This is a genomic window from Marinospirillum alkalitolerans (genome assembly GCF_045055655.1).
In the GTDB taxonomy this organism is placed as follows: Bacteria; Pseudomonadota; Gammaproteobacteria; order Pseudomonadales; family Halomonadaceae; genus Marinospirillum; species Marinospirillum alkalitolerans.
Window position 1 is genome coordinate 173,015 of record NZ_JBANFI010000001.1, and the last position, 56,251, is coordinate 229,265.

The window sequence follows — 56,251 nt, forward strand, 5'->3', positions numbered from 1 at the left end:
AGCTTACCTACGCTGGTTTTGGGGATGGCGTCAACCAGCTCGATCTGCTCAGGAATCGCCCATTTGTTGATCCGACCGCCTTCCACTGCCTTGAGCAGGGAAGCCCGCAGTTGATCGAGACAGGGTGGGTGATCCGGTGTGCTGGCCACCACCAGTGCAGCAGGGCGCTCGCCCCAGCGCGCATCGGCGACGCCAACCACGGCCACCTCGGCAACACCCTCACACTGGCTGATCAGGTTTTCGATCTCTAAAGAAGAAACCCACTCACCGCCGGTTTTAATCACATCTTTAATGCGATCACGAATCTGGATAAAGCCGCGTTCATCCTGCACCGCGACATCCCCTGTATGGAGCCAGCCATCGCGCCATAGCTCTTCACTGCGTTCTTGCTCCTTGTAATAGGCTTGGGTCAGCCAAGGTGCACGCACCCGAATTTCACCGACAGTTTCGCCATCGGCGGGCACCAGCTGGCCTTCTTCATCGACCAGTTGCAGATCCACCAGTGGAACAGGCAGGCCAGTTTTACAGCGCCAGGGTAGCTGGGTATCAAAATCACTCTCTGCCAGATCCTTCGGCAAGACGGCTGCGGTCAGCAGCGGGCAGGTTTCTGACATGCCATAAGCGGTGCGAGTATCAATACCCAGCAGATGGGCTTTTTTGGCGAGTCCCTGAGGCAAGGCGCTGCCACCGATCAATACATGCCAGCCATCCAGTTTGATCTTGCCTGAAGCGATGGGTTCAGCCGAGACCACCATATTCAACAAGGTAGGTACGCAGTGAGATACATCCACCTTCTCGCTCACCAGCAGCTTGACCAGCATTTCTGGCTCATAACGACCGGGGTAGACCTGCGTGGCTCCCATAAAGGTGGCCGTGTAGGGTACGCCCCAAGCATGCACATGGAACATCGGGGTGATGGGCATGTAGACCTTGTTGCGATTCAGCAGCTCAAAGCCTGGCGTCTGGAAGATGTTGGCCTCGGCCAGTGTATGCAGCACCAGCTGGCGATGGGTAAAGAAAACGCCCTTGGGATTGCCCGTGGTGCCTGTGGTGTAAAAAAGCGTGGCCACGGCCTGTTCATCAAAGGTCGGGAAATCATAGTGGGTGGGTTGCTTGGCCAATAGGGTTTCGTACTCGCCAATCAAATTCAGGCTGGTACTGACTGGCGCAGGATGATCCTGACAAAGCAGATAGCCCTTAACACGAGGCAGCTGCTCAGCAAGGGGTTCGAGCTGGGCCAGAAAATCCTCATGGGTCAGCACAAACATATCCTCAGCATGCTCCATCGTGTAGAGGATTTGCTCAGGGGCCAGGCGCACGTTGACGGTATGCAGCACTGCGCCCAGCATCGGGATAGCAAAAAAACATTCCAGATAGCGATGGCTATCCCAGTCGAGAACAGCCACCACATCACCGGCTTTGACGCCTTGTTCTGTGAGCAGGTGCGCGAGTTGATGAACCCGCTGCTCAAATTGACGATAGCTCAAGCGGGTGATATCCCGATAGACGATTTGATTCTCACCGGCCATGCGCACGCTTGATCTGAGCAGATCACCGATCAGCAGCGGTGGATTCACCGCCGAAGGGGTGGAAGGCAGGATTTTGGGGGTGACGCGGTTCTGATCCATGAAGCACTCCGATGTCGAAGAGGGCGGCACCAGCTGAGCTGGGCCGCTAAAAAAGATAATCTAAGCTTTACCAAGAAGAGAGCGAGCAATCACTTCTTTCATGATTTCCGAACTGCCAGCATAGATGGTTTGCACGCGTGCATCGACATAAAAGCGCGAAATGGGATATTCGAGGGTATAGCCATAGCCGCCAAAAAGCTGCAAACACTCATCGGTAATGCGACATTGCATTTCACTGAGCTGGAGCTTGATGATGGCTGCATGGGTGCTGGTCATCTCACCTTGGCGATAAAGCGCAACACAATGGTTAAAGTAGGCGCGGGCCATATCGATTTGCGCTCGCACTTCAGCCAGCTTAAAGCGGGTGTTTTGGAAATCGCCAATACGCTGACCAAAGGCCTTGCGCTCTTGGACATAATCCAGAGTCAGTTGCAACGCGCCTTCCATAGCACCCAGAGCTTGAGAACCCACACCCAAGCGTTCACGCGGCAATTCCTGCATGAGATAAACGAAGCCCTGACCTTCTTCACCAAGCAGCGCTTCTTCTGGCAGGATCATCTGATCAAAAAACAGCTCGGCGGTATCACTGGCATGCTGGCCGATTTTTTTGATCGGCTTGCCGCGTGAGAAGCCGGGCAGATGGGTATCGACTAAAAACAGGGAGACGCCCTTCGCGCCTGCGCTGGGATCTGTTTTGGCACACACGATCACCATATCGGCCATCATGCCGTTGGTGATAAAGGTTTTGGAGCCATCTAGCTGCCAGCCACCTTCTACCTTTTGGGCGCGGGTTTTCATAGCCGCCAGATCACTTCCAGCGCCAGGTTCGGTCATCGCGATGGCGCTCATCACCTCACCGCTGGCCATGCGCGGCAGCCAGTGCTGCTTTTGTTCTTCATTGCCTAGGTGCAGCACATAAGGAATCACGATATTGGAGTGGATGTTGTAGCCTGTCGCCAAGCCGCCCAGCCCCCGACGCGCGATCTCTTCAATCACCATTTGGGTGATGCCAAAATCAGCGCCGGTACCGCCATAGTCTTCATCCAGATCAATCGCGAGCATGCCGTTTTCGCCCATTTTGAGCCAAAAATCCCGTGGTACCTGCCCAGCGGCTTCCCAATCGGCATAGTGGGGATCGGCTTCCTGCTCCAAGAAGCGGCAGGTCATATCGTAAAAAAGTTGGCTGGATTCATCATGTGTTGTCATGGTTTTTCTCTGCTATTGTGTTGTTTTCGGCCATACTAGGCCGCTATTCGGCTTCTCATCGGCTGTTTTAGGACAAAAACTATGCATAATCAGCCAAACTGGCTTTCTTCTGGCTTAGCTGTAGAGTTGGTGCATGCGCTTTTTGAGGGGGTGCAGTTGCCCGCCGCACGACGAAAAACCCTGTTGATGCAGGCGGGTATCGCCCCGCGTGTGCTCGAACAGCCGCAGAATCGTCTGCCACCGGCGCAGTTTGCGCGCCTATACCGCTTGCTAGTGCAGCTGTTTCAGGATGAAACACCGGGGTTTTTCTCACGGCCTCTGCGCCCAGGAACACTCAAGTTCATTGGCCTCTCTTTGTTGGATGCGCCCAACTTACAGGTGGCGCTGCATCGCTTTGCGCATCTGTTCAGCATCTTGCAGGATGATGCACGCTATGAAATTAAAATCCTCGATGATCAAGTTGAGCTGCGCTGGATAGAGTTGCAGGCACCGCAGGCGAGTCGTGAACTGGTCCATCAGCTGATGCTGCGCTTGATCCATGGTCTGGCCTCGTGGCTGATTGCAGAACCCCTGCCAGTGACCGAGGTGGCCTATGCCTTTGCACCGGCATCCAGCGTTGTTTTTGCCTTTTATCCGCAGGTGATGACCTACCATGCCCCCCTGAGCTGCCTGCGCCTGGCTCGTCGCCATCTGCAGGCACCGCTGCGCCAAACCAAGCGCGATTTACAGGCTTTTTTGCGCCGTGCCCCAGCGGATTGGCTGGATGTGGCGATGGATCAGGATCGGGTGGTGCATCAGGTGCGCGATTATCTGATGCGGATTAACCCCGCCGCCAAGGTGCCTGAAGTTGCGCAGAGGCTGCATAAATCTGTGCGTAGTCTGACGCGTCAGCTGGCTCAAGAGGGCGCGAGCTTCCAGCAGATCAAGGATCAGCTGCGTCGTGATCTGGCGATAGAGCAGCTAGGGCGGCGGCACCTGCCGATCAACCAACTGGCTGAGCAGCTGGGTTTTGAGACCAGTGCCAGCTTCTACCGTGCTTTTTTACGCTGGGAGGGCTGCTCTCCGCGTACCTACCGTCAACGCCTGCAAGGCTGATTTCAAGGCAGTGAATACTCTGGCGGACTTGCTTTCTATATTTAAGTATATTATAAATTAGGCAACTTAGTTTAAGTGGGTTGGCTTATGCAAGCAGAGTTAGATCTAGCGCAGATGCAGCAGCAAGCGCAACAAGCCAGTCGTTTGATGCAGGCCTGTGCCCATCCTGGGCGCTTGTTGCTCTTGTGTCAGCTGGCGCTGGAAGAGCTCAACGTGGGTGAGCTGGAGCAGCGGGTGGGTTTGCATCAGCCCAGCCTATCGCAGCAGCTGGGTGTGCTGCGTCGTGAAGGCTTGATTCGTGCGCGGCGTGCAGGTCAGCAGGTCTACTACCAGCTACAAGATCCCCGTACAGCGGAACTTTTGCGCAGCCTCTACCGTATTTTTTGTACTCCGATGCCAACCTCTCCTCTGCCCGCTGGGCCAAAGAGGGAAGGAGCAGCACCCAAAAAAACAGATCACAACTGAATACAAGCCTTGGAGAAAGACAGATGGGTCGGTCGATAGCAAATTGGTGTATGAACCACACCCGCAGCGTTTTTATTGTGATGCTGCTGGCGGTGTTGGCCTTGGGCGCGATGATTCCGCGGATTGTGATTGATACGGATCCGGAGAATATGCTCTCTGCTGAGCAGCCAGATCGCCTGCGTCACAATGAGATTCGGGCCACCTTTGGCCTGCACGATATGCTGGTGGTTGGGCAGGTCAATACTGAGCAGGGGATCTTTAATCCGGCTTCTTTGGCCGCCCATTATCAGCTGACGCGCGCCATCGAGCAGATGGAGGGCGTGATTGCGGCAGATCTGATGTCGTTGGCGGCAGTGGATAATGTAGAGCAAGCTGGCCCCGGCACCATCGCTTATGATTGGTTGATTCCTGAAGCACCGCAGACGCAAGCCGAAGCCGATCGTATCCGTGCTGCGGTAGAGCGCCTGCCGATGTATCTTGGCACGCTGGTGTCTGAAGATGGCCAGGCGGCCGCGATTTTTGTTCCGATTGCCAGCAAGGATATCAGCCATCGCATTGCGCAAGAAATCCAAGCCGTGGTGGAGACCTTGGATGTGAGTGATGCTTTTCATATCACGGGTCAGCCAGTGGCGCAGGATACCTTTGGTGTTGAAATGTTCCAGCAGATGGCGATTTCAGCCCCCCTCGCTGGTTTGGTGATCTTTCTTGCCATGCTGTATTTCTTCCGTAGTTTGCCGCTGGTTGTTGCACCGATGCTGCTGGCGATGGCCACGGTGATCACGACCATGGGTCTGCTGATTGGTCTGGGCTATACCGTGCACATCATGAGTTCGATGATTCCGATCTTCTTGATGCCGATAGCGGTGGTGGCCTCAGTACATGTGCTGTCGAATTTTGCTGATCGCTATCGCCCTGGTGATGATCCCAAGCAGGTGATGGGGGCTGTGATGGAGCAGCTCTTCAAGCCAGTGCTGTTTACCAGCCTGACCACGGCGGTGGGTTTTCTCTCGCTGCTGACGACTCCTATTCCTCCGGTACAGGTGTTTGGTGCTTTTATCTCCTTTGGTGTGTTGATCGCGCTGATCTTGACCCTGTGCTTTATCCCAGCCTATACCGTGGCCTTAAAGCGTGAAACGCTGGATAAGATGGCAGAAAAATTCCGTGCCAAGGAAGAACAGGCCGCCGCGCAGGATGCAGAGAGCCTGCTCAGTCGCCTTGGTCGCCTACCCACCCGCGCACCGCTTGCGGTGGTGGGCGCGGTAGTTGGTCTGCTGCTGGTCTCTGGTTATGGTATTCAGCAGATTCAGATTAACGATAATCCCACCCTGTGGTTTAAACAGGATCACCGCATTCGTGTCGCCGATCAGGTGTTAAATGCGCGCTTTGCGGGCACCTATGAAGCCTATCTGGCTTTCAGATCGACTCAGGCTGAAGCGCAGTTGCAGCAGCTCAATGAGCAGGCCAACAGGCTTTTTGCTGAGGCTGAAAGACAGGGTGTCATGCTGGATACCCGCTGGGAGGCGCTCTGGCAGGCAACAGAAAACGAACCCAATCTGGGTGCGCGTTTAGAAGCCCTCGCCAGTGAAATCGATGATCAGCTCTTTATGGTGGATGCAGATGCCCAGGCCGTGTTGGAAACCCTGCTGGATGCGGTTGAAAGCACACGCAGTCAGACACGGGTGTTCCAGCAGCCAGAGGTCTTGGCTTATCTGGATGATCTTAAAGCCCATTTAGAAGAGCAGGGCTTGATCGGTAAGGCCAACTCCTTAGCGGATGTGGTGAAAACGATTAACCGTGAGCTGGTCAGCGGTGATCCTGTGGATTATCAGCTCCCGCAGACCGCGAATGGCGTGGCACAAACCATTCTGAGCTTTCAATCTTCGCAACGCCCAGATGACTTGTGGAATTTTGTCACGCGCGATTTCACGCAAGCCAGCATGTGGGTGCAGCTGCCCAGTGGTGATAATCAGGTGATGAGTCGGGTGGTCGAGGCCGTTGATGCCTATATTGCCGCTCATCCTCTGCCAGCTGGCTTAGAGGCAGATTGGGGCGGGACCACCTATATCAATTTGATCTGGCAGGGCGAGATGGTCGAAGGCATGCTCTGGGCGCTCTTCTCAGCCTTTATTGTGGTGCTAGTGATGATGGTGGCGCTCTTTCGTAACCTGTGGCTGGGTCTGCTGGCGATGCTGCCACTGACCATCACCATCGCGGCCATCTATGGTGTCATGGGCTTGATCGGTAAAGACTTTGATATGCCGGTGGCGGTGTTGTCATCGCTTTCGCTGGGCTTATCGGTGGATTTTGCGATTCACTTTATTCAGCGGCTGCGTATGGCGTTGGAGACCACCGCTGGAGATTGGCAAGCCGCGATGGCACTGGTTTTCCAAGAGCCTTCACGCGCCATAGTGCGCAATGCGGTGGTGATTTCGGTGGGCTTTCTGCCGCTGTTGGCCGCGCCATTGGTGCCCTATATTACGGTTGGGATCTTCTTGGCGAGCATTATGGCCACTTCGGCACTGGTGACCCTCTTTGCGCTCCCTGCTGTGATCAGCCTAGCCCCGCGTGCCTTCTTGGGTGCGCAGGTTCACTCTAATTCTTGATTTGTGAGGTGAAAACCATGCGTGAGATTTCAGTTACTCGTCACCTGCCGCGTTGGTTGGCAGGGGCAGCGTTGGCGGCCTTGATCAACCCACTGGCCTTGGCAACTCCGACGGCGCAAGAGATTGTCGAGCGAGCCAATCAGGCGTCCTACTATGCTGGGCGTGATGGTCGCTCAGAGGCCAGAATGCGCATCGAAGACAGTCGTGGGCAGACCCAAACGCGCCAGTTTACTGTATTGCGACGCAATGTGGATCAACAGCGCCAGCAGTATCTGGTGGTGTTTAGTCGCCCCTCAGAATATCGCGACACGGCTTTTTTAGTGGAGAAGAACCCCGCCGCTGAGGATGATCGTTGGTTGTATCTGCCCGCGATGGATCTGGTGCGCCGTATTGCCCCCGGCGATAAACGCACGAGCTTTGTCGGTGCGCACCTCTTTTATGAGGACATCTCTGGTCGGCACTTGGATGATGATACCCATGAGCTGATTGACACCACTGAACAGCATTATCTGATTCGCTCCAGGCCCAAAGATCCACGCTCCGTTGAGTTTGCCTTCTTCACCACTTGGATTGATCGTGAGCATCACCTGCCTTTGCGTGTGGAGTACACCAACGCCGCGGGTGAGGTGTATCGGCGTATGGAAAGCTCAGGTATCGAGGTGATTGATGGTTATCCCACACCCACGGTGATGCGTGTGCAGGATCTGGCCTCGGGCGGCCACACCATCGTGCAGTTTCGCGGCATCAGTTATGACTTGGATCTGCCCGCCAATGTCTTTACTGAGCGCAGCCTGCGCCATCCCCCCAGCCAGTGGTTAGAGCGGAGATAAGTCTGATGGTTGATTTCACGCAACGCACCCCGCTGATTGCGGCTGGCCTGCTACTGGCGCTGTGCGCTCCACCCAGCCTGGCCGATGATTGGGCCAGTGATTGGGAAGACGATGGCTGGGCGGATGAAGAGTGGGACGAGATGCCCAGATCGCGCCTGCCTTTTACATTGCATGGCTTTGTTGAAGCGGCCGCTGGGGTGCATCTCCAGTCGAACCCCGAAGTGAAGGAGCAGATCGATCAGCGTTGGAATCTGGCCGAAACCCGCCTCCAGCTTGAACTGAATGGAGACTGGCAGCAGGTCAGCTATCGTGTGCGCGGTGATCTGGTCGCCGATGGTGTTGAAGATGAAGTGCGTGCGGAGCTGCGCGAGGCCTTTTTCAGCACCAGCACTGGCGCCGTGGATTGGCGCGTGGGCCGACAGGTTCTGACCTGGGGAACAGGGGATCTGTTGTTTATCAATGATCTGTTTCCCAAGGACTGGGCGTCTTTTCTGATCGGCCGTGATGAGGACTATCTGAAAGCGCCTTCAGATGCGCTACGTACCACTTGGCATGCGGATGCGCTGACGGTTGATCTGGTGTGGACGCCGGTTTTTAACCCAGATCAGTATGTCGATGGGGGGCGTCTGTCCTATTTCAATCCACAAACTGGAGCCGCCAGTGCTGAATCTATTTCTGATCTCAGTCGTGAGCCGCGCTCCTTCCCGAGTGATGGAGAGCTGGCGCTGCGTTTGGCAACACGGATTGATGGTCGTGAATTTGCCCTCTATGGCTATCGAGGCTTTTATCCGCAGCCGGATGATGCACGGGCTATGCCGAGCGGAAAGCTCGAACATCCGCGCCTGAATGCCTATGGCGCGAGTGTGCGTGCTCCGCTGGGAGCGGGTTTGATCAATGCTGAGGTGGGCTACTATGACTCAGTCGATAATCGCAGTGGTGATCAAGCCGGTGCGCTGCCGAACTCTGAAGTGCGTTTTTTGGTCGGCTATGACTGGGAGCTGATCACCCATTTGAATGTGGGTGTGCAGTATTACCAAGAATGGACGCAGGATTTTGATCAGCTTGAGCAGGCGATGGTGGCGAGAGGCAACCCTTCAGATTGGGCCGGCAAGGAGCATCGGCATCTGCTGACCGCCCGCCTGACCTACACCCAGATGCGTGGTGATTTGGTCTGGTCCTTGTTTGGTTTTGCCTCACCCAATGAGCAGGATTTTTATCTGCGTCCCAGTGTGCGCTATCGCTACTCAGATGCGCTGACGCTCAGTACAGGCGCCAACCTCTTTGGTGGGCGTGATGACTTTAGCTTCTTCGGTCAGTTTGAGGAAGACAGTAACTTCTGGGCCAGAGCAAGGTATCGTTTTTAACCCGCCTGCTGCTGGATTGGCTCCACCACCAACCCTTTGGCCAGATGCCGCCACTGAATCGGCCATTCATGGGTTGGGGTGCGCTTAAAGCCACTGCGCACAAACTGCACGATACGCCCCTCGACCAGCGCCACCAGCATACTGGCGGCGGCAGTGGTGGGCAGGGCAACCTTCTTGCCTTCACGGATTTCAGTTTCACGCAGGATCTGCTTGATTTGCACCTCAAGCCGTTCATAGATGCGCGCAATGCGCTGGCGTAGGTGATCACTCTCTCCGAACAGGGCATCGCCGGTCAGCAGGCGGCACAGGCCGGGGTTGTGTTCAGCAAAGGCCAGCAACAGCGTCAGCACATGCTCGCAGCGCACTAAGGTGGCCTGCTGTTCTTTCAGAATCAGATTGATGCGCGAGAACAGACTTTCCTCAATAAAATCGATCAGGCCTTCATAGATCTTGCCCTTGCTCGAAAAATGTCGATACAAGGCTGCCTCAGAGACGCCGACTTCCTTCGCCAGTGACGCTGTGGTGATCTTGCCGCCTTTTTGATCTTCCAGCATACGCGCCAGTGCTTGGAGGATATCCTCACGGCGCTGCGTTTTATTTTTGCGTGGTGTCTGTTGCTCGCTCACGTCTGCCTCCTATTCGCTGGTGCTCGCGTTGGGCTGATCGGTAATCAGCGTGCCAACCCCCGCATTGGTGAAGATTTCCAGCAAGGTGGCATGGCTGACGCGTCCATCAATAATATGCGCGGTTTTGACACCGTTTTTAACAGCCTCTAATGCACAGTTGATCTTGGGCAGCATGCCGCCATAAATGGTGCCATCTTCGATCAGCGCATCAACCTGTGCGGTGGTTAGGCCAGTCAGTACCTTGCCTTCCTTGCTTTGTAAGCCAGCCACATTCGTCAGCAGAATCAGCTTCTCAGCCTGCAGAGCTTCGGCAATCTTGCCAGCGACCAGATCGGCGTTGATATTGTAAGACGCGCCTTGATCATCCATGCCAATCGGGGCGATGACGGGGATAAAATCACGGCTGGCAAGCATTTCAATCAAGGCGCTATCGATCTTCTCGACTTCACCAACATGGCCGATATCAATGATTTCAGGCGCGGTCATCTCAGGGGTTTTGTGCTTCACCTTGAGCTTGCGCGCTTTAATCAGTTGGCCGTCTTTGCCGGTGAGGCCGATGGCTTTACCACCAGCGAGGTTGATTTGGGTAACGATTTCTTTATTCACCAAGCCGCCGAGCACCATCTGCACGACATCCATCGTCTGGCCATCCGTGACGCGCATGCCATTGACAAAGTGAGACTCGATATTCAGACGCTTGAGCAGCTCACCAATCTGTGGGCCACCGCCGTGTACCACCACTGGATTAATGCCCACTTCTTTGAGCAGAACCACATCGCGGCAGAAGGAATCGATCAAATCGTCTTCTGTCATCGCATTGCCGCCGTATTTAATCACCAGCGTCTTACCAGAAAACTTCTGAATATAAGGCAGGGCTTCAGATAAAACCTGCACAGTAGTTTGGGGGTCAGTCACGGCCATTCTTGTCTCCATCGTTGCGTCTGCGCGTTAGTCAGGCTGCTTAAATTAAAAATCGAGTGTGAGCTGCGGGTCGAGTGCTTGTAAAGCGGTGCGAAAACACTGGCTGATGCGTGCCAGCGCTTCGGGTGTTTTGCCCTCAAAGCGCAGGACCAGTACCGGCGTGGTATTGGAGGCACGGCACAGCCCCCAACCATCGGCATAGTCAACGCGAATGCCATCCAGCGTGGTGCGTTGGCCTTCACCAAAATCGCCTTCTGCAGCCAAGCGCGCAACCAGATCAAACTTAGTCTCATCTGTCACTGTGACATTGATCTCAGGCGTGCTCAGATCCTGAGGATAACGTGCAAAGAAGGTGTCGGCATCGTCTTGCTGTGCGGCGAGAATCTGCACCAAACGTGCGGCAGCAAACAGGCCATCATCAAAACCAAACCAGCTTTCTTTAAAGAAGATATGGCCGCTCATTTCACCAGCCAGCAGCGCACCGGTTTCTTTCATCCGCGCTTTGATCAGTGAATGGCCGGTTTGCCACATCTCTGGCTCGCCACCAGCGGCTTGAATCACGCGTCCCAGATTGCCAGTGCACTTCACATCATAGATGATCTTGGCCCCTGGGTGCCGACTGAGCAGATCTTCGGCCAGTGCCATCATCAAATGATCGGGGTAGATCAGCGTGCCTTGCGGCGTGATCAAGCCCACACGGTCGCCATCACCATCAAAGCCAAGGCCGAGGTCCGCTTCTTCTTCCTTCACCTTATGAATCAGATCTTGCAGGTTTTCAGGCTTGCCGGGATCAGGGTGATGATTGGGGAAGTGGCCATCAATCTCAGTAAACAGCTCGATGACCTCACATCCCAACTGGCGCAGAATCAGTGGGGCGAGTTCGCCTGCGACACCATTACCTGTATCGACAACGACCTTCAAAGGGCGCTGGAGTTGAATGCGCTCTTGAATCGCTTGGGTATAGGCTGCTTTGATGCAGGTTTGTTTTTCAAAGCCTTCACCTGTGGTGAAATCTTCTTCTTGGATACGACGATAGAGGTCACGGATGGCCGCACCCGATAGGGTATCACCAGCCAGTACACACTTGAGGCCATTGTAGTTAGAAGGGTTGTGGCTACCGGTGAGCATAATGCCGGAGCGGGTGCCTTCAAGATAATGGGTCGCGAAGTAGAGCACCGGGGTGGGAACCATGCCGATATCAATGACATCGCGGCCACTGGCGAGCAGACCTTCTTTAAGCGCTTGAATCAGGTTGGGGCCAGAAAGGCGGCCATCGCGCGCGACCACCACGGTAGATTCGCCACGGGCGGCAGCCTCTGAGCCCAGTGCTTGACCGATCAGGCGCACGCCTTCTTCAGTCAGGGTGTCGTTCACAACGCCACGAATATCGTAGGCGCGAAAAATAGAAGAAGAGAGAGAAGTCATGCGTGCATCCTGTCAGTCAATCAAGAAGTGATAAAGCAACGAGTCGGTTGTGTGTGGCAGGCTCAGTGGCGGCCAGAGCTACCAAAACCACCTGCGCCTCGGTCGGTCGCGCTAAAGTCGTTGACCTGTTCAAACTCGGCCTGGATCACCGGCACGATCACATATTGGGCAATGCGCTCTCCTGGCTGGATAGTAAAAGAAGCCTGGCCACGGTTCCAGACGGAAATCATCAGTTCGCCTTGATAATCTGAATCGATCAGACCGACCAGATTACCCAGCACGATGCCGTGTTTATGACCCAGACCAGAGCGCGGCAGAATCATGCCCGCTAAACCTGGATCCGCCAGATAGATCGCCAGGCCAGTTTTAATCAGATGAGTCTCGCCGGGGGCCAGTTCAAGAGGCGCGTCCAGCAGGGCGCGTAAATCTAGTCCGGCAGAGCCAGCTGTGGCATAGCTGGGCAGGTCGCCGACACGCGGATCGAGGACTTTTACGGCGATTTTGGGATGAGACATGGGGGTTCCTTACAATGCAAACATCAATAAAAGTGGACGGGCCTTGTTAGGGCGTGCTTATCTTCGAAGGACTGATCGAGCGCTGCTCTTGGTAGAGTGTGATCAGACGCGCGATTAATTGGTGCGCGAGTGTGGCCTTTTGGGTGGCAGGCCAGTCTTGCTGCTGCAGCTGATGTTGTTGATCCTGCCAAAGCAAGGTCACGCGATTCTGATCACTGCCAAAGCCGATGCTGGGATCGCTGACATCGTTGGCGACGATGGCATCCAGATTTTTGCGGATCAGCTTCTGCTGCGCATATTCCAATACCTGCTGTGTTTCAGCCGCAAAACCAATACAGAAGGGGCGTGGGCTGCTTGCCGCGAGGGTCGCCAGAATGTCAGGGTTTTTGATCAGCTCCAGCGTCAGCGTCTCGGATGCCGTCTTTTTGATCTTCTGCTCAGCGGGCGTCGCCATGCGATAATCCGCCACGGCGGCGCAAGCAATAAAAAGATCACTCTGTGCTTGATGCGCCTGACAAGCGGCCAGCATCTCGTTGGCACTGAGAACATTGATCCGCTCAACACCGGCCGGCGTGGGCAGATGCACAGGGCCAGCCACCAGGGTGACTTGTGCCCCTAAGGCGCGTGCTGCACTGGCGAGTGCAAAGCCCATTTTGCCGGAACTATGATTAGAAAGATAACGCACCGGATCGAGCGCTTCTTGGGTGGGTCCGGCGGTGATCAAAAAACGCAAACCGGCACCAAGAGGTGCAACAGCCGATGATCGCTGCGACCAAGCCGCTTCAAGCGCAGCCAATAGCGCTTCTGGCTCGGGTAGGCGGCCTAGCCCCACATCTCCGCAAGCTTGTTCACCTGCCTCGGGTGGGATCAGCTGATAGCCAAACTCCTGCAAACGCTGGCAGTTGGCTTGGGTGGCAGGGTGCGCCCACATCTGCTGATTCATCGCTGGTGCCAGATAAACAGGAGCAGCAGTGGCAAGGCATAGGGTGGTGAGCAGATCATCCGCCTGCCCCTGAGCCAAGCGCGCGAGCAGGTTCGCGCTGGCCGGTGCCAAGAGCACCAGATTGGCCCAGCGCGCTAGTTCAATATGGCCCATGCCGGCTTCGGCTTCGGCATCCAAAAGTTCGGTATGCACAGCATGGCCAGTTAAGGCTTGGAAGGTCAGCGGCTGGATAAAAGCCTGCGCGCCGGCGGTCATCACCACCCGAACTTCTGCGCCTGCTTTGATGAGTAAGCGGGCCAGCAGCGCTGTTTTATAAGCCGCGATACCGCCGCTGACTCCAAGGAGAATGCGAGCTTGCGCCAGTGAATTCATAATAGGAAAGGCTTCCAGCAAAAAAGAAGCTAACCTTATCATGAACCGCGAAAACGGAGAAGGTATCCACCTGAGTCGGTCGGTGTCAGAGGGCTGCTCCAGTCGCTGATCAGGGTGATCACTGGCGTGGTTGCCCCCTGTCTGAGAGGGATGCGCGTCAACAAGGAGGTGAGGATGGGGATTAATCATTGGCCCGCCGATGAGCGGCCTAGAGAAAAACTGTTGCAACTTGGCGCGGCGCATTTAAGTGATGCTGAGCTGCTGGCTATTTTTTTGCGCGTTGGTGTGAAGGGTAAAAATGCTGTTGCTCTAGCGCAGGATCTGCTGGCCCACTATGGTGGCTTGCGCCCTTTGCTGAATACCACGCAAGAGGATTTTTGTGCCTATCCCGGATTAGGCGCGGCTAAATATGCTCAGTTGCAGGCCGTGCTGGAAATGGCCAAGCGCCATCTGGAGGCTGAACTGGTGCGGGGGGAGGCCCTAACCAGCCCTGAAGCGGCCGCACGTTATTTGAAGCTGCAGCTGCGTGATCTGCCCTATGAAGTCTTTGCGCTGCTGTTATTGGATAATCAGCATCGTGTGCTTCGCTATGAGGCGCTGTTTCGTGGTACAGTGGACGCTGCCTCGGTCTACCCACGCGAAGTCGTCAAGCTGGTATTAGAGCATAATGCCGCCGCAGTGATTCTGGCCCACAACCATCCCTCAGGTATTGCTGAACCCAGTCGTGCTGATGAACAGATCACTCAGCGCCTTAAGCAGGCTTTGCAGAGTGTGGATGTGCGTATTTTGGATCATTTTGTGATAGGTGATGGAGAACCTGTGTCTTTTGCTGCCCGAGGTCTGCTATAATACTGCGGCTTTTTCACCCGGATGGTTTGTCAGCTTGTCGGCAGGCTACCTTTCTGGTATAAAGGCGCCCTTTCTATTTCATCAGCACTGCGCCCTTAGATCGACTGGAGGCCTATAATGTCCATGGTTTGTCAAGTGACTGGCAAGAAGCCACTCACTGGGAACAACGTTTCCCACTCACAGCGTAAAACGCGTCGTCGTTTTTTGCCTAATCTGCACGTACACCGTTTTTGGGTTGAATCTCAAAAGCGTTTTGTCAAACTGCGCGTTTCTAGCAAAGGTCTGCGCATCATTGACAAACACGGTATTGAGCAGGTGCTGGCGGATATCGCTAAGCGCGGCGAAAAAATCTGATTTTTGAGGAAAAAAAGTCATGCGTGAGAAAATTAAGCTGGTTTCCAGTGCAGGCACTGGCCACTTCTATACGACGATGAAGAACAAGCGTAACACCCCAGAAAAACTGGAGCGTAACAAGTATGATCCAGTGGCTCGCAAGGTCGTTGTCTACAAAGAAGCTAAAATCAAGTAATTTGTCTTCGACATTGCTCTTGTTGGCTCGAGTAGAATCTAGCCCGAACCGCTCAGCGTGGCTCGGGTTTTTTTGTGTCTGCTGTTTATCATAAGGACACCCAGACGATGCCTGAATTGCCCGAAGTAGAGACCACGCGCCTCGGTATAGCGCCCTGGCTAGAAGGCCGGACTATTCTGGCTTTTACCCTGCGGCAAGGTCGCTTGCGCTGGCCTGTTGATCCCGAGTTGAGTCAGCAGCTGCCTGGTTTGATCATCCAGCCCTTATTGCGCCGCTCCAAATATCTCGTGATGCCGCTCTTACGCAGTCCACAGACAGTCAACTCAGAGGCCGTCAATCCAGAGGCAGTTGATCCGGAGACAGTTGATCCAGAGGCAAAGAGCGTGCCATCCGAAGGCTTGATTTGGCATCTGGGCATGTCAGGGAGCCTGCGTCTTGTGCAAGCAGAGACTGAGTGGAAAAAACACGATCATCTTGAGTTGGTGGTGCAGCCGCGTCAGCCAGGTGATCCAGATCGCCTGCGCTATCATGATCCACGGCGTTTTGGTGCGCTCCTTCACTATCAAGGTGCTTGGCAGGATCAACCTGCTCTTGCCCATCTTGGCCCTGAACCATTAAGCGCTGAGTTCAATGCTGCTTGGTTGTATCAGGCCACACGGGGTAAGCGTCAGGCGATCAAGGTGTGGTTAATGAGTCCGCAAAGAGTGGTGGGCGTGGGGAATATCTACGCCACTGAAGCCTTGTTTGAAGCGCGTATTGATCCTCGGCGAGCGGCCGGCAGTTTGAGTGAGAGTGAATGTGCGCGCTTGGTGGAGCAGGTCAAAGACATTCTTGCCAAGGCGATTGCCCAAGGTGGCACCACCTTGCGCGATTTTGTCGGTGGCGATGGTCAGCCAGGTTATTTTGCGCAAACCTTACAGGTTTATGGGCGGGCTGGTGCACCTTGCCGTGTTTGTGGAACAGATTTAGAGCAGTTGGTGCAGGCGCAGCGCCGCACTGTTTTTTGTCCACAATGCCAACACTGAGGCTGCACACTTCACTCAGAGCAAAGAGACTTCTGTTCTGAGGTGCATCTGTTAGAATGCCAGCCGTGATGTTCAAAGAGCCCACCAGTGGCTTGATCCAATCTGATGAGGAAAAACAATGAGCTATATGGCTTTAAAGCACCTGCATTTGATGATGGTGGGTCTGACCTTAGTCTTCTTTGTACTGCGCAGCGGTGGCCTGTTGATCGGCATGCAGTGGATCGGCCGGACTTGGGCTCGTGTTGTGCATCATGTCATCGATTTAACGATTTTGGCCTCGGCCTTGGGTTTAGCGGCGCACCTGTCGCAGTGGCCTTTCTACAATAGTGGCTGGATGACGGCCAAGCTGCTGGCGCTGGTGGGTTATATGGTACTTACAGCCATCGCGATACGTCGTCAAAAGGCGCTTTTGCTGCTGCCAGCCTTGGTGTTGGTGCTGTATGCAGGGTGGGTCGGTGTCAGTAAAACGCCGCTGCCTTTTTAAGGTCCCTCTTGAATGCCCATCTGGGATGAGATAGCGCTTGTCAAAGGAGAAGGATGATGCGTGTCGATTATGCTTGGACAGAGCCTCAATTTGTTCGCCAAGCCTTATATGATTATGAAGTCGGGCCAAGGCGTCAGCGTCAGCGCTTACTGCTGGGGCTGACTTTGGTGACGGTGCTCGGCCTGATTCTGATCAATATGAGCTATCGTGGCTTTAGTTTTTCAATCTGGGATCTGGTGCTGATTGCCGCTGTGCTCTGCTGGTATACCCTGCGTGGCACCTTGCTGACATGGAGCTTGGGGCGTGCCTACCGCCGCTCAGGCATCGATGGCGTCAAGCTGGCTTACGAAGTCGATGAGTCTGGCGTGAAGCTGAAAGTGAATCAAGCCGCTGAGCAGTCCTGGCCTTGGTCACAGATGAAGCGGGTGGTGCGCACGCGAGAAGGCTTCTTACTCTACCCTGGCCCCATGTGGTTGCCTTTACGCCACTTTCCTGAAGATGTGAATCCCGATGAGTTTGCTGCTCTGCTCCAGCGCAAGGTGGTGGATTATCAGGATCACAGTCAGCACCAATTGAAATTAAAAGATGATTTTTAATGGCGGCTCAGCCTAAGGAATAACTTATGTCAGACTCTCTTGCCGCAACCACGCTTTTCTCTGCCACTCACCAGTGGGTGCGCCCTTTAAGTGCCACACGCGTGCAGGTGGGCATCAGCGATTTTGCTCAGGAAGCCCTTGGCGATGTGGTGTTTATTGAGGCCCCGGCTTTAGATACTTCAGTGCGTGCTGGCGAACTGATCGGCGCGATTGAATCCGTCAAAACAGCCTCTGAGATTTTGGCACCCGTATCAGGCCGTCTGGTGGCTTTTCATGCCCTGCTTGAAGACCAGCCTGAGCAGGTAAATGAAGCACCTATCGCAACCTGGATTTATGAGCTGGAAGTCGATCCAGAGCAGTATGCAGAAGAAGCCGCTCAGCTGATGACAGCGGCCGATTATCAGGCGCAGCTAGATTAAAATGACGGCCTCCTGTTGGGATCATGCGCAGCCTTTTGTGCTGGATGTGCAGGTTGAACCCGCGATGATCGATCATTATCAGCATGTGAATAATGCTGAATACCTGCGCTGGATTGAGCAGGTCAGCTGGGCGCATTCTGAATCACTGGGATTGAGCTTTGCTGATTATCAGCGTCTGGATCGGGCGATGGTGGTCCAGCGTCATGAGATTGATTATTTGGCGGCGGCTTTTGAGGATGAGACCCTCTCCTTGGCGACGTGGATTGTCGCCTGTGATCGGCGTTTTTCTCTGACCCGCCACTTTCAGCTCAGACGCGCGGCCGATGATAAAACCCTGTTGCGCGCCCAGACTCACTTTGCCTGTGTGGCCTTGTCTTCTGGTCGTCCACGACGCATGCCGGAGGAGATGGCGAAGATCTATGGTGCGGCTGTGATCAGTCTATGAAGCTCTATCTTTATTTACAGGCGAATCAGTTGGATGTGCTGCGTCATGCGCGCTTGCACCTCACTGGGATTCGTGATGTCAAAGACCCGTTTATCCACAATGCCAAAGCCATCCAGCGTCAGGCCATACGCATTGCCGAGGCTGATTTTCAGCAGGAAATTGAAAAGCAGTTTAAGGCCCTGCCGCCAGCCTTGAAGGGGCTGATGGACTGGGAAACCTTTGTCCGCGAGGCACAAAAAAAACGCCCGCAGATTGAAGCCCAGATGCGCAAGAAAAAGCAGGGTAAGCCGAGCGTTTTGCCAAACCCTCAAGCCTATGACGAGCTAGGCTGGTGTCGTCTGTTTAAGCGGCCAGATCATCCTCTGTTGTGGGAGCGTTATGCCCAGCAGCATCAAGGGTTGGTGGTCGAGCTGGATACGGCTTATCCCGCTTTTCAGCAGCAAAAACAGATTATGCGGCCTGTTGTCTACGGCCCTGCACGGCCTCAAGCTGATCATCCGATGAAGCCCTTTCCGGCTTTGTTTCATCGTGCGCCTGAGTATGCCTCAGAAGAAGAGGTGCGTTTGGTGCGTCCCTTGAGTGATGCGAAATCGAGCCAGCAGCTCAAGAATGGGCAGACCCTCTACTTCTATCCCTTCCCGCCTCGTGCGGTGATGTCGGTGATTCTTGGTGTGCAGGCCAGCCCTGAGTTAAAAGAGCAGGTACAACGCATTCTGACCTACGATATGAAGTACAAACCAGGGCGGCCGCTGCGCGAGGTTCTGCTCGACCCGACCCAGTTTAAGCTCCACCTGCGTGGTACCTTGTAGCTGGGCCTTGTGGTCTGCACGCTTTTTAGGCGGAGTTGGATAGGGTGTTTTTGTAAATCTGGCCGCCTTTCATAATTAAGCAAAGGTTGCGTTCTGGGTCGCTGAGAAAGTCGAGGCTGCGCTCAGGATCACCCTCGACCACCAGCAAATCAGCCCAAGCCTGTGCCTCGATACGTCCCAGTGGAGCAGGATAGGGATTGCGTGGCCCAGATAAGCCTAGGAGCGCGCCATTATCGGCTGTTGCCATTTTGAGAGCGGTTAAAGGCGAATAAAAGCGGGTCATTTTTGCCAGCTGCCGCCCTTGGGTCTGGGTATTTTGCGGATTGAACAAGACATCGGTTCCCCAGGCTGTCGCGACGCCAAAACGCTGTGCCAGCTCATAAGCGCGTAGCGTACCTTGTGCGACCTGTGCTTGGCTGGCACGTCGTGCTTCATCTGGATAAACGTTGGAATCCTCATCTTGCAAAAAGGGTTGTAGACTCCACCAGGCTCCCTGATCTGCCATCATGCGTACCGTTTCTTCATCGGCCAGCTGGCCATGCTCTATTGAGCGTACCCCTGCACGGAGTGCGCGCTGAATCCCCGCTGAGGTATAAACATGGGTCATCACATAGGTGCCCCAATCGGCAGCAGCCTCAACGGCAGCACGGAGTTCACGCTCACTAAACTGCACTGAATCCAAGGGATCATAGCTGGAGGCGACACCACCACCTGCCATCAGTTTGATCTGGCTTGCGCCCAGCATCAGCTGTTCGCGTGTGCGTCTGAGCACCTCCGCCTCGCCATCAGCAATCACGGCAACACCCGCTTGCTCGGTGATCGCAAGGGGGCTGAGTGGACTGCGTGGCAGTTCATGTCGCAGGCGAAAATCACCATGGCCTGAGGTCTGAGAAATCATCGCGCCAGCAGGGTAGATTCTAGGGCCTGGAATCAGTCCTTCATCGATTGCACGTTTGAGCGCAAAGGCAGGCCCGCCAACATCGCGCACGCTGGTAAAGCCGCGCATCAGTGTGCGCTCGGCTTCGCGTCCTGCAACCAGATGCACATAGCCAAGATCGGCGGTCATGGCTTGTGCCTGAGTGATGGCGGCCAGCGTGGTATGCCAGTGGGCATCAATCAAACCGGGAATCACTGTTTTGCCTTGGCAATCAAGACGCGCCAGATCGGCTGGAAGGGCATTCTCGGCCAGCAGTGCGCGAATCTTACCATTCTCAATCCAAATCGCTTGGCCTTCATGCAGGCGCTCACCATCAAAAAGGCGCAGATGGGTGAGCGCCAATGGTGCAGATGGCGTGGGGTGCGCGGCCACTAGTTGTGGGCTGATCAGACCGCTAAACAGACCGGCCAAGGCAGTCAGGCTACCGCCAAGCAACGCGCGTCGTGTCAGTTCATTCATGATGCGCTGATGAAAGCGCACCAGCAGCAAAGAGCCACACTGGCAGGCGGGTGCTGCTCCTGAGTAGGATGCCGTCGTTGATGGATTGAAAGCCATCTGATGCTTCGGATGCATGCTCTTCTCCCTCTGGGCCTGATGCTGAAGTCGGCTGGACTAGCGCTCAGTCTGGCGCTGATCTGCTGCACTTAAAGGTAGTGTCCAAGCCAAGGGTAGCACAGCCGTGGCCAGCAGTAGTAAGAACCACAGACTCATGCTGGCTTGTTGCGTGAAATCGGCAACCAACCCCCCAAGCAGAGGCAAGACAAAAGACAAGCCATAGGAGAGAGTGAAGGCCCCTGCGGCCAACCGACCCGCTTCGGCACTGCTGCGGAGTTGTGCAGGCAGCGCGACCAGCAGGATCAACAACACGCCCGCGCCAAAGCTCAGCACAAAGCCGAACAAGAGACTCAGTGCGCCTTCGGTGATCAAAAAGAGCAGGAGTCCAACCAGGCAGGTGAGCAAGCTGATACGCAGCGGCCAGTTACGGGCGATCCAGTGCTTTGCCATCACCAGCATAAAAAGAGAGGCGAACATCTGCGCGCTGTTGAACCAGAAAAAAGCCGCTTCAAGGAGATGTTCTTCATTGCGGGCTTCGAGCAGGCTGCTCATATAGGCATTGGTGCCAAAAAACAGCGAGGCGCTGACAGCGAGCATAAAACCGATCCGCCACAGCAGGGGGTCAGACCAATCGGGGAGCCAAGAGGGTGAGAGGCCTGCGCTTTTCTGGGTGGTGGTTGCCGCTGGAGCGGCTTCTGTTTGACGCAAACGCGGTAGCAGGGCCAAAGCGGCGACAAGGATGCCGGGTAAAGACCACACCAGTAGCGTGGCGCGCCATTGATGATCCAGCAAGGGCATCAGCCAAGGCAGTGTCAGCCCTGCGCCAATAAATTCACCCATTAGCATGCCGTTCATATAGACGGCCGTACCCAGCGCCAAGCGTTGTGGTGTCAACCATAAAGAGAGCACGGCGGGCAGCGCGGGCTGCATGATCGCCACACCCAAGCCCATCAGCAGCGTCGCGCTCAGCAGTAAGGCGAGATCAGGAGCCAGTGCACGGCCTGCTGAGGCCAGCGCGACCAGCAGCACGGCAAAAATCAGTGTGTTTCTTGGCCCCAGACGATGAATTGCCAGCGCTCCGACCAGCGCCCCGACAGAGAGCATCAAGATTGGCAGGGTGGTCAGACTCCCGAGCAGGGTCTGCGAGAGCGTGAAATCCTGTTGAATCCAGTTGGCCAAGGGCGGAATGACGAGGATGGGCAGACGTAAATAGAGGCCCAGCAGCCAGAGCACAAGAAAAACCAGCCACTGGGGCTGGTTGAAAGAAGGCGTGACAGTGGTTGAGGTGGAAGTCATAAGCGCATCTCGATTCCCTGATTGGCCATAAAGCGCTTGGCCTCAGGAATCGAATATTCTCCAAAGTGAAAAATACTGGCAGCCAGCACAGCATCGGCATGGCCTTGTAAGACACCCTCAGCGAGGTGTTGGAGATTGCCAACGCCTCCTGAGGCGATAACCGGCACGGAGACGGCATCAGCAATCGCGCGCGTGACACCGAGATCAAAACCATTTTTTGTGCCATCACGGTCCATGCTGGTCAGCAGCAGTTCACCTGCCCCCAGCTCCACCATTTTGATGGCCCACTCTACGGCATCCAACCCCGTGGCTTTGCGGCCACCGTGAGTGAAAATCTCCCAGCGCGGGGTTTCGCCCTCAGCGGAGACGCGCTTGGCATCAATCGCGACCACGATACACTGCCGCCCAAAGCGCTCTGCTGCCTCGCGTACCAAAGCCGGATTGGTCACCGCTGCGGTATTGATCGAGACCTTATCGGCACCAGCATTCAACATGCGGCGTATATCTTCGCAGGTCCGTATCCCGCCACCGACGGTCAGCGGAATAAACACCTGACCGGCGATCTCTTCCACCATCTCGATGGTGGTGCCCCGGTCTTCGTGGCTGGCGGTAATATCCAGGAAGGTGATTTCGTCGGCACCCTGATCGTTGTAGCGCTTAGCGACTTCAACAGGGTTGCCAGCATCACGTATGCCAACAAAGTTGACACCCTTGACGACCCGGCCTTGATCCACATCGAGGCAGGGAATAATGCGTTTTGCCAATCCCATAAGTTGATCCTTACTGATGTGAGTTGGTTAGTTCGCCAAGGTCTGATCGACCAAACGCTGCGCTTCAGCCAGATCCAGCGAGCCTTCATAAATCGCACGGCCAGTAATGGCACCGAGAATACCTTGATCCGCGACCTTGAGCAGGCGTTCGATATCGCTCAGATCGGTGACACCGCCTGAGGCAATCACTGGCAAACCACCTTGCTGAGCCAGTTCGACAGTGGCCTCCAGATTGACGCCCTGCATCATGCCATCGCGGCTGATATCTGTGTAGACGATGCTTGAGACGCCATCATCGGCAAAGCGCTTGGCCAGATCTGTGGCTTGGATATTCGACACTTCTGCCCAACCATCGGTCGCGACAAGGCCGTTTTTGGCATCCAGGCCAACAATGATATGCCCAGGAAAGAGCTTGCACATTTCGCTGACAAAGGCGGGTTCCTTGACTGCTTTGGTGCCAATAATCACCCACTGCACACCTGCTTGCAGATAGTGTTCAATCGTGGCGGCATCACGAATCCCGCCGCCGATTTGGATGGGCAAGCCTGGATTGGCGCGCGCAATGGCGGTCACGGCATCACCATTGACAGGCTGACCATCAAAAGCGCCATTTAAATCCACCAGATGCAGGCGTTGGCAGCCTGCCTCGACCCAGCGTGCCGCCATTTCAACTGGATCGTTGCCATAGCTGGTGGCGTCTTCCATGCGGCCTTGTTTGAGGCGCACACATTGGCCATCTTTTAAATCAATTGCAGGAATAATCAGCATAGTTGGAGTTCCGCTTGATCAGCAGCATGGTTGACTGCCGCACTGTTTATAAGGTGACACCCCGCTGGGCGCAGACTAAAAACCTCTGGCTTGCCAAGCTGGGTTTAAGCCAGCCGTGCAAGGATAAGAGGTGGCTTAGTGGCCTAGGGTTGCCAATGTAAAAAGTTGTTGAGTAGCTGTAATCCAGCCTGCGCGCTTTTTTCTGGATGAAACTGTACTGCTGCCACATTCTGATGTACCAGTGCAGCATCCAGTTCAACAGCGCCATAGGTGCAGCTTGCCAGTAGATGGTCGCGTTGCTCAGCCTGAACGAAGTAGCTGTGGACAAAGTAAAAGCGCTCTTGATCTGCTATGCCTTGCCACAGGGGGTGATCTTTTTGTGCTAGGCGGACTTGGCTCCAACCCATATGAGGCACCTTCAAACGCTGGCCTTGTGCATCCTTGAGTTGATCACCAAAAAAGCGAACCTGACCGGCAAAGTGCGCCAGACCCTCGACGCCACCATTTTCTTCGCTGGTTTCCATCAACGCCTGCATGCCCACACAAATGCCCAGAAAAGGCTTGCTGGCGAGGCATTCACGAATCACTGGAATCAAGCCTGTCTGGTGCATCTCGGCCATACAGTCACGGATGGCACCGACACCCGGTAGCACCACGCGCTCAGCTTGGCGGATGATTTCAGGGTCAGAGGTGATACCGACACTCATTGTGCCTGCGGCAACCAGCTCCAGCGCCTTGTGGGCTGAATGCAAGTTGCCCATGCCATAATCAATAATCGCCACCTGGGGCTGCTTGGGGCCGCGATCCATTAGAGCACACCCTTGGTCGAGGGCATCTGTCCTGCCATGCGCTCATCCGCACTTAATGCCATGCGCAGTGCGCGACCAAAGGCTTTGAAAATGGTTTCTGCCTGATGGTGTGCATTAAAACCCTTCAGGTTATCGATATGCAGACTGACTTGAGCGTGATTCACCCAGCCTTGGAAGAACTCCCAGAACAGCTGAGTATCGAGCCCACCAATGGCGGCGCGTGTAAATTCGACATTCATAAAAAGACCTGGGCGGCCTGAAAAATCAATGACCACACGAGAAAGCGCCTCATCTAAGGGCACATAAGAGTGGCCATAGCGCACCATCCCTTTCTTGTCGCCGACGGCCTGAGCAAAAGCCTGCCCCAGAGTGATTCCCAGATCCTCGACACTATGGTGATCATCAATGTGACGATCGCCAACCACCTTGATTTCCATGTCGATCAAGCCGTGACGAGAGACCTGCTCCAGCATGTGATCCAAAAAACCGATACCGGATTCACAGCTGAACTGGCCAGTACCATCAAGGTTGATACTGACTTCAATTTGGGTTTCCAGGGTGTTGCGGCGAACACTAGCGCGACGTGCCATCATCTTTTTAAGCAGCCTTTTTTAGCGAGTGGGTCATTCAATCCAACAGCGAGCGGATGAGCAAAAATCGATTATAACAGCTCCGGCAAAAATGGGCTAAGATGCAGGATTCAACCTTGGACTGACAAGTCAGTGCGTCTTTAGCGCAGCCTGCCAAGGGAAATCAGTCACGGAACACCGACCCGATCTTGATCAACAAGGGGGCTGTCATGCCTGTTTTACTGAGAAAAATAGATGCAAGGATCTTGCAGCAAGAGCCAGGATGGCAGACGGATTTACACAAGATTTACAGCGAGGCTGAGCCTGAACGCCGCTGTTTAAAAGATGCGCCTTTAGAGGTTGAGCCTTTTATTACACAGGCGCTGTCTTTAGAAGACCGCTGGTTTGCCGGTGCCTTGTTTAATGATCATCTGATCGGAGCTGCTTTGGTTTCGCCTGTGCGTGAAGATGAATGGCAGGTGCGCCATTTGTGTGTGCGGGCTGTCACACGGCGTCGAGGGGTGGCGAGCCGCCTGATGGCGCTGATTGCTGCGCAGGCCCAGCAGCAGGGTGTGGTGTTGGTCGTGCCTGAGGCCGGACTCTCGTTGGCGGATCAGGTTTTAGTCGGTCGCTTAGGTTGTCAGCGTTGCCCAGATCGCCAAGGCTTTGTTTTTCATGTGGCTGAGGCTTGAAGTGTGCGCTGAGCCTGCTTAAATAGGCTTGAAATCGGATTGGAGTGCGCGTTTTGTCGCTTGTTTGAACCGCCTTTACTGCTATCATGCCTTTACTGCTATCATCATAGCCAGATTGATTCCCTGTCACTCCTTTACAAGGGTTTTTAAGATATGAGTTCAGACGCATTTGATCACAACATGGACGCGGGTGATTACGAGGACGAAGCGCGGATTTATGAAAGCATCGCCAACCGAATGAATGGCTTTCTTTACCGCTGCCGTAACGATAAAAACTTCACCATGTGTAACATTGCTGGTGCAGTGAAGAAGGTGACAGGTTACAGCCAAAAGGATCTGCTGAATAATCAACGCATTTCTTATATGGCCTTGATTCATCAAGATGATAGCTCACGCGTGAACACTGCGATTGAGCAGGCTGTTAAGAGCGAAACTAACTGGAATATTGATTACCGTATCAAGCGAGCGGATGGCTCTACCCAGTGGGTGAATGAGCATGGTGGTGCCGTGCGCGATGCTGCAGGTCAGGTGACGCATCTTGAAGGCATTATTGCTGATATCAATGATCGTAAGTCGCAAGAAGTGACGCGGCGCAAAAAAATGGAAGACGTCGGCGGCACCAGTAATCAAATTATTAGCCAAACGCAAAAAATCCTCCAGGTTCTGAAAACACTGAAGATGCTCAGCCTAAATGCCAGTATTGAAGCGGCGCGTGCCGGTGAGGCCGGGCGAGGTTTTGCGGTGGTGGCGGATCAGGTCAAAGAACTGGCCGATGAAACCGGCAAGTCAGCTCAGTCGATTACCCAGCTGATGGGTGAGCTCGAGGCGAAGCTGAGTGAAGCCAGCGAGTAAGCTTTTTACTGCTTGATCCTAAGGAGCCGCAAGGCTCCTTTTTTTTGTGGGTGAACTGACGGGCGGGTTTTATCTTGATGCCTTCATCTTGGTATCTTCATTTCGTGCTGTCGATATATCAAAAACATCTGTTTTAGATCCTGCTAAACACCTATACTGCACTTTGATTACACCCCTCAAGAGAAGCTCCCATGAAGATGACCCTCCGCTCGCGGCTGATGACCGGCATACTTGTGTCTGTCACGGCGCTCTTTGTCCTGACTGGGCTATCCATTAGCCTGATGAAGCAAATAGATGATGGGCTGGAGGCCCTCTATGTTGATCGTATTGAGCCTTTGGCCCAGCTTAAAACGGTGGTCGACCGCTATGCGGTCTCGGTCATTGATGCTGCCAATAAGGTGCATATCGGCCAGTTTTCGCCTCAACAGGCGCGTACAGAGCTCAGCCAAGCGCGTCAAGAGATCGATGCCATCTGGCGTGTTTATATGTCCACACAGCTCACCGCAGAGGAAGCCGAGCTGGCAGCTCAGGCGCGTCGACTTTTTGGCCCAGCCAATGCCATGATTGAACGCTTGGATCGTCAGCTCGCCAGCTTAGGTGCCAGCGGCGAAGGGCTGTTACAAGCGAGTATTGTCGAACTCTATCAAGTGATTGATCCGATTAGTGGTGTCTTTGGTGATCTGGTTGATCTCCAGCTGAGAGAAGCTAGCGTTAAGCGAGATGCTGTGCATGCCAGTACCACAGCGATGACCTGGTGGTTTACCGCGTTGAGTCTTGTGGTGACGATCTTGGTGGTGGCCTTAGGAATGCGGACTTATCGTGCGATTACGCAGCCCTTACAGCAGATGCAAGGTGTGATGGAAGAGATTGAATCCAGCAAGAACCTGCTGTTGCGCGTGCCGGTGTTGCGTCAGGATGAGGTTGGCGCGATTGCTCAGGATGTGAATCGCTTGCTGGAAGTTTTTCATCATTTAATTCAAGAGTTGAATTCGGCGATTGATCAGATCGTGGCGGCCTCAGAAGAAATGTCAGCGATCAGCACCCAATCGAGCGAAGGAATGCAGCGGCAGCAGCAAGAGATCGAACTGGTCGCGACAGCGATGAATCAGATGACCTCCACCGTGCATGAGGTTTCTCAGCATGCGCTGGCTGCGGCGCAGGGCGCGGAAGCAGCCGATCATCAGGCACAGAATGGGCAAGGTGTCGTGCAGCACACTCGTCAGCGCATTGAGCAGCTGGCGCAGATCTTTTCACAATCCAGCCAAACGGTGGAGCAGGTGAATGATGAAAGCCAGCAAATTGGCAGTGTGATTGATGTGATACGCGGTATTGCCGAGCAAACTAACCTGCTGGCATTGAATGCCGCTATCGAAGCAGCCCGCGCAGGTGAGCAAGGCCGAGGTTTTGCAGTGGTGGCCGATGAGGTGCGCTCACTGGCCTCGCGTACGCAAAGTTCGACCACAGATATTCAAACTATGATTGAGCAACTCCAGCGTCGTGTGAATGAGGTTGTCAAGGCGATTCAGCAAGGGCAAACGGTTGTTAAAAGCTCAGTGGAGCATGCTGAACAGGCCGGCCAAGCGTTAACACAGATCACGGCCAGTGTGGCCACCGTCAATGATATGAATATGCAAATTGCCAGCGCCGCTGAAGAGCAAACAAGTGTGGCGGAGGAGATTAATCAGCGAGTCAGCGCGATCAGTGATGTCAGTCGCGAAGCGGCAGAAGCCGCGCACCACTCAGCCAGCGCTAGCGAGGAACTGGCTCGCCTGGCTTCGGGTTTGCAGCAGCTTTCTGGTCGATTTAAAGTCAGTTAAAGGATGTTGAAAAGAAAAGTGCCCTGAAAAGTATGGAGGACGGCCTAACGAAGGTCGGCTTCCATCTCGGCTTGGTTTTGTTATGCTATTGCTTTATCTAGACGCCTCGTCAAGGAAATCCCTATGTCCCACACTGACACTCGTGCCCCTTCTCAAATGCAGACGATCCACACCCCCGATGTTGGCGATACGATGGTGTCGATCACCAACTTAAAAGGGGAGATTACCTATGTGAATCGCGTCTTTATGCGCGTGACGGGTTATCACGAAAAGCAGCTGATTGGGCATAATCACCATCTGGTACGCCATCCAGAGATGCCGCGCTGTATCTGGCAAAGAGTGTGGAAGCGATTAGAGCGTGATGATGAAGCCTTTATTTTGGTGAAAAACCAAGGTGCGCAGCAGCAGGCCTATTGGAGCTTGACGGTTCTTTATCCCAACTTTGATCATCAAGGCAAGAAGGTGGGTTACTGCGCGGTGCATTATCCAGCATCGGCGGCGATGATTGCATTGATCGAACCGATTTATGCCAAGGTGCTTGAGGCCGAAAAGCGCGATATGCAGGCAGGGCTAGGCTGTCTAGAAGCAGCCTTGCAAGCAGCGGGGCATCAAAGTTATAGCGAATACTTGATTGAGGCTCACTATCGGCAGCAGCAAAAAACCTCGCCTGCCACACCGAATTATCAGCCAACCTATGCACGCAAAACCTCACGCAAAAGTGGTGCTCAGCCCTTTCTAGGCACCCAGATGCGTTGGGCGCAGGCGATACAAATGCTGCTGGCGCTGGCTGTGGCGGGCGGGATTCAGTGGATGCAACCCAGCGCCTGGTGGATCTGGCTCTATCCTTTATTTGTCTTAGGTATGTTGATCTACACCCGTCATCTGATGGGCAGTGCGCTGAATGTCTTGCATCGGGTTCATCGAACGATCAAACGCACTAAGCTGGGTGAGCTACACCATCGTGTGAATGAGACTTCAGGTCTCGGTGAGGTGGGGCAGGTGGCTTGGGAGATGAATGAGCTGCTCGATCAACTGCAGAGCTTTTATCTTGAGGCCAATAGCGCTTTCTTAGATGTCAAAGAAGGTGTGCCACACCGCTATGCCTTAAGTACAGCGGTTTCTGGTGCGCCACATCGCTCTTTAGAGCAGTTGAACCAGGGCCTTGAGGCGATGCGTCAGGTTGAAGAAATTCGCTCGCGCAATGAGCTGATGTCGCGCTTGAATGAGGTCAATGTCAACTCTTTGGTGCCAAACTTGTCAACGATTCAGACTGATCTGGTCAGTGTGATCGAACAGATCAAAGTGGCATTGGCGACCGCGACCACCAATCTAGAGCAGGCTGAGCGGGCTGAAGAGATGATCGATGTGATGCTGCGTCAGCTGGGCAATATCACCCAGGTGCTTGGGCATATTCAGCAGCTGGTTGAGCAGCTAGAAGGCGATGGTCAGCAGGTCATTGAAGCCTTAGCGCTGATTGATAATCTAGCCGAGCAAACCAATCTGCTGGCGTTGAATGCCTCGATTGAAGCCGCGCGTGCCGGTGAGCATGGGCGGGGATTTGCCGTGGTCGCGGATGAAGTACGCACCTTGGCGGGGCGCTCAAAAGAAACCGCCAGCCAGATCAATCAGATCATCACTACCTTTTCTTTTCGCTCAGCGCAGATGCGTGCGGCATCAGAGCAGGCCGGTACAGAAGCCAGTGCGTTGAATCAGGATATTGGCGGTTTTCATCAAACCTTCCGCGATCTGGCTGTCTCAACGCGCGATACACATCAGCGTTTATCCCTGGCCAGTGATAAGAATTTCACCACCCTCGCTAAGGTTGATCATATCGTCTACAAGCAGCGCACCTATCTGGCTATTCAGGATGTGCAGCAGTATCAGCAAGCGGCGCAAGCCGTGCAGGTGAATCATCACCAGTGTCGTTTGGGGCAGTGGTATGAGCAAGGCTTTGGCTATGAGCAGTTCCGTCAGCTGCCCAGCTATAGATTGCTAGAAGCCCCCCACGCTCAGGTGCATCACTATGCGCATCAGGCTGTGGCACTGGTGGAACAAAACTGGCTGCGCTCTGCTGAGTTGCGCGAGCAGATTGTTGAGCAGGTGCAGGCCGTCGAAGCCGCCAGTGATCAAACGATGCAGCTTTTAGACGTTTTGGTGGAAGAGAAGCATCCCGCCAGTGGCCATTAATCAGCTGCACTGGCAAGGATGCGTGCAGCGCTTTAAGAGGCCAGTGCTTTGCTGACCACCTCATAGACATCTGGGCTCAGGGGTTGATCCTGAATGCGTTGTAGCTCGGCTTTCATCTGCGCCTTACGATGATCATCCATGCGCTGATGGCGTGTTAAAGGCAGCACCAGGCGCGCGGCAATCTGTGGGTTCAGCTGGTTGAGCTCGATCACTGCATCAGCCAGTGCTGCATAACCGGCGCCATCACGGCGATGGAAGCGGCTTGGGTTTTGCTGGCAGAAGGCTCCCAGCAGTGCGCGCACTTTATTCGGGTTCTTCATCGAAAAGGCAGGGTGTGTCTTGAGCTGATGCAGACGATCCAGCGCATCAGCATAAGGACGCGTGACCTGCACGCTAAACCAGCTATCCATCACCAGCGCATCCTGTTGCCACCGCTGCTCAAAAGCCCTCAGCGCGGCTTGTCCCTGTGCAGGATCTTCGGCATGGGCCAAGGCGGTTAGCGCGGCCAGCTGATCGGTCATATTGTCGGCCTGCTCAAACTGCTGCTGGGCAAGGGTGAAGGCGGCTTCGGATTCGGTGGCAACCAGATAAGCCAGGCAGGTGTTTTTAAGTTGGCGCGCGGCCAGCTGCTCTGGCTCGGCAGACCAAGGCGCTTGCAGATCAAATCTCTGGTAGAGCGCGAGAAAGGCATCATAGAAGCGGGTGGCGAGCATCTTGCGTGCATAGTCACGCGCGATATGAATCGCATCGATATCCACACAAGCATACTGCTCAGCAATATAAGCCTCAGAGGGCAGTTGCAGCAGTTCGGCCAGCATCATTGGGTCTTGATGATCCTGCAACAGCGCGGCAAAGGCAGAAACTAGGCTGGGATGCAGCTGTAAATCCTGCCCTTGCTGCTGTTGCTGGATCAAGGCATCAATCGCATTCAGCGCCAGCTTTTGACCGGCTTCCCAGCGATTAAAACCATCACTGTCCTGTGTCAGTTGCAAGGCCAGTTCCGCATCCGTGCGTGGATAATCCAGCTTCACTGGGGCTGAGAAACCGCGCAAGAGCGAGGGTAGAGGTGCTGCATCCAGTTGTTCAAAGACCCAGCTTTGGCTGGCCTCACGCAGATGGATCACGGTTTCATCGCCCAGCGCTTCACCCTTGAGAATCAAAGGCAGATCCTGCCCCTGTGCATCGAGCAGCCCCAGCTTGACCGGAATCAACAGCGGTTGTTTATCGCTCTGGCCTGGGGTGGGTGGCGTCTGCTGGTGCAGGGTGAGTGTGAAAGTGCGCGCCGCTGGATCATAGTGGCGCTCAACGCGCAGCTGGGGGGTACCGGCTTGGTGATACCAGCGCATAAACTGGCTTAAATCCTGCCCTGAAACCTCTGCCATGCACGCGACAAAGTCTTCAATCGTCACTGCTTGGCCATCAAAGCGTTCGAAGTAGAGATCGCTGCCGCGACGGAAGGTCGGCCAGCCCAGCAGCTCGGCCAGCATCCGCACGATTTCAGCGCCCTTCTCATAGATCGTCAGGGTATAAAAGTTGTTGATCTCGATATAGCTTTCGGGGCGGACAGGATGCGCCGTGGGGCCAGCATCTTCGGCAAACTGGGCTGTACGCAGCAGCGCGACATTTTGAATCCGCTCAACAGCCGCCGAATGCTGATCAGCGCTGAATTGCTGATCACGAAACACGGTAAAACCCTCTTTCAGCGAGAGTTGAAACCAATCGCGGCAGGTGACGCGATTGCCGGACCAGTTGTGGAAATATTCATGCGCGACGACGCTTTCAACACGGTGAAAGGCTCGGTCTGTTGCACTTTTGGGGTCCGCCAGCACGCAGGCCGAGTTGAAAATATTCAGCCCCTTGTTTTCCATCGCTCCCATATTGAAGTCGTTTACGGCAACGATCATATAGATGTCTAAATCATATTCGCGGCCATAGACCGTCTCATCCCACTGCATGGCCTTTTTGAGTGAAGTCAGTGCATGCTGGCCCTTGTGCAGGTTTTCTTCTTCAACCCACAGCTCAAGCGCCACTTTGCGGCCACTTAGTGTGGTGAACTGGTCCTTGACTGCATGAAGCTGACCACCCACCAAGGCGAACAGATAGGCAGGCTTGGGGAAGGGGTCTTCCCAGCAGACAAAATGACGCCCGCCTTCGAGCTGGCCTTGTTCGATCAGATTACCGTTGGAGAGCAGGACAGGATAGCGGGCGGCATCGGCACTGATCCGCGTGCGAAAGCGGGCCAGCACATCAGGCCGATCCAGATAGTAGGTGATACGACGAAAGCCCTCAGCCTCACATTGGGTGCAGAAGTGGCCGCCAGAAATATACAGCCCCTCTAGAGCCGTGTTCTGCGCTGGGCTGATCTCCACCTGAGTTTCAAGCACCGCCTGATCAGGCAAGTGATGCAGTGTGATGCCGCTTTCCGTCAGTTGATAATCACTGAAAGGCGCGCCGTTGACTTGGATGGAGTGCAAAGTCAGCTCTTGTCCATGCAGTTCAAGGGGCAGGCCAGGCTCGGGGCGTTGTGGATTACGGCGCAGATGTAAACGACTGACGACACGGGTATTTTCAAGGTGGAGGTCAACATCCAGTTCGACTTGATCAATCAAAAATGCTGGTGGGAGATAGTCTTTTAAATGGATGGTGCTTGGCTGTGACATAGAGACCTCGAAAAGCGCAACAAAGGGTGGTATTTTTAACCCAGTGTAACCGAATGCGACTTAGGATAAACAGCCAGGAGCCTGATATGTCTGAAAAATATCGTTTGGTCACGCGCAGTGATTTTGATGGTTTAGTCTGCGCCGCCTTACTGAAGCACCTCGATTTAATTGATGATATTCAGTTTGTTCACCCCAAGGACATGCAGGATGGCAAGGTGGAGATCGGCCCGCGTGACATTACCACTAACCTGCCTTATGTGGCTGGCTGTTATCTGGCTTTTGATCACCATTTAAGTGAAACCCTGCGCAATGCAGAGCAGGCCGAGAATCATATTATTGATCCTGATGCGCCTTCAGCAGCGCGCGTGGTATGGCAGCACTATGGGGGTCATGAGGCTTTTCCTGCGCGTTGGGATGAAATGATGGCGGCGGTCGATAAGGGCGATGCGGCGCAATTTAATGAAGACGAGGTATTGAACCCTGAAGGCTGGGTGCTGTTGAACTTCATTATGGATGCGCGCACGGGTCTGGGTCGCTTCCATGATTTTCGCATTTCAAACTATCAGTTGATGATGCAGCTGATCGATTATTGCCGTAATCACACCATCAGCGAAATACTGCTGCTGCCAGATGTGAAAGAACGCACAGAGCTCTACTTTGAGCATGAGAGTAAAGCGCGCCAGCAAATTCAGCGCTGCGCTACGGTGCATGGCAATCTGGTGGTGCTGGATTTACGCAATGAAGAAACCATCTTTGCCGCCAACCGTTTTATGCTCTATGCCCTCTATCCTCAAACCAATATCTCGATTCATGTGATGTGGGGTTTGAAGCAGCAAAATACGGTGTTTGCGATAGGTAAATCCATTCTCAACAAAACATCCAACACCAATGTGGGTGAGCTGTGCCTGCAATATAATGGTGGAGGCCACCTGAATGCGGGAACGTGTCAGGTCAGTAATGACGAGGCTGAAGCGGTGCTGGCGAAATTAGTCGCTAAGATCAATGCCGACGGTTAATGCGGGATAGCTTCTGATCTAGGAAGCCTAGCTCATTAAGCCCTCAAGTGCTGGATGACCAGTCTTGAGGGCTTTTTCTTGGCTATTCGATCACGTTGGTCGCCTGACCGCGCTGGCGTGCCTCAGGCCCACGACGCTGGCCTCGTTCCATTCGCTCTGTTGGTCTTCCTTGTTCATCTAATTCCAGATTGCGGATAACGCTGCCATCGGCCTGCTTGAAGACGACTTGATAGCCGCCGCTGCTGAGCGGTGTCAGCTCGGCTGTTGCGCCTGATCCACCTAAGCGTAATGCGCGGGCTTGCATCAGGGTCTCGAGTTCAGTCAGGTTCCAGTTGGGGGCTGATTCGCTGCGCTCGCTGCGGGCGAGGTGGCGATGCTGCGCTCTTTGCCCTTGAGCGCGTTCTTGGCAGGCTGCGCGCTCGGCGCTGGGTGTACTACCGGCTGGGGTGGCAGGTGTTTCTGCCCAGAGGGGTTGGCTCAGGGCAAGGCTTAGGGCGATTCCAGAAAGTGCTAAACGGAGAGTCGACATCACAAATTCCTCATGGTTGGGAGATAGGTCTTATCTCACCATACCTCTGTCGCGTGCGGATCTTGATACTGTCCGTGAAGTGTCGCAAAAGTCTCTCGTGCGCTCAGCCTGTTCGTGTTGAGATGGATGGGCGTATGGATGGGCAAGAGGTGGAGGTTGATACACTTTTGCGATTCTTCTGGAGCGGCCTTGCTCTAGAATGGAGGTCTGAGTTGTTTGAAGGAGTTCAAGATGAGCCATATTCTTGCAGTCGATGATGATCCTGAAATTCGCACCTTGTTGCAGCGTTATCTCAGCGAGCAAGGTTTTGATGTCAGTGTTGCCGCCGAAGGGCAAGCCCTGCGCGCTGCGCTGAATCAGCAGACGCCTGATCTGGTGCTTTTGGATGTGATGATGCCGGGAGAAGATGGCCTGAGTTTGTGCCGCTTTATTCGTGAGCATCATCCGCAGCTGCCGGTGATTTTGGTGACGGCTCGCGGTGAAGCCACCGAGACCATATTGGGGCTAGAAATCGGCGCCGATGATTATGTTGCCAAGCCCTTTAATCCGCGCGAATTGCTGGCAAGGATTAAGGCCGTATTGCGCCGTGCCAGTGTGGCGGCCTCTGCTCTGGTGACCCGTTCGGGTGCGTCAGAAGCCAGCTCAACGCTCGTGCAAGCACAGCCGATTCGCAGCGGGCGAGTCTGTTATCACTTTGCAGGCTGGACCTTGGATACCGGAACGCGAGATTTGATTGATCCTCAAGGCGTTGAGCTGGCTTTATCGAATGCAGAGTACAAGCTGCTGAAGGTGCTGCTGCATCATCCTCGTCGGGTGCTGACACGAGACCAGCTGCTCGATCTCACCGCAGGGCGTGAAGCTCAGGCTTTCGATCGGGCGATTGATAATCAGATCTCTCGCTTAAGGCGCAAAATTGAAGAAGACACCCGTCAGCCACGTCTGATTAAAACTGTCTGGGGCGGTGGCTATCAGCTGAATGCTGAAGTGACGCGCTCTGGAGAAGAGGCACCCTTGTGAAACGTTGGCTCCCACAACGCCTGGCTGGACGCCTGCTGCTGCTGATTCTGTTGGCGCTGCTATTGGGGCAGGTGGTGCCGCTGCTGATTGTGGCTGATGAAAGGCGCGAACAGCTGCATGAGGCCGGTTTGCGTCATTCGAGTCAACGTCTGGCCATCACCTATGACCTTCTCACTCAGCTGCCTGAGAGCTCACGCCCTCAGCTCTTGCGCGCCCTGTCTTCGCCCCAGTTGCACTATCGTCTGGCGGCTGAACCTGGGGTGTCCGCCAGCATGGATCAGAAGATTAATCAGCGAACTCGAGAGCGCTTGCTCCATGCCTTCCCTGAGCCTCGTCCTGAGGCCCGCTTTCATCTGATTTATCCACAAGAGGATTGCGAGGCGCGTTGGGAATCCATTCAGAGCCGTGAAGAACGCCGTCGCCATTGGGGCTGCCAACCTTGGTTGGAGGCCAGCCTGCGGCTGAATGCAACGCAATGGCTGAATCTGAGTATTGCCACGCCTCATGAAGCCCAGCCTTGGGCATGGCGTATCTGGTCCAGTCTCTTGATCAGCGCCTGCTTGATCACCGCTGCGGTGATCTTTTTTGTGCGTCAGCAGCTGCGACCCTTGAAAACCCTCAGTGAGGCCGCGCGGCGCTTTGCCTTGGGTCAGAGTCAGCCGCTGCAAGAGCAGGGGCCAGAAGATATTCGTGAAGTCATCCATGCTTTTAACCAGATGCAGGAGCAGGTTGGCAGGCAGCTCAAAGAACGGGCGCTGATTCTAGCCGCCTTATCGCATGATCTGCGCACACCGCTGACACAGATGCGTTTGCGGCTGGAGCTGCTTCCTGAAGGCGAAGATCGAGAAAAGCTGATTCAGAGCTTGGAAGAGATGCAGCAGCTGACCGCCATGTCATTGGATTTTGTGCGTGGGCACCAGGCCGAACCGCCACGCAGCTATGATCTGGCGGTTTTACTCGCCAGTCTGAGTGATGACTATCAAGATCAAGGGCAGGCGGTGAGCTATCAAGGGCCTGAGCGCTTCGCCTTGTTAGGTCAACCTCAGTTGGTCAAGCGGTTGGTGAACAATCTGATCACCAATGCGCTGCACTATGCTGGTGGCGCTGAGTTACAGCTGCAGACGAGTGAGTCGTCTCTCTGCCTAGTGGTGCAGGATCGTGGTCCAGGGATCCCCGCTGAAGAGCGCGCGAAGGTGCTAGAGCCTTTTTATCGGCTGGAGACCTCGCGTGCACGCCATACTGGTGGCACAGGTTTGGGCTTGGCGATCGCACATCATCTGGTGCAGCAAACAGGCGGCCAACTCAGCTTGACCGACCGCCTTGATGGTCACTCGGGTTTGCGTGTTGAAGTGCGCTGGCCTCTGGCATAAGCGCTAGGGCAGTGCCTCCATCAACACAAAGACCTGCGGGTCCTGCGCACTGCCAGTAAAGCGCACACTGCGCACTTGAGCACGCACCTCGCCGCGTGTGGTTTCATGGACGAACTGCATCATATAGTGCCCTGCAGCGTTGCGTTCTACCTGAAACTGATCGCTGCTGATATGGGTATGTTGGGTGCGTGCTAAGGCCAACAGCCCGTGGTTGACCGCTTCCTGAATTTTCAGTGAAATCAAATTGCGTGATAGCAAGCCAGAAAACTGGCCGATCACCCAGCCTTCTTGGTAGACAGGGTTCAGATGCCAGTCTGCTGGATAGCTGAACGCCGTGACTTGCGGGGCGTAGCCGAGGAGTTCAAAACGGCCATACAGGGTGTTCTCGATACGGCACGAATGAGTCAAGACCAGCGGATGACTTAAGTTGGTGCTGGCAAATTCCAGCTGGGTGCGCTCAATCTCACGCAAAGAGGTTTCTATGCGTAAAGCGCTCGCACTCTGGCGATGAAGCTGAGTGCGTTCAGCTTGGACTTCAACGCCATGTATGGCCTGATACTGAGCCAAGGCATTCTCAAACAAGAAACGATACTGTTCACGCAGATTCGCGGATAGCTGACTCACGGTGACGGTAGACAGGTTCTCTTGGCTTTCATTGCACAACCAGCTAGGCGAGCAGCGCTCTGGCGCGCACTGAGCAGGCTGGCAGCTTTGCCTGACCCACGCATCGGCCTGAGGATCAGCAAAATAGGCATAGCTATAATGCTGCCCATCCTGCGTCCAGCTGGGTGCTAGGCGCAGCGTCTGACCGCTGGCAACAAAGGTTGAGCCAGACACATCCAGTTCATCTTGCAGCTGCAAATCAAAAAGATCAGCCAGTGTCTCTAAAGCTTGGCGACGACTCAGTGCCAGTAAATCACCGCCGCCATATTGACTGGTGATCGCCACCACACCGCGTGCTCTGGCTGAATAGGGCTGATTCAACCAGCAGGGCGTGGCGCTATAGCGATGCGTCGCCAGGCTGGCCTCATCAGCAGAAGGGGTCATGGCTGGTTTGCAGCCAGCAAGGAGAAGAGTACAGAGCAAGAGCAGCCCAAGTCGGTCCATAAGAGATCTATCCTGATAAAAGAACACGGCCAACAAGCGGCCGTGAATCAGGATAGATTATCATGGATTTTGGGTGGATGTTTCGACTCAACTTAAGTTGAGTTTATCCACTGATGCTGTGCAGGACAGCTGATTAAAAATGCATCCCAATGCCGCCAATGAAGCCGAGATCACCATCAAAGAGGTCTATTTCGCCAAGCAGATAAAATTGAGGTTGAAGATCGTAGCGTACCGAGCCTGTGATACCCACATAGTCCAGATCTCCTGTGATCAAGCGCAGACTACCGCCGAGTTCGAGATCAGGTTGAATTTGATGGCGTACCCCACCACGTAAGCCCAGCGAAGTGTCGCTGGCATCCCATTTACCCCACCAATTGCTGTACTCTACTTTGGTGTATTCAATGGTTACACCACCCCAAAGGCTGGTTTGTTGATTGACGGCATGCTGATAGCCACCGCCCACATGAAAGAGGGTGTAGTCCAGCTTATCCGTCAGGTACTGCAAGCCACCAAAAGCAAAGAAATTCTCGGCACCAAACTCATCCAGCTCGAATGAGCCGCGCAGGTCAATCCCGATTGGCGTATGGCCCGAAATACCCGGGTACATGGCCAATCCAGCTTCCACACGGTTGTAATCAAGCGCCTGGGCTGTGGCCTGACCAGATAAAGCCAGTAGTGAAGCGGTGATGACAGGAGCGAGGTGTTTTTTAGTGAAGTTCATCTTTATCCTTCCTTGAGTTGTTCAGGTGTAGGGGATACTAACTGACTGATTCTGGAAGGCAACCCTCTTGACGCAAAAGTGTGAACTCGCTCTAAAGAAAAAGAGCAGGAATAGGCCTGTGGTGTTTTAGTCTTTGAATGGGTTCTTTTTTGGCTTTTTTAATAGCCGAAGGGCGAGTAAAGCAGTGCTCATGTATCCTATCAAGGTATTTGTATTTTTCTATATATGGATTACCATATATTTAGGTAAGGCGGATTGAGATCAAAATCTGGCTTTTTATTGAGTCGGCTTAAATCAACAGGAGCTTGTATGGGTATTTTTGAACGCTACCTCACTGTGTGGGTTGCGCTGTGTATCGCGGCTGGGGTCATGCTGGGTAATCTGCTGCCTGATGTCTTTGCGCTGATCGCTAAGCTGGAGTTTGCGCATGTCAACTTTGTCGTGGCGGTGCTGATTTGGGTGATGATCTACCCCATGATGGTTCAGATCGATTTTAGTGCGATTAAAGATGTCGGTAAAAAGCCGAAAGGGTTGATCCTTACCTTGGTGATTAACTGGTTGATTAAGCCGTTTACGATGGCTTTTTTGGGCTGGCTGTTTTTTCGTGTGCTCTTTGCCGATTGGGTCGATCCACAAACCGCGGGGGAATATATTGCGGGGATGATTCTATTGGGGGTCGCTCCCTGTACAGCAATGGTCTTTGTGTGGAGCCAATTAACGCAAGGGGACCCAAATTACACGCTGGTTCAGGTTTCGGTGAATGATGTCATCATGATTTTTGCTTTTGCTCCCTTGGCGGCCTTCTTGCTGGGTGTGAGTGATATCTATGTTCCTTGGGAAACTTTGCTCCTTTCTGTCTTGCTGTATGTGGTGTTGCCGCTGGTCGCTGGTGTGCTGACACGGCGCTGGTTAGAAAAGCAGGGGCATCAAGGGCGGTTGGAAGGCTTTTTACGCAGCATGAAGCCTTGGTCCATTCTTGGTTTGCTTGCAACGGTGATTTTGTTATTTGGTTTTCAGGCAGAAACCATCCTTGATCAGCCCTTGGCCATTGGTCTGATCGCCATCCCTTTACTGATTCAAACCTACGGCATCTTTGTACTGGCTTATGCGGCGGCTTATTGGTTGCGCTTACCGCATCGTGTTGCCGCCCCAGCCTGTATGATTAGTACGTCGAATTTCTTTGAACTAGCGGTGGCGGTGGCGATTTCTGTGTTTGGTCTGCACTCAGGGGCAGCCTTAGCCACGGTGGTCGGTGTTTTAGTGGAGGTGCCTGTGATGCTGTCTTTGGTCTATCTCGCGAATAAAACACGCCATTGGTTTGCTTGATCCAGTCTTTGGGACAATCCATGAATCCACTTTGGTTGTGAGGGTCAGGTTGCCAGAAAGAGCGCAGTCTTGGAGATGTCCTTGCTGCGCTTTTTTTGTGGTCAGATCGAGTGAATCAAAAGCTGCCTAGCGGAAAAGCTCGCCAGCCGCTTCAGGCTGATGCAGGATTTCTTCAACAACCAAAGCCGCATCCTTGCCATTGGGCAGCTGCCAGTGGACTTCTTGTCCAACGCGGGCACCCAACAAGGCCGCGCCCAAAGGAGCGAGAACAGACAGCTGATCTGTCGCTTGTGGGTCGAGGTTGTGGGGGTAGACCAGTTCTTTTTCGAGCGTGATATCCGCTTTCAGATCACGAAAGCGCACGCGGCTATGCATGCTGACCAGATCAGCAGGAATCTCTTGTGGATCGACCACATCGGCTTGATCTAGGCGCTCGGCCAGGGCTTCAGCGACAGGCATTTTGGCATACTCAGGCCTTTCCAGAAGGCGCTCCAAGCGTGCGTGGTCAAGCTCATTCATGAGCAGATGGAGTTGTGCAACCATTGCTTTTTAACCTCAATAACAGTTTTTTAAACTCAATAAAAAAACTCACCCCCGCAACGAGGTTGCGGGGGTGATGGACGATTTCAGATAAGATAGCCTTTAAAAGCTTTGTCCGCAACCTCTGTAGATCTGGCCTTCAAAGTGAATTTCGACCCGATGCGGTAGTGGTTCACCACTGGCCGCATCAATACAGAGGATGTTTTGCACCTGGTAGTGCAGTGATTCACCGGCCTGGGTAAGAGCACGATAGCGACTTTCAATCAGATCTTGATCGATCAAGGTGACCTCTTCAAGCGCAACACGCTGGGTGCCAAAACGAAAGCTCAATTCAGCCGTGCCAGCCTGACGCACTTCCAAACGCCAACCAGGATGATGCCCATTGGCGCGCAATGTGACCGCTTGTGGAGAGCGATCTGTACCGACCACATAGGGCAGGCTGGCAATGTGGCGTGTGGTGACTTCGGTGAGCTGGCAGTTCATCCAGGTGTGCTCCGGCGTTTCGACTCGCGCTCGCTCGCCGCGATTCCAGAAGCTGGTGCCCGATGCGGCATCGCGATACAGGGCACCCGAAGCCGCACGCGCGGCCTGTAGATGCAGCCATTCATCGCTACCCGGGAGCATCAACCAGAGGTGTTCTCCTTGAAAGCGCGTGGCGAGTTCATCACGCTGATCACAGCGCCACAGGCTAGTCTCACTGATCTCTTCAACGATCGGCGTGCTCTGGCAGCCTGCAAGCAACAGGCTGAGCAGGCATGCCCAGCCAAGGTGTTGCCAGCGCCGAGGTTGAACCCAGCTAGTCTTCCAGCTTCGAGACATCACGAACCGCCCCTTTGTCCGCCGAGGTGGCGAGCAGTGCATAGGCTTTGAGTGCCGTCGAAACCTGACGCGGACGTGGCTGCGCAGGTTTCCAACCCAGTGCATCTTGCGCCGCGCGGCGTGCTGCCAACTCTGCCTCATCGACTTCGAGTTGAATTAAACGCCGTGGGATGTCGATCAGAATCGGATCGCCATTTTGGACTAAGCCTATGGTGCCACCTGCAGCAGCCTCAGGTGAAACATGCCCGATGGACAGCCCTGAAGTACCGCCAGAGAAGCGGCCATCGGTCAGCAACGCACAGGATTTGCCCAATCCCTTGGATTTGATATAGCTGGTGGGGTAGAGCATTTCCTGCATGCCCGGTCCACCCTTGGGGCCTTCATAGCGCACGATCACGACATCGCCTTCTTTAACCTTGCCTGCGAGGATATTGGCGACAGCTTCTTCTTGTGATTCAGTCACATGAGCACGTCCACGGAACACAAGCAGCTCATCTTCAACGCCCGCTGTTTTGACCACACAGCCATCTTCGGCCAGATTGCCGTAGAGCACCGCAAGACCGCCTTCAAGAGAAAAGGCGTGTTCGAGGTTGCGGATACAGCCCTGCTCACGATCACCATCCAGACTCGGCCAGCGCGTGGCTTGGCTGAAGGCCTGCTGAGTCGGGATGCCAGCAGGGCCAGCGCGATAAAACTCGAGCACTTCTGGTGTGGGGTTGCGCAGGATATCCCAGCGATCCAGGGCTTCTGCAAGGGTGGCACTATGCACAGTTGGGAGCGAAGTATCCAAGAGGCCCGCGCGATCCAGTTCACCCAACAGGCCGTAGATGCCACCAGCACGATGCACATCTTCAATATGATACTTCTGCGTGTTGGGGGCCACCTTGCACAGCTGCGGGACTTTTTTCGAGAGTTGATCAATATGCGACAGATCAAAATCGATACCACCTTCTTGCGCCAGTGCGAGCAGGTGCAAAATGGTATTGGTTGAGCCACCCATGGCGATATCAAGTGCCATCGCGTTATAAAAAGCGCCTTGGTTGGCGATATTGCGCGGCAGGACCGAGGCATCATCCTGCTCATAATAGCGGCGGGCCAGTTCGACAATACGGTGTCCAGCTTCTTCAAACAGGCGGCGGCGATCAGCGTGGGTTGCCAGTGTGGTGCCATTGCCCGGCAGCGATAATCCGAGAGCCTCGGTGAGGCAGTTCATGGAGTTGGCGGTAAACATACCTGAGCAGGAGCCACAGGTGGGGCAGGCTGAGCGCTCATACTCAGCGACGGTTTCATCATCCGCATCAGAAGCGGCGATCACCATGGCATCCACCAGATCCAACCCATGATTGGCCAGTTTGGTCTTGCCTGCTTCCATCGGGCCACCGGAGACAAAGATCACCGGGATATTCAGGCGCATCGCAGCCATCAGCATGCCGGGGGTGATCTTGTCGCAGTTCGAGATACAGACCAGCGCATCCGCGCAATGGGCGTTGACCATATATTCGACTGAGTCTGCTATCAGATCGCGGCTGGGCAGGGAGTAGAGCATGCCATCATGGCCCATCGCGATACCGTCATCGACGGCGATGGTGTTGAATTCCTTGGCGACGCCACCTGCTTTTTCGATTTCGCGGGCGACCAGCTGGCCCATATCCTTCAGGTGCACATGCCCAGGTACAAACTGAGTGAAAGAGTTGGCGACAGCAATAATGGGTTTTTGGAAGTCTTCATCCTGCATGCCTGTAGCACGCCATAAAGCGCGGGCACCTGCCATATTACGGCCAGCGGTGGAAGTGCGTGAACGATAAGTGGGCATGGTTGATCCTCGTTAAATCAGGTCATCTCTAAAAGGAGTCTCGCTCAGAAGAGCGCGAATCTGGCTCGTTGGAATAGATTGATTCACAGCCTGAGGGCTGCGCTCTGATCGAAAGCGGCGATGGCCGCACTCTCTGGGTAAGGTGATGTGAGCTGATAACCCGCTGTATTACCGATTCTTCTTGCTGGTTGGCAAGAGGAACTGATCAGAATCAAACTAGCTTCTAGTATTTCAGCAGGATTTTCAAGATCTTTGCCGCATCAGCGGGTGATATCGCCAATAGGGCAAAGAGAGCGGGGCAGAATTGATGAGGAAACCTCTGATTAACTACTGCGCTTGGTCATACTGCGTTGAAATTGGTCTCAAAATGCTCATTTACTCCGTGTAAACTCCGCTTTTTCGATCAATTTCGCCTTGCCTGACCTGTGCTCGTAACGTTGATCAGAGGTTCCTTAGCGAGTGGGCGGCTGTATGAGCGCCTGCACAAAATCTGTCGCTGGCATGGGTCGCCCAAAGTAATAGCCTTGATAAGCATGGCAGCCAAATAAAGCCAGCTGCTCTTTTTGCTCAAGTTGTTCCACCCCCTCAGCGATAACAGACAGCTCCAGCGTTTGCGCTAAGGAGATAATCGTGCGTGAAATATCGCGATCATGTGGATCAGTGAGCATATCGCGCACAAAGGATTGATCGATTTTAAGCTGATCCAGCGGCAGTTTTTTCAGGTAAGACAGCGATGAGTAGCCGGTGCCAAAATCATCCAGAGCAAAGCGTATTCCTACTTGTTGCAATTCCGTCATCTTATTGATGGTGTCTTGCATTTCATCGTCATTCAATAACAGGCTTTCAGTGATCTCGAGTTTGAGTTGCTGAGGCGAGACTTGATGGCGCGCAAGGCAAGCCAGAACCTCATCAACAAACTCAGGCTGGCGGAACTGGAGGACGCTGATATTCACCGCCACAGACAAGCTGGCAGACTCAGGATGCTGTTGCCAGCGTGCCAGTTCTGCACAGGCGGCATCCAGAATCCAGCGCCCTAGAGGGAGAATCAACCCCGTATTTTCGGCGACGGGAATGAACTCCGCAGGCGATACCATGCCTCGCTCAGGATGCTGCCAGCGTACTAGGGCTTCAGCGCCGATCAATCCTTGTTGATCATCATACTGGGCCTGATAGTAGAGTAAGAATTGCTGCTGCTCGATGCCCAGGCGCATTGCATGGGCCAGTGCAGCATGGGCCTGCATACGGGCTTGCATGCTGGGGTCAAAGAAGCGCCAGGTCCGTCTCCCAGCAGCCTTAGCTTGATACATGGCGAGATCAGCCTGCTGAACCAGCTGGTTGACTTCTTCTGTGGCGGCAGACAGGGCTATGCCAAGGCTAAAGGTGGTGTAGTACTGGATCTGATTGACGTAATAGGGCTGGTTGAGCTGTTGCTCCAATTGCCTGATTCTGGCTTCTGTCTGCTCACGCGCGAGTCTTGCCTCCTCGTTCACCGGATCGAGCAGCAGTGTAAACTCATCGCCACCAGAGCGGCTGATCAGGGTGTTGGGCGGCAGGCAAGCTTTCAGACGCTCTGCAATCTGACAGAGCAGCTGATCACCTGCTGGATGGCCTTGAGTATCATTCAGCAGCTTGAAGTCATCGATATCCATACTGATTAATGCGGCATAGGGCTGCTGGCCTTGTTGCTGGGCGCGTTGATGGCGTTCGGCCAGATGATCGAGCAGATACTGACGATTGGGCAGGCCAGTGAGTTGATCAAAAAAAGCCAGGTGGCGAATCTTTTGTTCAGCTGCCTTTCTTTGTGAGATATCGAGCAGTGTGACGACATAGTTCAGTAGACGCCCATCGGATTGGCGGTAGACGGCTGAAATACCAAGCCACTGCTGGTAGCTTTGTCCATTCGGGCGCCGAGTGGCGATCTCACCCTGCCACCAGCCCTTTTCTTGCAGCGCCTGCTGGATTTCAATCCATTCTGGGCTGAGTCGATCAGGCGAGAAGTCATCCAATAACTGCTCGGTATGGGTGGAGGGTTGAGCAAAGAGCAGTTCTTCAAGACGAAGATGCAGGGCTTGCTCGGCGGTGTAGCCGGTGATATCCGTGAAAGCAGCATTCACCCGAAGAATCGCACGCTCCTCATCGGTGACCAGCATGCCCTCTGCGGATTCAAAAACCCGTGCGGCGACGGTCAGATCCGCGACCATCTGTTCCATTGCGGCACCAACGCGGTTGTATTCAACAATCGAGGTGGATTGAAACAGCTGCTCCTTATTGCCCTGCTGGATGCTCTTGATATAGGTCATCAGCTTTTTGATGGCACGATGATGAGTGTGATGTAAGAGCAATGCGGCAAAAGCCAGCAGCAACAAGAATCCACCGCCAGTGATGGCAAAACTGGCCAGAAAACTGCGCTGTTGAAGGCCCACTCGCTGCGCATTCAGTCCAAGGGTCATGACTAAACCTTGCGGTAGGCGTTCGGTTTCAGTCAGTGCCTGCTGCATTAGATAGAGCCCATCCTGATAGATAAACTGCTCGGTTTCTATTGCGCCTTCAGTTCCGACGGTGTCCCCCAGCGTCAGCAGTCGGCGCTGATGCTGTTCAAGCTGTACAAAATCAATATCAGCTTGATGCAACAGGCGCTGATGAAAACTGCGGTTTTGGCTCAGCGCCAAGCCAATAAAGAGATAACCACGCAGACGTAGGGTGCCAGGATCAAAGACGGGGGCGGCCATCAGCAGAGCGCTTTCGCCATCAAAATAGACGCTGCGCCAGCCAAAGGTATAGTGAATAGAGGGGCGCAAGGCCGCAATCAAAGGGGCGGTCGGGTAGACTTCTGTACCGGCATCAAAAACCAACTCTTGGTTGGTATCCAGCAGAAAGAAAAAATCCAGTAGTTGGCTGGCACGTGAATCACGGAATAAAAACAGCAGTTCTTCTGAGGCGTTGAACTCGAGATCTTCCTGGGCGGCCAGATGAGAAAAGACCTGGTTCGCCAGTGTGCTGTGTAGATAGGCATCTAAGAGCTCGAGGCGGCTTTCGATCTGCCCTGTCAGCGTGCGTTGGCGTTGCTGTAGGCTGTTGTGAATCTCGGTTTCAAGATTGTGTTGATTGACCTGAAGCGAATAGCCTAGCGTTAAGGCGGCGGCCAGTAACCCGGTGATGCCAAAAACAAGAACGACTAAGGTGGTAAAACGATAGCTGCGCAAGTGTCTTGCTCCTCACAATAAAAAGCCCCCAACACAGGTGTGGAGGTTGAAATAAGCCAAGGGTCAAGGCTGATGCTGTTCCACAAGCTGACGAAAGAGTTGAGCTTGACGCTCTAGATAGCCAGTGAGCTGTTCTTCATTTAAAAAAGCAATGGGAACCTGGATCTCTTGCTCAATAAAGCGGACAAAGCGAGGATCTTCGATGATCTCAGCCAGCGCCTGAGAGAGAACCTCGATCTGGGTATCTGGGGTGTCCGCAGGGACAGCAAAAACGCCAAAGGAATTCAGACTGTAAGGATAGCCGAGTTCTTCAATTGAAGGGCGCTCTGGGTAGTCGATCAACCGCTCGGAGCCAAAAGAAGCCAGTACGGTCATCTGATCCGCAAAGCGCTGATGCGTCCCGCCGCTAAAGGCAAGGTCCACATTGCCATTCAGGAGTAGCTCAGACATATGGCGGCCGCCACTGGTGGGAATGATCTGGAGCGAAAGCCCTTCCTGCGCAGCAATAGAACGCATAATGTAGCGATCCAGTAGAATTTGTGTGGCATAGCGCAGCTCACCTTGTTCACGCCAATAGGCCAGCAGTGCTTCCCAGGAGTCAATGTTTTTGTCACTGGCTGTGACCAGTGCCAGTTGATCTCGTGTTAAGGCAGCAATATAGCGAAAACTCTGTGGATCATAGGAAGTAATGGAGGCCAGAGGCGTGAATACAAAGGTATGCGATGGCCCGTACTGTAAGACATAGCCCTGCTCGCGGCTGAAGGCCAGCATGGCTGCCGAAGTGGCTCCACCGGCTCCAGCGTGATAAACAATTTCGATCTTTTGGGTGAGGCGCTCCTCTAACAGCTGGCTGATCATCTGTGCCTGACGGTCGACACTGCCGCCGGGGTTAAAGCCAATGATCAATGTGAGAGGGCGGCTCGGAAAATCACTGAAGGACATCAGAGGCCAGATCAACAACAGGGCTCCTAAGCACCAAGAGAGGAAGCGTTGAATCTGGGTCATTGTATTACCTCGCTTCTACTGGGGCGGCGGCTTTGTATCTCAATGTTATTGATCCTAGCTCTTCTGCGCCTTCTTGCCTAGCGTTTAAAACCCATGACCAATTCATGCATGGCTGTTGCGATCTGCCCAGTTTCGCGCATGCTCTGGACGGCAATGGCGTTGCTCTGCGCCGACTCCTGTGCCAAATGACTGATATCATCCAGCCCTTGGCTGACGGTCTGTGTGGTACTGGCCTGCTGCTCAACTGCAGCAGCCATTTGCGTTGTACTATGAGCAATACTCTTCACGGATGCGGCAATGGATTCCAGCATACTGCTGGTTTCATTGACCTGGTTCACGCTGGACTGAGCTTCTTCGACCCCTTGTCGTGCCACATCGACCGCCTTGGCGGCTTCGCTTCGCAGTTGCTCTACAATCTGACGAATACTGCGCGTGGACTCGCTGGTGCTGGAGGCCAGATGACGGACCTCATCTGCCACCACTGAGAAGCCGCGACCATGATCACCCGCCCGTGCCGCTTCGATGGCAGCATTCAGCGCCAGTAGGTTCGTTTGCTCTGCCACCTGTTCGATGGTGTCAGCGGCTAGTGAGATCTTTTGTGTGTGCTCTGCTAGCTCGTTGACGGTCGCACTGATTTGTTCTACTCGTCCACTCAGTTGGTCGATCACTTGATGAGTGATCTTGGCGACCTGCTGGCCTTGTTGGGCCTGCGTGAGAGAGGCTTCAGAAGCCGAAGCAGTTTGCCCAAGATGAGAAGAAATTTCCTGAATCGCTTCATTCAGCTGCTGAATAGATTCAATCATCTGGTTGGTGCTCTGGCTTTGGCGCTCAAGACTGTCGCAAGCATCTTGGGCTAAATGTGCTCCCTGTGTTGTGCGCTTGCTGACTTGTAACGAAGCGTCCTCAATCCTGACGAGAACAGTATTCAGATGAGCTTTGAGACTCTTGATCGCCACGATTTGCTGGCCGAGTGTCCCCTTGACACTGGTGTAGGTGGGGACCGCCAGTTCATCCATAAAGCAGCCTTCCAGCTCATGCGCGAGACGTTGGCTTTGGGTATGAAAACGCATCAGCAGGAGCCCAAAACAGACAGGGAGCATCACCGCTAGCCACAGGCTGGCGCTGAAGCTGCCCCATTGCCAGCCTAACCAGGCAGCGATAGTGAGGCTGAAGGGTGGCAGGCCATAGACCAGCTTGCGTCGCCAGGATAAAGCGGGTTTTTTATTGTTTTTCAGCGCGGCATAAACAGCTTCAGCGCGTTTGACATCCGCTCGGCTGGGTAGGCTGCGCACCGATTCATAGCCAATGACCTTACCTTTTTCCGTCACCGGCGTGATATAGGCATTCACCCAGTAAAAATCACCATTTTTACAACGATTTTTCACCAGCCCCATCCACGGTTGACCTGCCTTCAGGTAAGACCACATGCGCTCATAGGCGGCGGCAGGCATATCCGGGTGGCGTACCAGGTTATGAGGTTGGCCAATCAATTCAGCGCGGGTATAGCCGCTGATTTTTTCAAAAGCATCATTGCAATGCGTGATGATGCCTTTGAGGTCTGTGGTGGAAATAAGCGCCTCATCGGCACTGAACAAGTGTTCCTGGTTGGTGACAGGCTGGTTGATACGCATTGAGATCACCCTTGCTTTAATTAAGGACTGATTTTTTCAAGTCTAGGCAAGGGAGAATTCTTTTTCCTTCTATTTATGCATAGAAGACTGATCTTTAGCAAAAAAAACGCCACCGACCAAGCTGGCGGTGGCGAGGTGAGCTTAGCCTTGGGGGCGCGTTGCCTTGAGCCGCTGGCTCCAGAGGTAAAGCGCGCAGACAGTCAGTAAGAAGGCCAAACTGGCGCTGATTAAAGCCAGACTTAAAGAGGCCGTCATGCCCAGAGCCAGATAGCCCACAGCGGCAATCAGAGCACCAGAAAGTGCATAGGGCAGCTGCGTAGTGACGTGTTCTATATGCTCACACCAGGCACCGGTTGAAGAGAGGATCGTCGTATCCGAGATCGGTGAGCAGTGATCACCAAAAACGGCACCGGCCAACACGGCAGCCAGAATAGGCAGCATCAGTGCGATCTCGGTGGCTGCGGCCATGTCTCCTGCGATCGGCAGCATGATGCCGAAGGTGCCCCAAGAGGTGCCCGTGGAAAAGGCCATCACGGCAGAGACGAGGAACAGTATCAGCGGCAGGTATTGGGGGTCCAGATAGGCTTGAGTCAGACTCGCTAGGAATTGGCCAGTTTGGATATCCTTGATGACGCCGCCAAGCATCCACGCAAAAAACAGCACCAAAATAGCGCCAACCATGGATTTGGCCCCGATTTTTAGAGCATGGGCGATCGCTGGCCAGCTCATCTTTTGGCGCAGCGCACCGACCAGTGCAGCCGCTAAGCCAGCCAAGCCACCAAGGCAGAGAGACAGGCCGACATCGGTATTTTCCATCGCGCCCAAGAGTGAAAAGGCCGCTTCTTCGGCTTGTAGCGCCTGTGCGCCTGTCCAGACCATGCTGGCAAAGGTGGCGATAATCAGCGTGACAATCGGCAGCACCAAATCAAGAGCGCGACCTTCTTCATGCTCTTGGATCTGCTCATCTGGACTGGCTTTGGCCGAGCTGTCTTGCTCAAAGGCTTGTAAACGCGCTTCGTGCCAGTGCATACGCCCCAGATCAATTTGCAGCCAGATCACAGCAAACACCAGCAGCAGAGCAAAGAGGGCATAAAAGTTAAAAGGCAGCATCGCCACAAAAGCGCCCAGTGGTGAATAATCCACAATGCCATGACTAAGCAGAATCCCGCCGATCAAGGTGATGATATAAGCCCCCCAGCTGGAAGCAGGGGTCAGGACACACATCGGCGCTGCGGTGGAGTCCAGAATATAGGCCAGTTTAGCGCGTGAAACGCGATAGCGATCGGTAATCGGCCTTGCAACAGACCCGACGGCAAGACTATTGAAATAGTCATCAATAAAAATAAAGATCCCTAAGAAAAATGCCAGAAATTGTGCGCCGCGTCGCCCACGCACTCTTTCTTCAGCCCATAAGGCAAAGGCACGTGTGCCGCCAGAGAGGGTCATCAGTGCTGTCATCATCCCTAAGAGCAGTAAAAAAGCAATAATGCTCATATTCCATGTGTTCACCCCTCCGTCTTCTACCACCAGACCGAGCAGTCCTTGGCCTAGGTACTTGAGGCTGCCCCAAGGCGCAAAGCTAAACAGCAGTAGGGCACCAAGCAGGATACCCAAACCGAGTGAGAGCAGCACTCGCCGTGTCAGAATCGCCAGACCCAGTGCAAACAAAGGCGGCAGTAGAGAAATCCAGGAATGAGAATAATCGATCATGGTTGGGCTTTTTTGTGTCAGTCGAAGGGAGGGGAGGGATTCTAACTTGCTACGCCAGATTTGCCAAAAGCAATGCGCCTTGATTTTGATGAAAGGATCTGGGTGGTGCTTTTATCTGAAGCCATTTTCGCGCTTGAATTTATGGCTGGGGATGTGCATCTTGTGCGCTCAACGTCCTTTTTGCGCCATGCCCGTGGGCAGGCGGGTCAAGCGCGATGACTTGAAGTCGAGCTGTGGAGAAGAAGTGCTATGTGGGGTTTAGTGCTGTTAATGATGTTTCAAATACTGGGGAGCCTTATCGCGGCTTGGGGCGTCGGCTTGCCTGGCCCGGTGCTGGGTATGTTGCTGCTGCTGGTTGCTCTGCTCCTTTTAGGGCGCGTGCCCCAGGTGTTGCAAACGACCAGTGCGCAGCTACTCACCTATCTGCCGCTGATGCTGATTCCACCCGCCGTGGGGATTATGGATCAATGGGCATTGCTGGCTGAGCATGCGCTGGCGCTCAGTGTGGCTCTGGTGGGGTCCTTGTGTGTGAGCCTGCCCTTAACAGCCTGGGTGATGCAAAAACTGATGCTGCGCCAGGATGCATCATGATGTCCCTGCTGACTCAGCATCCTTTATTTGGCTTGTTGATCACGCTGCTTGGTTATCAGCTTGCACTGGAGTTACGTCGCCTCTGGCCTTCTGTTTTGCTGCAACCTGTGCTGGTGGGGGTGGGTGTGGTGCTGCTGATTTTGTATGCGGTACAGATGGATTTTGCCACCTACTCGGCTTCAGTTGATCTGCTCTGGCTCTTTTTGGGGCCAGCGACTGTGGCCTTAGCAGTGCCTTTATATAGTCAGCTGGCCCGCATCCGTCAGTATTTTTGGCCTTTATTGATTGCTCTGCTCGTGGGTGGCCTGACGACAGTGAGCTTGGTGCTGGCTCTGGCGTGGATGCTGGGTGCTGATCAGGCTTTGCTTGCTGCACTGGCACCGAAATCGGTGACTTCGCCGATCGCGATGCTGCTGGCACAAGATCTAGGTGGCGCCCCAGCCTTGGCCGCAGTCTTCGTGATGCTAACAGGTGTACTCGGTGCCATTTTGGCTCCTCTACTACTCAAATGGGCCGGTATAGATTTGCCTGCTGCGCGTGGTTTGAGCCTCGGTTTGAATGCCCATGCAGTTGGTATTGCTACAGCCTTACAAGAAGGCGAGGAAACAGCCGCTTTTGCCGCCTTGGCAATGAGCTTGACCGGTGCCTTAACGGCCATTTTCCTGCCTTTGATCTATTGGTGGTGGTTTTAAGGGCGCAGGGGCCTCTGCCAGAAGGTTCGTCTGAGAGCCACTAAAAACCCCCAGCCAGCAGTCGCTGATGGGGGTTGGAAGCGTAGCGATAAATAGATAGAAAGAACCTAGGCGATCAGAAGGGGTTCTTGCATGGCCTGCTTGAGCTTGTTCATTGCATTCTTCTCCAGCTGGCGAATGCGCTCTGCTGAAACACCATAGTGATCGGCCAGTTCATGCAGCGTGGCCTTGCTGTCATTCAACCAGCGCTGTTGCACAATATGGCGACTGCGCTCATCGAGTGCTGCCAGTGCTAGTGCCAGACGATCATGGGTATCAGCCTCGCTATTGGCCTGCTCAATTTGTTCGGCTGGATTGTAGCGATGGTCTTCGAGATAGTTGACGGGTGCATAGGGCAGACTGGTCTCATCTTCTTCCTGTGCATGGCCATCAAAGGCAGCATCGATCGAGGTCAGGCGGCCTTCCATCTCGCGGACGGTCTCTGGTTTAACATTCAAATCACTGGCAATGGCTTCGACTTCGTTCTGATTAAGCCAGGTCAGGCTTTTTTTGGCGCTGCGCAGATTAAAAAAGAGTTTCCGCTGGGCCTTGGTGGTCGCAATTTTAACAATGCGCCAGTTTTTCAGCACAAATTCATGAATTTCGGCTTTGATCCAATGTACCGCAAAGGAGACGAGCCGCACGCCCATCGTGGGATCAAAACGCTTCACTGCCTTCATTAATCCAACATTCCCTTCTTGGATTAAATCCGCCTCGGGCAAGCCATAGCCCTTGTAACTTTTGGCGATATGAACCACAAAGCGCAGATGGGATAACACCAGCAAACGCGCGGCCTCGATATCCCCTTCTTGTTGTAAACGTGTGCCGAGTTGCTGTTCTTCTTCGGCGCTTAATAAGGGAATGCTATTGACAGTTTGGATATAAGCTTGGAGATCACGACCAGGTGAAAAAACATCAACGGCTTGTAGCTGTGTGCTCATGAACAATAGCTCCAAAATAGGTCATGCATAAAAATTCAACGCTGATTCTGACTGATGAAAGGATCAAGAGTTCACCGATCCGTTCATCAAAATAAGTCTCATCCTTGTTTTGATATGCGCCAAGATTAGCGCGGTTCGACTTCACCGAGATGACGGCTAACGGCGATCCACGCCCCGAACCAGCCCAATAGTGTACTCGAAAAGAGCAATAACAGCGAGTCGCCAGCATTTAATCCAATCAGGCTGAAGTCACTTGCATAGGCGCTGGCTAGGGCTTTGACTGGGCCATCCAACCAAAAGAGTGAGGCATTGATCAGTAGCCAAGCCAGCAGCCCGCCTCCTAATCCGTACCAGATGCCGGTATAGAGAAAAGGCCGCCTAACGAAGGCATCGGTAGCCCCAATCAGCTTGACCACGATGATTTCTTGACGGCGATTTTCAATGGCCAGGCGGATGGTATTGCCGATGACCAGCAGTACGGCCAGACTGAGTAGTAAACCCAGTGCAGCAATCATCTTCTGTCCTAACTCCATGATATGGAAGAGACGCTTGACCCAGGCCAGATCGAGCTGGGCTTCTTCGACTTCTGACATCGCATCCAGCTCGGCAAGAAGGGTCTGCTGGGCTTCCACGCTCATGGTCGTTGGGCGCACAACAATTACGGCAGGTAGAGGATTCGAATCGAGGTAGTTGAGCGCTTCTCCAAAGCCCGAAAACTCGCGAAACTCAGCCAGTGTCTGCTCTTTTGACAGAAAGCGGGTTTCAGCGATGTCATCACGCAGTTGCAGGCTATTGGCCAGCTCTCGACCCTGACGATCCTGAATACGATCATGCAAATAAAGAGAAATCTGCGCTGTGCCATCCCAGTTGCTGGAGACCAGCTGGGCGTTGCTCATAAAAACATACAGCCCAACCGGGAGAGATAAGGCGATGGCGATGACGCCCCAGGTCATCAGGCTGGCGAAGGGTGCGCGTAATAGGCGTAGCAGGCTATCTAGAGCCATTTTGGCATGATGACGCCGCCAAGCACTGAGTCGTGTGGCGCGGTCGATCTCTTTAAATTGCGCGCCAGTTGGCTGGCCCTTTTGACGTGGATCAGGCCCTGAGCGTAGGCGATTGCCTGCCGCTTTTTTGACTGGGGCATGAGATTCACGCTTGGGTTTGTAGGCAAAGGTGGCCCCACTAGGGCGAGAAGAATCCGATTTTCTTTGCATCAAGCCATGACTCCATCATGGGCCAAGCTCCCTTGGCGTAAAGCCAGCATACGCATGCGCATCCGGCTGATCAGATCGATATCATGCGAGGCAATCAGCACTGTGACCCCCACCGCATTAAATTGACGAAACAGCTGCATAATTTCAGCCGATAGCTGCGGGTCGAGATTACCTGTCGGCTCATCGGCGAGCAAAATCGGGGGCTTGTTGACGACGGCCCGTGCAATACCGACACGCTGCTGCTCACCGCCGGAGAGCAGGATGGGGTTCATCTTCTCTTTGGAGAGCAGGCCAACCTTATCGAGTGCGGCACGCACGCGCTTGGCAATATCTTGTGGGCGCATGCCTTCAATGATCAGAGGGAGGGCCACATTGTCATAGACGCTGCGATCAAACAGCAGCTGGTGGTCCTGAAAGACCACCCCAACCTTGCGCCGCAGATAGGGCACATAGCGCTTTTTCATCGTATTCAGTGGGATGCCATCGATCACCACCTGGCCACGGGTGGCCACTTCCATGCGCATAATCAGTTTGAGCAGCGTGCTCTTACCGGCACCAGAATGGCCGGTGAGAAAGGCCATCTCACCTTCATTCAATAAAAAATTAACGTTTTGCAGGGCTTCGTGCCCGCTTTCATAGCGCTTAAAAACATTGCTAAAGTGGATCATCCTGCCTCCCTGATCCGTTGCCACCCTCTGGATGCCGTCGGTTATGCGCTTGCTGTGTCTTGCTCATCAAAAGCTAAGAGGGCATCAACAAACTGATCGGCATCAAAAACGCGCAGATCATCGACCTGCTCACCAACACCGATAAAGCGTACTGGTAAGCCCAGCTCTTTGGCCAAGGCAAAGACAATGCCGCCTTTTGCTGTCCCATCTAGCTTGGTCAGAATCAAACCGGTCAGCGGGACGGATTGATGGAATTGGCGTGCCTGGGCCAGTGCGTTTTGGCCGGTTGCGGCATCTAAGACCAGCCAGGTTTCGTGTGGTGCTTGGGTGTCCACCTTTTGCATCACGCGGCGCACCTTGGCTAGTTCTTCCATCAGGTTACTTTTGTTGTGTAAACGTCCTGCTGTATCGGCGAGCAGGACATTCATCTGGCGGGCTTGTGCAGCTTGCAGGGCATCAAAAATCACGCTCGCGCTATCTGCTCCAGTATGTTGGGCAATCACGGGAACCTGATTGCGCTCACCCCAGATCTTCAGCTGCTCTACCGCAGCGGCACGGAAGGTATCTCCAGCAGCCAGCATGACCTTGTTGCCTTGTTGCTGATAGCGTTTAGCCAGCTTGCCGATGGTGGTGGTCTTGCCCACGCCATTGACACCAACAATCAAAATGGAGGTGAATTCTTGAGACTGGCGCTCAGCGAGCGGTGTCTGAATGGGGCGCAACAGCTCTTTGAGTTCTTCTTTCAGGGCCTCAAACAGGGCTGGTGCATCCTGAAGCTGTTTGCGTTCAACTTTTTGTGTCAAGGTGGCAATGATCTCTTGCGTGGCCTTCATGCCAACATCGGCCATCAAAAGACGTGTTTCCAGCTCTTCCATCAACTCATCATCGAGCTGGCGCTTGCCTAAAAATAACTCTGCCAGGCCACTGCGTGTTTTGGCCAGACCGGCTTTTAGGCGTGCAAACAAGCCTTTTTTCTCAACGACTGGGAGAGGCTCAGCTTGAGGCACCACTGGGCTGGGCTCAGCAGAAGGTGTGTCTAAGGCGGAGGGCGTGGATACGGCTACTGCCTTGGTGGGTTGCTCAAGGTCGGCTGCATCTGCTTGATTGGGTGACTCCGTAGCCGGAGCGCTCGTGGCTGGGGTGATCTGCTCTTCAGCCTCTTTCTTCTTACGTTTAAATAGTCCGAGCATGGTTCTTTGTATCTTCATTAGCGAACGAATAGGGTATCCTACCACCTG

General features: G+C 54.1%; 52 protein-coding genes (1 of these 52 only partly in view). 24 read left to right on the forward strand and 28 right to left on the reverse strand.

What is annotated here, in order from left to right; genetic code table 11:
* Positions 1-1,628, reverse strand: the 5' portion of a protein-coding gene (locus tag V6U78_RS00735) for a fatty acid--CoA ligase (RefSeq protein WP_405336105.1). Its footprint begins 55 nt before the window's first position; the window shows 1,628 of its 1,683 coding nt (coding positions 1-1,628); the start codon lies at positions 1,626-1,628; its stop codon lies off the left edge, out of view.
* A gap of 60 nt (positions 1,629-1,688) precedes the next feature.
* Complete coding sequence (locus tag V6U78_RS00740; RefSeq protein ID WP_405336108.1) at positions 1,689-2,834, reverse strand: acyl-CoA dehydrogenase family protein; 1,146 nt, start codon at positions 2,832-2,834, stop codon at positions 1,689-1,691.
* An 81-nt stretch (positions 2,835-2,915) separates the two neighbouring features.
* Between V6U78_RS00740 and V6U78_RS00745 the strand changes: the two genes are divergently transcribed.
* From V6U78_RS00745 to V6U78_RS00765, 5 genes are all read left to right on the forward strand, one after another.
* A complete protein-coding gene (locus V6U78_RS00745; protein WP_405336111.1) occupies positions 2,916-3,929 on the forward strand; it encodes an AraC family transcriptional regulator in 1,014 nt (337 codons plus the stop codon).
* Between the two features lie 87 nt (positions 3,930-4,016).
* On the forward strand, positions 4,017-4,394 hold the full coding sequence (locus tag V6U78_RS00750; RefSeq protein ID WP_405336114.1) for a metalloregulator ArsR/SmtB family transcription factor: 378 nt from the start codon (positions 4,017-4,019) through the stop codon (positions 4,392-4,394).
* 50 nt (positions 4,395-4,444) lie between these two features.
* Entirely contained in the window at positions 4,445-6,997 is a 2,553-nt protein-coding gene (locus V6U78_RS00755) for an efflux RND transporter permease subunit (protein WP_405336117.1), read from the forward strand.
* A 17-nt stretch (positions 6,998-7,014) separates the two neighbouring features.
* Complete coding sequence (locus V6U78_RS00760; RefSeq protein ID WP_405336120.1) at positions 7,015-7,827, forward strand: outer membrane lipoprotein-sorting protein; 813 nt, start codon at positions 7,015-7,017, stop codon at positions 7,825-7,827.
* 5 nt (positions 7,828-7,832) lie between these two features.
* Positions 7,833-9,191, forward strand: coding sequence for a DUF1302 domain-containing protein (locus tag V6U78_RS00765; protein WP_405336122.1), 1,359 nt, complete (start codon positions 7,833-7,835; stop codon positions 9,189-9,191).
* On the opposite strand, the gene slmA is transcribed toward V6U78_RS00765, so the two are convergent.
* The 5 genes from slmA to coaBC form a co-directional block, all read right to left on the reverse strand.
* Positions 9,188-9,817: a nucleoid occlusion factor SlmA gene (gene slmA, locus V6U78_RS00770; RefSeq protein WP_405336124.1), complete on the reverse strand. Its 630-nt coding sequence runs from the start codon at positions 9,815-9,817 to the stop codon at positions 9,188-9,190. The two genes, V6U78_RS00765 and slmA, sit on opposite strands and share 4 nt — an antisense overlap.
* 9 nt (positions 9,818-9,826) lie before the next feature.
* Complete coding sequence (gene argB, locus V6U78_RS00775) at positions 9,827-10,738, reverse strand: acetylglutamate kinase (protein WP_405336127.1); 912 nt, start codon at positions 10,736-10,738, stop codon at positions 9,827-9,829.
* A gap of 45 nt (positions 10,739-10,783) precedes the next feature.
* A complete protein-coding gene (locus V6U78_RS00780; RefSeq protein WP_405336130.1) occupies positions 10,784-12,163 on the reverse strand; it encodes a phosphomannomutase/phosphoglucomutase in 1,380 nt (459 codons plus the stop codon).
* 62 nt (positions 12,164-12,225) lie between these two features.
* Positions 12,226-12,678 carry a dUTP diphosphatase gene (gene dut / locus V6U78_RS00785; protein ID WP_405336133.1) on the reverse strand — a complete coding sequence of 151 codons (453 nt, stop codon included), beginning with the start codon at positions 12,676-12,678 and terminating at the stop codon, positions 12,226-12,228.
* 46 nt (positions 12,679-12,724) lie between these two features.
* A complete protein-coding gene (coaBC, locus tag V6U78_RS00790) occupies positions 12,725-13,993 on the reverse strand; it encodes a bifunctional phosphopantothenoylcysteine decarboxylase/phosphopantothenate--cysteine ligase CoaBC (protein WP_405336136.1) in 1,269 nt (422 codons plus the stop codon).
* A gap of 174 nt (positions 13,994-14,167) precedes the next feature.
* Here coaBC and radC point away from each other — a divergent pair, with 174 nt between their 5' ends.
* The 9 genes from radC to V6U78_RS00835 all read left to right on the forward strand — a co-directional run bounded on the left by radC (position 14,168) and on the right by V6U78_RS00835 (position 19,149).
* Complete coding sequence (gene radC / locus V6U78_RS00795) at positions 14,168-14,842, forward strand: RadC family protein (RefSeq protein ID WP_405336139.1); 675 nt, start codon at positions 14,168-14,170, stop codon at positions 14,840-14,842.
* A gap of 117 nt (positions 14,843-14,959) precedes the next feature.
* Positions 14,960-15,196: a 50S ribosomal protein L28 gene (rpmB, locus tag V6U78_RS00800; RefSeq protein WP_405336142.1), complete on the forward strand. Its 237-nt coding sequence runs from the start codon at positions 14,960-14,962 to the stop codon at positions 15,194-15,196.
* Positions 15,197-15,215: 19 nt separating this feature from the next.
* On the forward strand, positions 15,216-15,371 hold the full coding sequence (rpmG, locus tag V6U78_RS00805) for a 50S ribosomal protein L33 (protein WP_405336145.1): 156 nt from the start codon (positions 15,216-15,218) through the stop codon (positions 15,369-15,371).
* A 107-nt stretch (positions 15,372-15,478) separates the two neighbouring features.
* Positions 15,479-16,396, forward strand: coding sequence for a bifunctional DNA-formamidopyrimidine glycosylase/DNA-(apurinic or apyrimidinic site) lyase (mutM, locus tag V6U78_RS00810; RefSeq protein WP_405336148.1), 918 nt, complete (start codon positions 15,479-15,481; stop codon positions 16,394-16,396).
* A 118-nt stretch (positions 16,397-16,514) separates the two neighbouring features.
* Positions 16,515-16,880 carry a SirB2 family protein gene (locus V6U78_RS00815; protein WP_405336151.1) on the forward strand — a complete coding sequence of 122 codons (366 nt, stop codon included), beginning with the start codon at positions 16,515-16,517 and terminating at the stop codon, positions 16,878-16,880.
* A gap of 53 nt (positions 16,881-16,933) precedes the next feature.
* The gene (locus V6U78_RS00820) at positions 16,934-17,476 is read left to right on the forward strand and encodes a YcxB family protein (protein WP_405336154.1); all 543 of its coding nucleotides are present in this window, start codon (positions 16,934-16,936) and stop codon (positions 17,474-17,476) included.
* A gap of 26 nt (positions 17,477-17,502) precedes the next feature.
* Positions 17,503-17,895 carry a glycine cleavage system protein H gene (locus V6U78_RS00825; RefSeq protein ID WP_405336157.1) on the forward strand — a complete coding sequence of 131 codons (393 nt, stop codon included), beginning with the start codon at positions 17,503-17,505 and terminating at the stop codon, positions 17,893-17,895.
* A gap of 1 nt (position 17,896) precedes the next feature.
* The gene (locus V6U78_RS00830; protein ID WP_405336160.1) at positions 17,897-18,340 is read left to right on the forward strand and encodes an acyl-CoA thioesterase; all 444 of its coding nucleotides are present in this window, start codon (positions 17,897-17,899) and stop codon (positions 18,338-18,340) included.
* Complete coding sequence (locus tag V6U78_RS00835; RefSeq protein WP_405336163.1) at positions 18,337-19,149, forward strand: hypothetical protein; 813 nt, start codon at positions 18,337-18,339, stop codon at positions 19,147-19,149. The genes V6U78_RS00830 and V6U78_RS00835 overlap by 4 nt, the downstream gene beginning before the upstream one ends.
* A 25-nt stretch (positions 19,150-19,174) precedes the next feature.
* Here V6U78_RS00835 and V6U78_RS00840 read toward each other — a convergent pair whose 3' ends face one another.
* From V6U78_RS00840 to hisB, 6 genes are all read right to left on the reverse strand, one after another.
* On the reverse strand, positions 19,175-20,659 hold the full coding sequence (locus tag V6U78_RS00840) for a metal-dependent hydrolase family protein (protein ID WP_405336166.1): 1,485 nt from the start codon (positions 20,657-20,659) through the stop codon (positions 19,175-19,177).
* A gap of 39 nt (positions 20,660-20,698) precedes the next feature.
* On the reverse strand, positions 20,699-21,937 hold the full coding sequence (locus V6U78_RS00845) for an MFS transporter (RefSeq protein WP_405336169.1): 1,239 nt from the start codon (positions 21,935-21,937) through the stop codon (positions 20,699-20,701).
* Positions 21,934-22,707, reverse strand: a complete 774-nt coding sequence (hisF, locus tag V6U78_RS00850) for an imidazole glycerol phosphate synthase subunit HisF (RefSeq protein ID WP_405336172.1) — start codon at positions 22,705-22,707, stop codon at positions 21,934-21,936. The genes V6U78_RS00845 and hisF overlap by 4 nt, the downstream gene beginning before the upstream one ends.
* 27 nt (positions 22,708-22,734) lie before the next feature.
* Positions 22,735-23,475 carry a 1-(5-phosphoribosyl)-5-[(5-phosphoribosylamino)methylideneamino]imidazole-4-carboxamide isomerase gene (hisA, locus tag V6U78_RS00855; RefSeq protein ID WP_405336175.1) on the reverse strand — a complete coding sequence of 247 codons (741 nt, stop codon included), beginning with the start codon at positions 23,473-23,475 and terminating at the stop codon, positions 22,735-22,737.
* Positions 23,476-23,618: 143 nt separating this feature from the next.
* Positions 23,619-24,284: an imidazole glycerol phosphate synthase subunit HisH gene (gene hisH / locus V6U78_RS00860; RefSeq protein ID WP_405336178.1), complete on the reverse strand. Its 666-nt coding sequence runs from the start codon at positions 24,282-24,284 to the stop codon at positions 23,619-23,621.
* Positions 24,284-24,877: an imidazoleglycerol-phosphate dehydratase HisB gene (gene hisB / locus V6U78_RS00865; protein ID WP_405336181.1), complete on the reverse strand. Its 594-nt coding sequence runs from the start codon at positions 24,875-24,877 to the stop codon at positions 24,284-24,286. The genes hisH and hisB overlap by 1 nt, the downstream gene beginning before the upstream one ends.
* A 206-nt stretch (positions 24,878-25,083) precedes the next feature.
* On the opposite strand from hisB, the gene V6U78_RS00870 reads away from it, so the two are divergent.
* The 4 genes from V6U78_RS00870 (at position 25,084) to V6U78_RS00885 (ending at position 30,401) form a co-directional block, all read left to right on the forward strand.
* Positions 25,084-25,545, forward strand: coding sequence for an acetyl-CoA sensor PanZ family protein (locus tag V6U78_RS00870; protein WP_405336184.1), 462 nt, complete (start codon positions 25,084-25,086; stop codon positions 25,543-25,545).
* A gap of 153 nt (positions 25,546-25,698) precedes the next feature.
* The gene (locus V6U78_RS00875) at positions 25,699-26,397 is read left to right on the forward strand and encodes a methyl-accepting chemotaxis protein (RefSeq protein WP_405336187.1); all 699 of its coding nucleotides are present in this window, start codon (positions 25,699-25,701) and stop codon (positions 26,395-26,397) included.
* Between the two features lie 191 nt (positions 26,398-26,588).
* Entirely contained in the window at positions 26,589-28,214 is a 1,626-nt protein-coding gene (locus V6U78_RS00880; protein WP_405336190.1) for a methyl-accepting chemotaxis protein, read from the forward strand.
* A 123-nt stretch (positions 28,215-28,337) separates the two neighbouring features.
* Entirely contained in the window at positions 28,338-30,401 is a 2,064-nt protein-coding gene (locus V6U78_RS00885; protein WP_405336193.1) for a methyl-accepting chemotaxis protein, read from the forward strand.
* A 32-nt stretch (positions 30,402-30,433) separates the two neighbouring features.
* On the opposite strand, the gene pepN is transcribed toward V6U78_RS00885, so the two are convergent.
* Entirely contained in the window at positions 30,434-33,061 is a 2,628-nt protein-coding gene (pepN, locus tag V6U78_RS00890; RefSeq protein ID WP_405336196.1) for an aminopeptidase N, read from the reverse strand.
* A gap of 86 nt (positions 33,062-33,147) precedes the next feature.
* On the opposite strand from pepN, the gene V6U78_RS00895 reads away from it, so the two are divergent.
* Positions 33,148-34,077 carry an exopolyphosphatase gene (locus V6U78_RS00895; RefSeq protein WP_405336199.1) on the forward strand — a complete coding sequence of 310 codons (930 nt, stop codon included), beginning with the start codon at positions 33,148-33,150 and terminating at the stop codon, positions 34,075-34,077.
* A gap of 82 nt (positions 34,078-34,159) precedes the next feature.
* Here the strand turns inward: V6U78_RS00895 and V6U78_RS00900 are convergent, their stop codons facing one another.
* Positions 34,160-34,606: a hypothetical protein gene (locus V6U78_RS00900; protein ID WP_405336202.1), complete on the reverse strand. Its 447-nt coding sequence runs from the start codon at positions 34,604-34,606 to the stop codon at positions 34,160-34,162.
* A gap of 231 nt (positions 34,607-34,837) precedes the next feature.
* On the opposite strand from V6U78_RS00900, the gene V6U78_RS00905 reads away from it, so the two are divergent.
* Positions 34,838-35,623, forward strand: a complete 786-nt coding sequence (locus V6U78_RS00905) for a response regulator (protein ID WP_405336205.1) — start codon at positions 34,838-34,840, stop codon at positions 35,621-35,623.
* Positions 35,620-36,993 carry an ATP-binding protein gene (locus V6U78_RS00910; RefSeq protein WP_405336208.1) on the forward strand — a complete coding sequence of 458 codons (1,374 nt, stop codon included), beginning with the start codon at positions 35,620-35,622 and terminating at the stop codon, positions 36,991-36,993. Before V6U78_RS00905 ends, V6U78_RS00910 begins: the two co-directional genes overlap by 4 nt.
* Before the next feature lie 3 nt (positions 36,994-36,996).
* Here the strand turns inward: V6U78_RS00910 and V6U78_RS00915 are convergent, their stop codons facing one another.
* Together V6U78_RS00915 and V6U78_RS00920 are read right to left on the reverse strand one after the other, a co-directional pair.
* Entirely contained in the window at positions 36,997-38,040 is a 1,044-nt protein-coding gene (locus V6U78_RS00915; RefSeq protein ID WP_405336211.1) for a hypothetical protein, read from the reverse strand.
* 193 nt (positions 38,041-38,233) lie between these two features.
* On the reverse strand, positions 38,234-38,821 hold the full coding sequence (locus tag V6U78_RS00920) for a hypothetical protein (protein WP_405336214.1): 588 nt from the start codon (positions 38,819-38,821) through the stop codon (positions 38,234-38,236).
* 309 nt (positions 38,822-39,130) lie between these two features.
* Between V6U78_RS00920 and arsB the strand changes: the two genes are divergently transcribed.
* Positions 39,131-40,147, forward strand: a complete 1,017-nt coding sequence (gene arsB, locus V6U78_RS00925) for an ACR3 family arsenite efflux transporter (protein WP_405336217.1) — start codon at positions 39,131-39,133, stop codon at positions 40,145-40,147.
* A 126-nt stretch (positions 40,148-40,273) separates the two neighbouring features.
* Here arsB and rnk read toward each other — a convergent pair whose 3' ends face one another.
* The 7 genes from rnk to V6U78_RS00960 form a co-directional block, all read right to left on the reverse strand.
* Positions 40,274-40,690 carry a nucleoside diphosphate kinase regulator gene (gene rnk / locus V6U78_RS00930; protein WP_405336220.1) on the reverse strand — a complete coding sequence of 139 codons (417 nt, stop codon included), beginning with the start codon at positions 40,688-40,690 and terminating at the stop codon, positions 40,274-40,276.
* 99 nt (positions 40,691-40,789) lie between these two features.
* Positions 40,790-41,506 (reverse strand): MliC family protein, encoded by a 717-nt coding sequence (locus V6U78_RS00935; protein WP_405336223.1) that lies wholly within the window; start codon positions 41,504-41,506, stop codon positions 40,790-40,792.
* Entirely contained in the window at positions 41,484-43,319 is a 1,836-nt protein-coding gene (gene ilvD / locus V6U78_RS00940; RefSeq protein WP_405336226.1) for a dihydroxy-acid dehydratase, read from the reverse strand. Before ilvD ends, V6U78_RS00935 begins: the two co-directional genes overlap by 23 nt.
* Positions 43,320-43,771: 452 nt before the next feature.
* Positions 43,772-46,522 carry a putative bifunctional diguanylate cyclase/phosphodiesterase gene (locus V6U78_RS00945; RefSeq protein WP_405336229.1) on the reverse strand — a complete coding sequence of 917 codons (2,751 nt, stop codon included), beginning with the start codon at positions 46,520-46,522 and terminating at the stop codon, positions 43,772-43,774.
* Positions 46,523-46,585: 63 nt separating this feature from the next.
* The gene (locus tag V6U78_RS00950) at positions 46,586-47,527 is read right to left on the reverse strand and encodes a tripartite tricarboxylate transporter substrate-binding protein (protein WP_405336232.1); all 942 of its coding nucleotides are present in this window, start codon (positions 47,525-47,527) and stop codon (positions 46,586-46,588) included.
* 77 nt (positions 47,528-47,604) lie between these two features.
* Positions 47,605-49,158, reverse strand: a complete 1,554-nt coding sequence (locus tag V6U78_RS00955; protein ID WP_405336235.1) for a methyl-accepting chemotaxis protein — start codon at positions 49,156-49,158, stop codon at positions 47,605-47,607.
* Positions 49,159-49,299: 141 nt separating this feature from the next.
* Positions 49,300-50,868, reverse strand: coding sequence for a Na+/H+ antiporter NhaC family protein (locus tag V6U78_RS00960; protein WP_405336238.1), 1,569 nt, complete (start codon positions 50,866-50,868; stop codon positions 49,300-49,302).
* Positions 50,869-51,138: 270 nt separating this feature from the next.
* Between V6U78_RS00960 and V6U78_RS00965 the strand changes: the two genes are divergently transcribed.
* Both V6U78_RS00965 and V6U78_RS00970 read left to right on the forward strand, forming a co-directional pair.
* Positions 51,139-51,459: a CidA/LrgA family protein gene (locus V6U78_RS00965; RefSeq protein WP_405336241.1), complete on the forward strand. Its 321-nt coding sequence runs from the start codon at positions 51,139-51,141 to the stop codon at positions 51,457-51,459.
* Positions 51,456-52,151: an LrgB family protein gene (locus V6U78_RS00970; protein ID WP_405336244.1), complete on the forward strand. Its 696-nt coding sequence runs from the start codon at positions 51,456-51,458 to the stop codon at positions 52,149-52,151. The genes V6U78_RS00965 and V6U78_RS00970 overlap by 4 nt, the downstream gene beginning before the upstream one ends.
* A 107-nt stretch (positions 52,152-52,258) precedes the next feature.
* On the opposite strand, the gene rpoH is transcribed toward V6U78_RS00970, so the two are convergent.
* The 4 genes from rpoH to ftsY all read right to left on the reverse strand — a co-directional run bounded on the left by rpoH (position 52,259) and on the right by ftsY (position 56,203).
* Complete coding sequence (rpoH, locus tag V6U78_RS00975) at positions 52,259-53,131, reverse strand: RNA polymerase sigma factor RpoH (RefSeq protein WP_405336247.1); 873 nt, start codon at positions 53,129-53,131, stop codon at positions 52,259-52,261.
* A 125-nt stretch (positions 53,132-53,256) separates the two neighbouring features.
* Positions 53,257-54,345: a permease-like cell division protein FtsX gene (gene ftsX, locus V6U78_RS00980; RefSeq protein ID WP_405336249.1), complete on the reverse strand. Its 1,089-nt coding sequence runs from the start codon at positions 54,343-54,345 to the stop codon at positions 53,257-53,259.
* Positions 54,345-55,013, reverse strand: a complete 669-nt coding sequence (gene ftsE / locus V6U78_RS00985; protein ID WP_405336252.1) for a cell division ATP-binding protein FtsE — start codon at positions 55,011-55,013, stop codon at positions 54,345-54,347. Before ftsE ends, ftsX begins: the two co-directional genes overlap by 1 nt.
* Positions 55,014-55,054: 41 nt before the next feature.
* Positions 55,055-56,203: a signal recognition particle-docking protein FtsY gene (gene ftsY / locus V6U78_RS00990; RefSeq protein ID WP_405336255.1), complete on the reverse strand. Its 1,149-nt coding sequence runs from the start codon at positions 56,201-56,203 to the stop codon at positions 55,055-55,057.
* Between the last annotated feature and the right edge of the window lie 48 nt (positions 56,204-56,251).

Excerpts from the sequence above, each read along its gene's own strand:
- V6U78_RS00740 (WP_405336108.1), bottom strand. The coding sequence starts at position 2,834 with ATGACAACACATGATGAATCCAGCCAACTTTTTTACGATATGACCTGC.
- V6U78_RS00905 (WP_405336205.1), top strand. The coding sequence starts at position 34,838 with ATGAGCCATATTCTTGCAGTCGATGATGATCCTGAAATTCGCACCTTG.
- V6U78_RS00920 (WP_405336214.1), bottom strand. The coding sequence starts at position 38,821 with ATGAACTTCACTAAAAAACACCTCGCTCCTGTCATCACCGCTTCACTA.
- V6U78_RS00870 (WP_405336184.1), top strand. The coding sequence starts at position 25,084 with ATGCCTGTTTTACTGAGAAAAATAGATGCAAGGATCTTGCAGCAAGAG.
- V6U78_RS00965 (WP_405336241.1), top strand. The coding sequence starts at position 51,139 with ATGATGTTTCAAATACTGGGGAGCCTTATCGCGGCTTGGGGCGTCGGC.
- V6U78_RS00960 (WP_405336238.1), bottom strand. The coding sequence starts at position 50,868 with ATGATCGATTATTCTCATTCCTGGATTTCTCTACTGCCGCCTTTGTTT.
- dut (WP_405336133.1), bottom strand. The coding sequence starts at position 12,678 with ATGTCTCATCCCAAAATCGCCGTAAAAGTCCTCGATCCGCGTGTCGGC.
- hisF (WP_405336172.1), bottom strand. The coding sequence starts at position 22,707 with ATGGGATTGGCAAAACGCATTATTCCCTGCCTCGATGTGGATCAAGGC.
- V6U78_RS00880 (WP_405336190.1), top strand. The coding sequence starts at position 26,589 with ATGAAGATGACCCTCCGCTCGCGGCTGATGACCGGCATACTTGTGTCT.
- V6U78_RS00750 (WP_405336114.1), top strand. The coding sequence starts at position 4,017 with ATGCAAGCAGAGTTAGATCTAGCGCAGATGCAGCAGCAAGCGCAACAA.
- V6U78_RS00895 (WP_405336199.1), top strand. The coding sequence starts at position 33,148 with ATGTCTGAAAAATATCGTTTGGTCACGCGCAGTGATTTTGATGGTTTA.
- V6U78_RS00915 (WP_405336211.1), bottom strand. The coding sequence starts at position 38,040 with ATGACCCCTTCTGCTGATGAGGCCAGCCTGGCGACGCATCGCTATAGC.
- arsB (WP_405336217.1), top strand. The coding sequence starts at position 39,131 with ATGGGTATTTTTGAACGCTACCTCACTGTGTGGGTTGCGCTGTGTATC.
- rpmB (WP_405336142.1), top strand. The coding sequence starts at position 14,960 with ATGTCCATGGTTTGTCAAGTGACTGGCAAGAAGCCACTCACTGGGAAC.
- radC (WP_405336139.1), top strand. The coding sequence starts at position 14,168 with ATGGGGATTAATCATTGGCCCGCCGATGAGCGGCCTAGAGAAAAACTG.
- V6U78_RS00970 (WP_405336244.1), top strand. The coding sequence starts at position 51,456 with ATGATGTCCCTGCTGACTCAGCATCCTTTATTTGGCTTGTTGATCACG.
- mutM (WP_405336148.1), top strand. The coding sequence starts at position 15,479 with ATGCCTGAATTGCCCGAAGTAGAGACCACGCGCCTCGGTATAGCGCCC.
- hisA (WP_405336175.1), bottom strand. The coding sequence starts at position 23,475 with ATGCTGATTATTCCTGCAATTGATTTAAAAGATGGCCAATGTGTGCGC.
- V6U78_RS00845 (WP_405336169.1), bottom strand. The coding sequence starts at position 21,937 with ATGACTTCCACCTCAACCACTGTCACGCCTTCTTTCAACCAGCCCCAG.
- V6U78_RS00955 (WP_405336235.1), bottom strand. The coding sequence starts at position 49,158 with ATGCGTATCAACCAGCCTGTCACCAACCAGGAACACTTGTTCAGTGCC.
- V6U78_RS00765 (WP_405336122.1), top strand. The coding sequence starts at position 7,833 with ATGGTTGATTTCACGCAACGCACCCCGCTGATTGCGGCTGGCCTGCTA.
- V6U78_RS00885 (WP_405336193.1), top strand. The coding sequence starts at position 28,338 with ATGTCCCACACTGACACTCGTGCCCCTTCTCAAATGCAGACGATCCAC.
- V6U78_RS00820 (WP_405336154.1), top strand. The coding sequence starts at position 16,934 with ATGATGCGTGTCGATTATGCTTGGACAGAGCCTCAATTTGTTCGCCAA.
- rpmG (WP_405336145.1), top strand. The coding sequence starts at position 15,216 with ATGCGTGAGAAAATTAAGCTGGTTTCCAGTGCAGGCACTGGCCACTTC.
- V6U78_RS00830 (WP_405336160.1), top strand. The coding sequence starts at position 17,897 with ATGACGGCCTCCTGTTGGGATCATGCGCAGCCTTTTGTGCTGGATGTG.
- V6U78_RS00815 (WP_405336151.1), top strand. The coding sequence starts at position 16,515 with ATGAGCTATATGGCTTTAAAGCACCTGCATTTGATGATGGTGGGTCTG.
- V6U78_RS00760 (WP_405336120.1), top strand. The coding sequence starts at position 7,015 with ATGCGTGAGATTTCAGTTACTCGTCACCTGCCGCGTTGGTTGGCAGGG.
- pepN (WP_405336196.1), bottom strand. The coding sequence starts at position 33,061 with ATGTCACAGCCAAGCACCATCCATTTAAAAGACTATCTCCCACCAGCA.
- ftsY (WP_405336255.1), bottom strand. The coding sequence starts at position 56,203 with ATGCTCGGACTATTTAAACGTAAGAAGAAAGAGGCTGAAGAGCAGATC.
- V6U78_RS00745 (WP_405336111.1), top strand. The coding sequence starts at position 2,916 with ATGCATAATCAGCCAAACTGGCTTTCTTCTGGCTTAGCTGTAGAGTTG.
- V6U78_RS00755 (WP_405336117.1), top strand. The coding sequence starts at position 4,445 with ATGAACCACACCCGCAGCGTTTTTATTGTGATGCTGCTGGCGGTGTTG.
- V6U78_RS00825 (WP_405336157.1), top strand. The coding sequence starts at position 17,503 with ATGTCAGACTCTCTTGCCGCAACCACGCTTTTCTCTGCCACTCACCAG.
- argB (WP_405336127.1), bottom strand. The coding sequence starts at position 10,738 with ATGGCCGTGACTGACCCCCAAACTACTGTGCAGGTTTTATCTGAAGCC.
- V6U78_RS00840 (WP_405336166.1), bottom strand. The coding sequence starts at position 20,659 with ATGCATCCGAAGCATCAGATGGCTTTCAATCCATCAACGACGGCATCC.
- V6U78_RS00935 (WP_405336223.1), bottom strand. The coding sequence starts at position 41,506 with ATGTCTCGAAGCTGGAAGACTAGCTGGGTTCAACCTCGGCGCTGGCAA.
- V6U78_RS00835 (WP_405336163.1), top strand. The coding sequence starts at position 18,337 with ATGAAGCTCTATCTTTATTTACAGGCGAATCAGTTGGATGTGCTGCGT.
- ftsX (WP_405336249.1), bottom strand. The coding sequence starts at position 54,345 with ATGCAAAGAAAATCGGATTCTTCTCGCCCTAGTGGGGCCACCTTTGCC.
- hisH (WP_405336178.1), bottom strand. The coding sequence starts at position 24,284 with ATGGATCGCGGCCCCAAGCAGCCCCAGGTGGCGATTATTGATTATGGC.
- V6U78_RS00875 (WP_405336187.1), top strand. The coding sequence starts at position 25,699 with ATGAGTTCAGACGCATTTGATCACAACATGGACGCGGGTGATTACGAG.
- V6U78_RS00900 (WP_405336202.1), bottom strand. The coding sequence starts at position 34,606 with ATGTCGACTCTCCGTTTAGCACTTTCTGGAATCGCCCTAAGCCTTGCC.
- ilvD (WP_405336226.1), bottom strand. The coding sequence starts at position 43,319 with ATGCCCACTTATCGTTCACGCACTTCCACCGCTGGCCGTAATATGGCA.
- V6U78_RS00780 (WP_405336130.1), bottom strand. The coding sequence starts at position 12,163 with ATGACTTCTCTCTCTTCTTCTATTTTTCGCGCCTACGATATTCGTGGC.
- V6U78_RS00950 (WP_405336232.1), bottom strand. The coding sequence starts at position 47,527 with ATGACCCAGATTCAACGCTTCCTCTCTTGGTGCTTAGGAGCCCTGTTG.
- coaBC (WP_405336136.1), bottom strand. The coding sequence starts at position 13,993 with ATGAATTCACTGGCGCAAGCTCGCATTCTCCTTGGAGTCAGCGGCGGT.
- hisB (WP_405336181.1), bottom strand. The coding sequence starts at position 24,877 with ATGATGGCACGTCGCGCTAGTGTTCGCCGCAACACCCTGGAAACCCAA.
- rpoH (WP_405336247.1), bottom strand. The coding sequence starts at position 53,131 with ATGAGCACACAGCTACAAGCCGTTGATGTTTTTTCACCTGGTCGTGAT.
- ftsE (WP_405336252.1), bottom strand. The coding sequence starts at position 55,013 with ATGATCCACTTTAGCAATGTTTTTAAGCGCTATGAAAGCGGGCACGAA.
- rnk (WP_405336220.1), bottom strand. The coding sequence starts at position 40,690 with ATGGTTGCACAACTCCATCTGCTCATGAATGAGCTTGACCACGCACGC.